45 protein-coding genes, 3 tRNA genes, 2 rRNA genes and 1 pseudogene are annotated in these 48,236 nt (G+C 30.8%); 42 read left to right on the top strand and 9 right to left on the bottom strand.

From position 1 onward, the window contains the following. The first annotated feature begins 140 nt into the window (after positions 1-140). Entirely contained in the window at positions 141-611 is a 471-nt protein-coding gene (locus ACWXVN_RS02930) for a hypothetical protein (RefSeq protein WP_455979056.1), read from the top strand. A gap of 1 nt (position 612) precedes the next feature. Then, positions 613-831 carry a TM2 domain-containing protein gene (locus ACWXVN_RS02925; protein WP_455979055.1) on the top strand — a complete coding sequence of 73 codons (219 nt, stop codon included), beginning with the start codon at positions 613-615 and terminating at the stop codon, positions 829-831. Positions 832-874: 43 nt separating this feature from the next. On the opposite strand, the gene rpmE is transcribed toward ACWXVN_RS02925, so the two are convergent. The 3 genes from rpmE to ACWXVN_RS02910 all read right to left on the bottom strand — a co-directional run bounded on the left by rpmE (position 875) and on the right by ACWXVN_RS02910 (position 2,142). Continuing rightward, complete coding sequence (gene rpmE, locus ACWXVN_RS02920; RefSeq protein WP_438341357.1) at positions 875-1,084, bottom strand: 50S ribosomal protein L31; 210 nt, start codon at positions 1,082-1,084, stop codon at positions 875-877. Positions 1,085-1,152: 68 nt separating this feature from the next. Beyond that, positions 1,153-1,791, bottom strand: coding sequence for a thermonuclease family protein (locus ACWXVN_RS02915; RefSeq protein WP_455979054.1), 639 nt, complete (start codon positions 1,789-1,791; stop codon positions 1,153-1,155). 72 nt (positions 1,792-1,863) lie between these two features. Beyond that, positions 1,864-2,142 carry a hypothetical protein gene (locus ACWXVN_RS02910; protein WP_455967769.1) on the bottom strand — a complete coding sequence of 93 codons (279 nt, stop codon included), beginning with the start codon at positions 2,140-2,142 and terminating at the stop codon, positions 1,864-1,866. Positions 2,143-2,544: 402 nt separating this feature from the next. On the opposite strand from ACWXVN_RS02910, the gene arcA reads away from it, so the two are divergent. Both arcA and ACWXVN_RS02900 read left to right on the top strand, forming a co-directional pair. Beyond that, positions 2,545-3,765, top strand: a complete 1,221-nt coding sequence (gene arcA, locus ACWXVN_RS02905) for an arginine deiminase (RefSeq protein ID WP_438341354.1) — start codon at positions 2,545-2,547, stop codon at positions 3,763-3,765. Positions 3,766-3,925: 160 nt separating this feature from the next. Beyond that, entirely contained in the window at positions 3,926-5,716 is a 1,791-nt protein-coding gene (locus tag ACWXVN_RS02900; RefSeq protein WP_438341353.1) for an amino acid permease, read from the top strand. Between the two features lie 100 nt (positions 5,717-5,816). On the opposite strand, the gene plsY is transcribed toward ACWXVN_RS02900, so the two are convergent. Continuing rightward, positions 5,817-6,488 carry a glycerol-3-phosphate 1-O-acyltransferase PlsY gene (plsY, locus tag ACWXVN_RS02895; protein WP_455967772.1) on the bottom strand — a complete coding sequence of 224 codons (672 nt, stop codon included), beginning with the start codon at positions 6,486-6,488 and terminating at the stop codon, positions 5,817-5,819. 120 nt (positions 6,489-6,608) lie between these two features. Between plsY and ACWXVN_RS02890 the strand changes: the two genes are divergently transcribed. From ACWXVN_RS02890 to ACWXVN_RS02850, 9 genes and pseudogenes are all read left to right on the top strand, one after another. Beyond that, a tRNA-Arg gene (locus ACWXVN_RS02890) sits at positions 6,609-6,685 on the top strand. A gap of 235 nt (positions 6,686-6,920) precedes the next feature. Next, the gene (locus ACWXVN_RS02885; RefSeq protein ID WP_455979053.1) at positions 6,921-7,403 is read left to right on the top strand and encodes a hypothetical protein; all 483 of its coding nucleotides are present in this window, start codon (positions 6,921-6,923) and stop codon (positions 7,401-7,403) included. 69 nt (positions 7,404-7,472) lie between these two features. After that, positions 7,473-7,997, top strand: coding sequence for an adenine phosphoribosyltransferase (locus tag ACWXVN_RS02880; RefSeq protein ID WP_455967774.1), 525 nt, complete (start codon positions 7,473-7,475; stop codon positions 7,995-7,997). Then, a pseudogene (gene pepF / locus ACWXVN_RS02875) lies at positions 7,997-9,823 on the top strand (oligoendopeptidase F). Before ACWXVN_RS02880 ends, pepF begins: the two are co-directional and overlap by 1 nt. Positions 9,824-9,883: 60 nt before the next feature. After that, complete coding sequence (locus tag ACWXVN_RS02870) at positions 9,884-11,629, top strand: hypothetical protein (RefSeq protein WP_455979052.1); 1,746 nt, start codon at positions 9,884-9,886, stop codon at positions 11,627-11,629. After that, a complete protein-coding gene (gene uvrC / locus ACWXVN_RS02865; RefSeq protein WP_455979051.1) occupies positions 11,619-13,313 on the top strand; it encodes an excinuclease ABC subunit UvrC in 1,695 nt (564 codons plus the stop codon). The genes ACWXVN_RS02870 and uvrC overlap by 11 nt, the downstream gene beginning before the upstream one ends. A gap of 188 nt (positions 13,314-13,501) precedes the next feature. Further along, on the top strand, positions 13,502-15,298 hold the full coding sequence (lepA, locus tag ACWXVN_RS02860) for a translation elongation factor 4 (protein ID WP_438341346.1): 1,797 nt from the start codon (positions 13,502-13,504) through the stop codon (positions 15,296-15,298). A gap of 8 nt (positions 15,299-15,306) precedes the next feature. Then, a complete protein-coding gene (locus ACWXVN_RS02855) occupies positions 15,307-16,266 on the top strand; it encodes an MSC_0882 family membrane protein (RefSeq protein ID WP_455979050.1) in 960 nt (319 codons plus the stop codon). A 15-nt stretch (positions 16,267-16,281) separates the two neighbouring features. Further along, the gene (locus ACWXVN_RS02850) at positions 16,282-16,509 is read left to right on the top strand and encodes a YneF family protein (RefSeq protein WP_438341344.1); all 228 of its coding nucleotides are present in this window, start codon (positions 16,282-16,284) and stop codon (positions 16,507-16,509) included. A gap of 770 nt (positions 16,510-17,279) precedes the next feature. Here the strand turns inward: ACWXVN_RS02850 and ACWXVN_RS02845 are convergent. Then, entirely contained in the window at positions 17,280-17,831 is a 552-nt protein-coding gene (locus tag ACWXVN_RS02845) for an NUDIX domain-containing protein (protein WP_455979049.1), read from the bottom strand. Between the two features lie 83 nt (positions 17,832-17,914). Between ACWXVN_RS02845 and rrf the strand changes: the two genes are divergently transcribed. The 23 genes from rrf (at position 17,915) to ACWXVN_RS02730 (ending at position 40,381) form a co-directional block, all read left to right on the top strand. Then, positions 17,915-18,019 (top strand): 5S ribosomal RNA (gene rrf, locus ACWXVN_RS02840). Positions 18,020-18,065: 46 nt separating this feature from the next. Further along, positions 18,066-18,155 (top strand) — tRNA-Ser (locus tag ACWXVN_RS02835). Between the two features lie 50 nt (positions 18,156-18,205). Beyond that, positions 18,206-19,033: a DNA-binding protein WhiA gene (gene whiA, locus ACWXVN_RS02830; RefSeq protein WP_455979048.1), complete on the top strand. Its 828-nt coding sequence runs from the start codon at positions 18,206-18,208 to the stop codon at positions 19,031-19,033. A 2-nt stretch (positions 19,034-19,035) separates the two neighbouring features. Next, on the top strand, positions 19,036-19,839 hold the full coding sequence (locus tag ACWXVN_RS02825) for an MAG0110 family membrane protein (protein WP_455979047.1): 804 nt from the start codon (positions 19,036-19,038) through the stop codon (positions 19,837-19,839). Positions 19,840-20,018: 179 nt separating this feature from the next. Further along, a complete protein-coding gene (locus ACWXVN_RS02820) occupies positions 20,019-21,200 on the top strand; it encodes an acetate/propionate family kinase (protein ID WP_438341339.1) in 1,182 nt (393 codons plus the stop codon). 118 nt (positions 21,201-21,318) lie between these two features. Beyond that, a complete protein-coding gene (gene rpsF, locus ACWXVN_RS02815; RefSeq protein WP_455979046.1) occupies positions 21,319-21,720 on the top strand; it encodes a 30S ribosomal protein S6 in 402 nt (133 codons plus the stop codon). Positions 21,721-21,741: 21 nt separating this feature from the next. Beyond that, positions 21,742-22,272 (top strand): single-stranded DNA-binding protein, encoded by a 531-nt coding sequence (locus ACWXVN_RS02810; protein WP_438341337.1) that lies wholly within the window; start codon positions 21,742-21,744, stop codon positions 22,270-22,272. A 15-nt stretch (positions 22,273-22,287) separates the two neighbouring features. Then, the gene (gene rpsR / locus ACWXVN_RS02805) at positions 22,288-22,542 is read left to right on the top strand and encodes a 30S ribosomal protein S18 (protein WP_455979045.1); all 255 of its coding nucleotides are present in this window, start codon (positions 22,288-22,290) and stop codon (positions 22,540-22,542) included. Between the two features lie 62 nt (positions 22,543-22,604). Continuing rightward, positions 22,605-23,156, top strand: coding sequence for a ribosome biogenesis GTP-binding protein YihA/YsxC (gene yihA, locus ACWXVN_RS02800; protein ID WP_455979044.1), 552 nt, complete (start codon positions 22,605-22,607; stop codon positions 23,154-23,156). Positions 23,157-23,206: 50 nt separating this feature from the next. Continuing rightward, positions 23,207-25,198, top strand: coding sequence for a GGDEF domain-containing protein (locus ACWXVN_RS02795; RefSeq protein WP_455979043.1), 1,992 nt, complete (start codon positions 23,207-23,209; stop codon positions 25,196-25,198). After that, positions 25,179-25,619: a 50S ribosomal protein L9 gene (gene rplI, locus ACWXVN_RS02790; protein ID WP_455979042.1), complete on the top strand. Its 441-nt coding sequence runs from the start codon at positions 25,179-25,181 to the stop codon at positions 25,617-25,619. The genes ACWXVN_RS02795 and rplI overlap by 20 nt, the downstream gene beginning before the upstream one ends. Positions 25,620-25,631: 12 nt before the next feature. Then, complete coding sequence (dnaB, locus tag ACWXVN_RS02785; RefSeq protein ID WP_455979041.1) at positions 25,632-27,080, top strand: replicative DNA helicase; 1,449 nt, start codon at positions 25,632-25,634, stop codon at positions 27,078-27,080. 24 nt (positions 27,081-27,104) lie between these two features. Beyond that, positions 27,105-28,331, top strand: coding sequence for a YitT family protein (locus ACWXVN_RS02780; RefSeq protein WP_455979040.1), 1,227 nt, complete (start codon positions 27,105-27,107; stop codon positions 28,329-28,331). Between the two features lie 69 nt (positions 28,332-28,400). Beyond that, positions 28,401-29,720 carry a YitT family protein gene (locus ACWXVN_RS02775; protein WP_455979039.1) on the top strand — a complete coding sequence of 440 codons (1,320 nt, stop codon included), beginning with the start codon at positions 28,401-28,403 and terminating at the stop codon, positions 29,718-29,720. A gap of 191 nt (positions 29,721-29,911) precedes the next feature. Then, on the top strand, positions 29,912-30,955 hold the full coding sequence (gene argF, locus ACWXVN_RS02770) for an ornithine carbamoyltransferase (protein ID WP_455979038.1): 1,044 nt from the start codon (positions 29,912-29,914) through the stop codon (positions 30,953-30,955). Positions 30,956-30,959: 4 nt separating this feature from the next. After that, positions 30,960-31,895 carry a carbamate kinase gene (arcC, locus tag ACWXVN_RS02765; RefSeq protein WP_438341328.1) on the top strand — a complete coding sequence of 312 codons (936 nt, stop codon included), beginning with the start codon at positions 30,960-30,962 and terminating at the stop codon, positions 31,893-31,895. A 92-nt stretch (positions 31,896-31,987) separates the two neighbouring features. Next, the gene (gene ybeY / locus ACWXVN_RS02760) at positions 31,988-32,452 is read left to right on the top strand and encodes an rRNA maturation RNase YbeY (RefSeq protein ID WP_455967789.1); all 465 of its coding nucleotides are present in this window, start codon (positions 31,988-31,990) and stop codon (positions 32,450-32,452) included. Further along, complete coding sequence (gene era / locus ACWXVN_RS02755; RefSeq protein ID WP_455979037.1) at positions 32,452-33,333, top strand: GTPase Era; 882 nt, start codon at positions 32,452-32,454, stop codon at positions 33,331-33,333. Before ybeY ends, era begins: the two co-directional genes overlap by 1 nt. A 51-nt stretch (positions 33,334-33,384) precedes the next feature. Then, the gene (locus tag ACWXVN_RS02750; RefSeq protein WP_455979036.1) at positions 33,385-35,037 is read left to right on the top strand and encodes a hypothetical protein; all 1,653 of its coding nucleotides are present in this window, start codon (positions 33,385-33,387) and stop codon (positions 35,035-35,037) included. A gap of 318 nt (positions 35,038-35,355) precedes the next feature. Continuing rightward, positions 35,356-36,981 carry an ATP-binding cassette domain-containing protein gene (locus tag ACWXVN_RS02745; RefSeq protein WP_455967791.1) on the top strand — a complete coding sequence of 542 codons (1,626 nt, stop codon included), beginning with the start codon at positions 35,356-35,358 and terminating at the stop codon, positions 36,979-36,981. Next, positions 36,981-37,817 carry an ABC transporter permease gene (locus ACWXVN_RS02740; RefSeq protein ID WP_455979035.1) on the top strand — a complete coding sequence of 279 codons (837 nt, stop codon included), beginning with the start codon at positions 36,981-36,983 and terminating at the stop codon, positions 37,815-37,817. Before ACWXVN_RS02745 ends, ACWXVN_RS02740 begins: the two co-directional genes overlap by 1 nt. Continuing rightward, positions 37,810-38,658 (top strand): ABC transporter permease, encoded by an 849-nt coding sequence (locus ACWXVN_RS02735; RefSeq protein WP_455979034.1) that lies wholly within the window; start codon positions 37,810-37,812, stop codon positions 38,656-38,658. The genes ACWXVN_RS02740 and ACWXVN_RS02735 overlap by 8 nt, the downstream gene beginning before the upstream one ends. Further along, positions 38,630-40,381: a hypothetical protein gene (locus tag ACWXVN_RS02730; RefSeq protein ID WP_455979033.1), complete on the top strand. Its 1,752-nt coding sequence runs from the start codon at positions 38,630-38,632 to the stop codon at positions 40,379-40,381. Before ACWXVN_RS02735 ends, ACWXVN_RS02730 begins: the two co-directional genes overlap by 29 nt. Positions 40,382-40,402: 21 nt before the next feature. Here ACWXVN_RS02730 and ACWXVN_RS02725 read toward each other — a convergent pair whose 3' ends face one another. The 4 genes from ACWXVN_RS02725 to ACWXVN_RS02710 form a co-directional block, all read right to left on the bottom strand. Beyond that, positions 40,403-40,783, bottom strand: a complete 381-nt coding sequence (locus ACWXVN_RS02725; RefSeq protein WP_455979032.1) for a hypothetical protein — start codon at positions 40,781-40,783, stop codon at positions 40,403-40,405. Then, positions 40,767-42,797 (bottom strand): Mbov_0121 family peptidase domain-containing ABC transporter, encoded by a 2,031-nt coding sequence (locus tag ACWXVN_RS02720; protein WP_455979031.1) that lies wholly within the window; start codon positions 42,795-42,797, stop codon positions 40,767-40,769. Before ACWXVN_RS02720 ends, ACWXVN_RS02725 begins: the two co-directional genes overlap by 17 nt. Before the next feature lie 67 nt (positions 42,798-42,864). Then, complete coding sequence (locus ACWXVN_RS02715) at positions 42,865-43,458, bottom strand: FMN-dependent NADH-azoreductase (RefSeq protein ID WP_455979030.1); 594 nt, start codon at positions 43,456-43,458, stop codon at positions 42,865-42,867. 102 nt (positions 43,459-43,560) lie between these two features. Then, positions 43,561-43,634: transfer RNA gene (locus ACWXVN_RS02710), tRNA-Gly, on the bottom strand. Between the two features lie 226 nt (positions 43,635-43,860). Here ACWXVN_RS02710 and glyA point away from each other — a divergent pair. From glyA to ACWXVN_RS02680, 6 genes are all read left to right on the top strand, one after another. Further along, the gene (glyA, locus tag ACWXVN_RS02705; protein WP_455979029.1) at positions 43,861-45,108 is read left to right on the top strand and encodes a serine hydroxymethyltransferase; all 1,248 of its coding nucleotides are present in this window, start codon (positions 43,861-43,863) and stop codon (positions 45,106-45,108) included. 1 nt (position 45,109) lies between these two features. Further along, on the top strand, positions 45,110-45,964 hold the full coding sequence (truB, locus tag ACWXVN_RS02700; protein WP_455967803.1) for a tRNA pseudouridine(55) synthase TruB: 855 nt from the start codon (positions 45,110-45,112) through the stop codon (positions 45,962-45,964). Next, the gene (locus ACWXVN_RS02695; RefSeq protein ID WP_438341314.1) at positions 45,964-46,782 is read left to right on the top strand and encodes a YcsE-related riboflavin metabolism phosphatase; all 819 of its coding nucleotides are present in this window, start codon (positions 45,964-45,966) and stop codon (positions 46,780-46,782) included. The genes truB and ACWXVN_RS02695 overlap by 1 nt, the downstream gene beginning before the upstream one ends. Before the next feature lie 2 nt (positions 46,783-46,784). Continuing rightward, entirely contained in the window at positions 46,785-47,609 is an 825-nt protein-coding gene (locus ACWXVN_RS02690; protein ID WP_455979028.1) for an FAD synthase, read from the top strand. A gap of 71 nt (positions 47,610-47,680) precedes the next feature. Next, entirely contained in the window at positions 47,681-47,947 is a 267-nt protein-coding gene (gene rpsO, locus ACWXVN_RS02685) for a 30S ribosomal protein S15 (protein ID WP_438341312.1), read from the top strand. Positions 47,948-48,161: 214 nt separating this feature from the next. Then, positions 48,162-48,236, top strand: a 16S ribosomal RNA gene (locus ACWXVN_RS02680); the annotation flags it as partial.

The raw sequence follows: 48,236 nt of genomic DNA, 5'->3' as shown, positions 1-48,236 counted from the left end.
TACTAAAATTCCCTTCAACAAAAAAACAGCCGCAAATGCGACTGTCTTACCCTTACCCCTAGTTTTTCTTATGTTCCCAAATTATGCAATTTTTTAAAAATTGTTATAATTTAAAATATATATTTTAAATAAGGAAATTTATGTACGAACAACGTGAAGAAGTAGAAATAGTGGATGGAATGAAAACAGGGAAAGCAATTTATTACTTTCGTTGTGGTTCAACCGAAACTTACTCATATGTTAATGGACAAAAAAATGGTCCTGCCAAAATGGTAGTTCCAAATGGTGATATTGCTGAATACACATATGTTGATGGTTTAGCACAAGGTCCTGGTTATTTACAATATGCTAATGGTGATCGTGAAGAATTTATTTATGTTGACAATCTAAAACACGGGAAAGCAACATTTTACAAAGCTAATGGTGATCGTGAAGAATGCAATTACAAAAACGACATGCTAAATGGGGATGCAACAACATACTATGCAAATGGTGATGTTGAACGTTACAAATACTCAACAGGTAAAAGACAGGGGGACGCTGTCTACATCACTAAGGATGGTAAAGAAAGCCACTATAAATACTTCTGAGGAAAGAAATACGAGGAATAAAATGAATGCAGTTTCAGATAAAAGTAGATTAGTATTAGTTTTATTATCTTGATTTTTAGGTTGACTAGGAATTGACCGTTTTTACGCCGGAAGAACAATGTTGGGCATTTTTAAATTATTAACTTTAGGACTTTGCGGAATTTGATGATTTATTGATTTTGTTCTAGCTTTATTAGGATCACAAAAAGATTCAAATGGAAAACTAATCGCTAATTGATAAAAAAGGCAAAATAAAAAACTCTCAACACGAGAGTTTTTTATTATTATTTTGAATTTTTACCGAATCTACGGTTGAATTTTTCAACTTGACCAGTAGCTTTAGCACTTGTACGGTTACCTGTATAGAAGGCGTGACAACTTGAGCAAACATCTAAAGAGATTTTACTTGCAGTTGTTCCGAATTCGTGTTCTGCACCACATGATGAGCAAGTTATTTTAATTTGTTGATATTGTGGGTGAATATCTTTTTTCATAATATGTTGCTCCTTTTAATGTTGTATTGCTTTATAATTCTACCAAAAAATTAACTTTTTTTGCTTTATTAATATAGAAGGCCGATAACGTATGCTTTAGTTCCGAGCGACCACATACCGATTTTATTTAAGATTGCTTGGTTTTCAGCATTTTCTAGCTCCATGTAAAATGTTGTGTCACTTGTGTAATATTTATTTTTTCTTTCCAAACTAATATAACGCTTAATTGCTAAACCCTTTGTTACTAAGTCTATGTTCAGCATATGCTGCTCGCTAAGGTAAATTTTTCCCAAAGATCGAGAGTATTTATCCTTTTTAGGATTTTTTGGCACTCACACGAAGTCTTTATTTTCAGTTATTAGTCTTTTTAATTCTTCTTTAGCTTTTGTTCCCCATAAATGTTGGTCTCCAGTAGTCAGTTCTCAACTTCCGTCAGGTGCATGTTTTCTTGTTTCTGGAGTGTCAATTCCACTGAATCTTCACTTAGTAAAATCATTGTTATTCTCAGTCACGATAGTATCACCATCGATAACTTCCGTCACTTTTGCTTTGTAATACTCACTTAAAAATTGTTGACTAAATTTTGTTTCTTCTTGTGGGTGTTTTGTTTCAACATTATTACATTTTTGGGCCGAAAGTAAAACAGTTGGAATCATCAAACTAGTTAGCATTAAAGGTAAAAATCATTTTTTAATTTTTGTCGCCATATACAAAATTATTTCACTTTCTCTTCCATTAATATAAAAATGAAAAAAATTAGGGAATGAAGCCCCTGATTATTAACGATTTGTATTCTCAATTGGTCGGTTAATGGTTCATCTTCCATCTGCTAAGCGGAAAAATTTACCATCAATAGTCAACAATTTATACAATTGCCCTCTTTTTAATTCATCAATTTCATCTTCACTAAAATTATTATCGTTTTGTGAGAATTGTTCGATTCAAGATTGAATAAATTTTTCACGAACGTATTGATAAATTTGCTCAAAAGTAAGATTTTCTTTATTCATTGTTTTAAAAGCTTCTAGAGAAGTTGAAAGCATTGTTTCATTTTGCATTGTTATACTCCTTAATCCCCAAAGCACTTGTGTTTCTAAATTTAAACATTAATAAGAATTATAAAAATTAATTAAGAAAGAATGAGAAAAGTTTATTTAAAGAAAGAAAAAAACAAAATGTTGAATATTAAAATACACAAGAAGGTATACAAAACACAGTGTGGGGTCTTGAATATTTATGTTAATAAACTATAATATTATTGTATAAATATTTTTTTGCGTGTAGCTGTTGTTTATACCACCAAATTGAGTTAGTGGTTTTTATCACAAAAATAAATTTGCAAATAAAAACAGTGTAATTTTACCATAAAATTTCGAATTACACAAAAAAATTTATTTATGCAAACAACAAAATTTATTAATTTAAAGATCTATTAAAAAACTATTTAAGGAAGGCAATAAATGTCAGTTTTTAATGAAAAATTCAAGGGAATCAACGTCTACAGTGAAGTTGGTGAACTTGAATCTGTATTAGTACATGAACCAGGGCGAGAAATTGATTACATTACCCCTGCTCGACTAGATGAACTATTGTTCTCTGCTATCTTGGAAAGCCATGAAGCAAGAAAAGAACATAGATCATTCGTTGAATCACTAAAAGGACATGGAATCAATGTAGTTGAACTACTAGATTTAGTAACAGAAACCTATGAACTAGCTAGTCCGGAAGCTCGTAAACAATTTATCGAAGACTTCTTAGAAGATTCAAACCCAATTCTAAGTGAAGAAAAGAAAGCTCTTATTAGAGAATTCTTCAGCAAACTTTCACCAAGAAAAATGGTTGAATACATGATGTCAGGAATCACAAAATATGATTTAAACATTGAATCAAAACACGAATTAGTTGTAGATCCAATGCCAAACTTATATTTCACACGTGACCCATTTGCATCAGTAGGTAATGGAGTTACAATTCACTTCATGCGTTACAAAGTACGTCAAAGAGAAACACTGTTCTCATTATTCGTTTTCAAAAACCACCCAAAACTAGTTAATACTCCTATTTATTACGAACCAAGTCTAAAACTTTCAATCGAAGGTGGGGACGTATTCGTATACAACGAAAAAACACTAGTTATTGGAGTTTCAGAAAGAACAGACCTAGATACAATTGAATTATTAGCTAAAAATATTAAAGCTAACCCAGAAGCAAAATTCACACGTATTGTTGGGGTTAACGTTCCTAAATGAACAAACTTAATGCACCTAGACACATGATTGACAATGTTAGATAGAAACAAATTCTTATACTCACCAATCATGTTAGATGTTCTAAAATTCTGAGAATTTGATTTAACAGAAGATGAACCAAAACGTAAAGAAAGCGGAGCATCTCTATCAGACTTATTAGAATCAATTATCGGTGAAAAACCAGTTCTAATTCCTATTGCAGGAAAAGGTGCAACTTTAATGGAAATTGAAAGAGAAACACACTTCGACGGAACAAACTACTTAGCTTTAGCTCCAGGAGTTGTAATTGGTTACTCACGTAACGAAAAAACAAACAAAGCTTTAGAAGCTGCTGGAATTAAAGTTATTCCATTCCACGGAAACCAATTATCACTTGGAATGGGAAATGCTCGTTGCATGTCAATGCCTTTATCAAGAAAAGACCTTAAATAAAAATTAATAAATTTATATTTGTGAACATTCATAAAATTATTAGCGTTTATAAAAAAACAACTTAAACCCATTTAAATTCATTCTTTTTCTTAATTTTTATAAACAAACAACAAAACAGTAATAAGAAAAACTTATTACACAACATACGAAAGGATAAACAATGTCTGACGAACAATTAGTTGTGACTGCTGACAAGAAAAAGAAAATTAGTTTCTTTTCAGCAATTTTAATTGTTATCGGTTCATCAGTCGGAGCAGGAATTTTCCTACGGGCAGATAAAGTACTTGCAGAATCTGCTGGAAACATTTTCTGATCTATCTTAGCTTGGGGACTAGCAGCATTTGCGGTTATTGCCATGGCAATAGCACTTGTTGAAGTTGCTTCAGGTCGTAATGATAACCTTGGTATGATTGGGTGAAATAAAGCGTTCAACAGTCTTTACATCTATAAAGCATGTAAAAACTTCATGACTTTTATTTACTTACCTTTCACTTACTACTTTATGCCACTATATGTAATTATTCAAATGCAAGACGCTGCTGGAGGATTTGTCACAGATGGTGGTTTACTAATCAATAAAGCATTCGGAAATAATGACTGAATTATTATGATGCTTTTTGCTTTAGGAATTTCATTCTGATTCTTATTTACATCAGGATTAAGTTCAAAAGCAGGAAACATTCAAAACTTAGTTGTTACTGCTATTAAATTCTTCCCACTTATCGCAGTAACCATTATTGGATTAGTATTTGCTGGTCAAAAACTATCTGAACAAGTCAGTGATGGAAGCACAGTCACTGTCGGTCAACAAATGACACAAATTAAATGATGAAATCCACAATCAACAAGCCTAGCAAAACTATCACCAATCTTTGGTATCTTCACAAGTATGGCTGCTATCTTCTTTGCATATGATGGATTTTATGTAACAGCCGGAGTTCAATCAGAAATGGCTGAACCTAAGAAAACACCACTTGCTCTAGTTATTGGACTAGTAACTGTAACTATTATTTACTTGATTCTTGCTGTTACAATGACAATTGGTGCTGCTAGTGGAGGATTCTATGGATTCTCGGATCAACTAAAATCAATTAAAGCAAGTTGATTATTTGGATTAATTAACTTTGCTATTGCAATCGGAATCTTAGGAATCATTAACGGATTCACAATGTGATGTACTCGTTTCATTGAAGACTTAATAAACGAAGGTGAGTTGTGAGTTCCACTTAAAGTTCATGCAAAAATGCAAAAAGCAAAAACTCCAATCGTCGGAACTATCTATGCAATCATTCTAACAATTCCTGTTACTCTAATCTTTAATGTTGTTGGATCACTTGCTTACTTCCCAGGTGGATATGATGGTTTATATGGTTCAAGAAACTTCAACTCAAATATGAACTTCTCTGACTTAATGGCTAACTGAATGGCTGTTATCTCATTCGCATTCATTATTGTTGCTATTTTCGGAACAATCAGAAACCGTAAATTGAACTTTATTAAAGTTGAAAAAGGAAAACACACAGTTTGAGCAGGTTGAGTTGGTATTGTATTAGTTGCTTTAGCATTAGTTACTTATGCAATTAATCCATATGTATCAATCGCTTTAACTGAAAAACAAATCGAAAACTACTTTGACCCTAAAGTAGGACTAATTACAACAGTAGAAAAAACAAAAGACATGACTGATGCTGCTTTTGTTAAAGCTCAATGAAAATTATTAGAGAATTTACACTATGAATGAATCGGAAACATCGTAACAGCAATTCTTCTTCCTTCATTTGTATTAATTATGTTCGGACTTGTTCCTATTGAAAAAGCAGTAGTTTACAAGAGAGCTAAAAAATACGAAAAAAGACTTGCTAAAACTTCTGATCCAGTTCTAAAAGAAAAATTAGAAAAATTAATCAGCTTCAACAATCTAAGAATTCAAACTTTTGAAACTGCACGTTAATTAGCATATATTGAACACAGGATAAGCCAAGTGCTTATCTTGTTTTTTATTCTTGCTTTTGCTATATAAAAAGCTTAGTCTTTTTGACTAAGCTTTAAAACTATTTTTTAAGTCTTAACTTATTTTCTGTTTTATTTACCAATCTTTTAATATTGGTGCGATGCATAAAAATAACTATCAAGTCAGCAACAAGTAAGACAATACCTGGAATATAAAACCAATCTTTATTAATTGAGCAAACACCAAGAGGTCCAGAAGCAATTCAAGGAATAAATGCTAATAAAACCAGTATGAATGGAACAACTATTGAACCAAGTGAAACATATTTTGTTATTAATACAACACTTAAAAATAAAACAATACCAATGAATAGTAAGATGATGTTGGTTGCAATAACCATTCCTAAGAAACAAGCAGCTCCTTTACCACCTTTAAATTTAAAGTAAATAGGTCACACATGTCCAACCAAGGCACCTAGACCAGCAATCAACGGTATCAATGAAATACTGATGCTTAAGTCTCTGATTACTCACCTTTGCAAAATAACAACGAAAAAACAAGGTAACATCGCTTTTAAAACATCAAAGCAAAAGACAACTAAAGCAAATTTCTTGCCGTAGACTCTTAAAGCATTTGTTGAACCCGCATTATTTGAACCTTGTGATCTGATATCTTCTTTTTTAAGTTTTTTAGACATGATAATTGACAGATTTATTGAACCAATAAAATATCCTGCAATAAAAATAAAAATGTTAATTCATCAATATGGCATTACTCTATTATATAAGGTTTAAAAATGGCAAACAAAAAACAAAATATTTTTTGTACTTTTTCAATTAAACATAGTAAAATTACAAATGTAGCCAAAAGCACTTGACTACGAAAAAAAAGTGGTCGCGTAGCTCAGCTGGATAGAGTACGTGCCTTCTAAGCATGTGGTCGTGGGTTCGAGTCCCGCCGCGATCGCCATTTTTTTTATTCTTTTTTTCAAATTTAATTTATATAACAGTTTTTAAAATCAAATAATTCTCATTTTTTCGTTTAAAAGCAGCCGGGTTTGGCTGCTGCTTTTTTAAAACTAAAAAACGACTAAAAACAATACCAAATTAAGTAAAAAAAATACTAGAAACAACTTTGTTTTCGAATTACAATATTTGTGAAAAAAAGAAGTATATTCACTTTAAACTTCAATAAGGAGCAAATAATGAATTATTTTAGTCCCAACAAATTGATTAGTTATCTACAAACAGCAGCATTTTTGTATTTTTTCTCGTGATTCTTTAGTATGTTTATTTATGTTGGTATTTACATGGGTACATGAGACAAAACATTTATTGTTGCTAGAAATGCAATGATTATTTGCGGGATTTTGCTAAATTTATTGGTTTTAGGATTAGGTTATTTGATGTATTGAAAATATGAAAATGAATACAACACCAAAATCAAAATATCAGCTACTGAAGTGCTTGTAGCAAAACATAAGAGTCTACAAAAACACAAAATTTGACTCATTTTGTCAGTCTTTTTACCTGGTTTTGCAAATTTAATATTGGTTTGAATTTTTTGAGCAAGAGCCAACAGAGTTATTGCTGTTTTGCATAATAATTCAATAAGCAAAACTGATTTGGATTCATTTGATAATGTTAATAATCAAAATGATGATTCAAGAATAAAAGGAGATTTTTAGAATACTGCTTAGCAGTATTTTTTATTGCTTTGTCAAGTAAAGTAAGCCAAAAGGTATAATTTTAGTGTTATGGATAAGAAAGAACTAAAAGATTTGATTCGTACAGTGTACGATTTTCCCGAAAAAGGAATTGTTTTTAAAGATATTTCATACTTGTTAGCTAATGGAGAAGCTTTACATTACACAATTGATGAAATAGCTAAATTTACCAATGATGCCGATATTATCGTTGGACCTGATGCACGCGGTTTTTTATTTGGGACACCAGTAGCAGCTAAAACAAAAAAACCGTTTATTATGGTGCGTAAAAAAGGTAAATTGCCTGGCCCTGTGTTGTCTTGTGACTACGGGCTTGAGTATGGGCGCAATGTTTTAGAAATTCAAGATGGAATCACTAAACCAGGACAAAAAGCAGTAATTATAGATGACGTTTTGGCAACTGGAGGAACCTTAGAAGCAATCATTAAACTTCTAGAAAGAGAAAAAGTGGAAGTTTTAAGAGTAGTTGTTTTGATGGAATTAGATGGATTTGATGCAAGAAATAGACTAAAAGTTCCAGTTGAATCACTAATCAAAATTAACAAAGGAGAATAATGAAAAAATACAATTCATACAATGAAGTTCCTAAAGATTACAAGTGAGATTTAGAAGATATTCTTAAAGGGACAACACTAGAAAAATTACAAAAAGAGTATTTTGATTTATACGAAAAAATTATTGAACTTAAAGACTCCAAATACAGCTCTAAACAAGCTTATTTAGATTATTTAAAAATTTATGACAAAAAGCTTGAAGTAGATTTTAAAATCGGAAACTATTTATCAAATAAAAGAAACATCAACGTTATTGATCCTGAAATTAATAAATTGATTGCTGATTTTTCAAATAAAGATGATGATTGTGCAGCAAGATTAGGTTCTGAATTAAACAGAGTAAAACAACACAGAGCAAAAATTGAAAAATGAGTAAATGATAAAGATTTTGCAGCAGTTAAAAAAGACTTTGAAGAAGCCTTAAGTGCACTAGATCACAAGTTAAGTGATGAAGTTGAAAATTACTTAACAGAGGCAAACGGTGGTCACCCTTCAGTGCATGCTGTTTTTAGCATCTTAGAATCAAGTGAAGTTGATTTCGGTTATGCTGTTTCTTCAAAAGGTTACAAACAAAAAATTACTCGCGGAACTAGAATTAAACTAGCAAAGTCAAAAGATGAGCAAACCCGTAAAACAGCTTATCAAAATTACTTAGCAGGTTTCTATAAACACAAAGAAAGTTTTGCTAACTTGCTAATTCAACACTTTAAAGAATACTCAACTAGTGCAAAACTAAGAAAATACAACTCATCAATTGAAGCTTTGCTTTCGGATGACAATATCGACCCAAAACTTTTAGAAATTATCTATAACAATGTTGCTAATAATATGGCAATGTTTAAGCGTTTCAATAAAGCCAATAAAGAATTCTTCAAAATTAAATATAAAAAAGAACGTAAAGTTTGAGATAGTGCTTTAGATTTAGTAGATATTAAAAATGAATATTCTGTTGAAGAAGCAAAACAAATTTTTGTTGACTTGATGTCGGTGATGCCTACTCGTTATGCACAAGTTGCAACAAAAGCAATGCAAGAAAACTGAGTTGATTTTGTTAATGTGCCAAACAAACGTAGTGGTGCTTATTCAATTGGTGCTTCATACGGTCTAGACAAAAAATACATTTTGATGAATTTTAATGGTTCACTAGATTCAGTGGGAACGCTATGTCACGAAATGGGCCACTCAATGCACTCATACTTTTCAGACATTACACAGGACATTAAAAGAAGTCAATACCCAATCTTTTTAGCAGAAATAGCATCCATTTTTAATGAATTAATGCTAAACGATTACTTAATTTCTAAAGCTAAAAGCGACAAGGAAAAGTTTTATTTATTAGGTGAAAGCATTAATGATTTTGTCGGAACTGTTATTCGTTAAACTCAATGATCTAATTATGAGTACAATCTTTATCAAGCAATGGATCAAAAACAACCTATTGCTTCATACAAGGACTTAGAATCAATCTACATTGATATTGCTAACAAGTATGCAATGAGTGATAAAAAATCAAAACCTGGCGATCATATAAATATTTATTCAGTTACTGTGCCACACTTTTACTACAATTTCTATGTTTACAAATATGCTTTAGGCTACATTGTAGCTAATGTTTTCTACAACAAGTACAAAAAAGAAGGCGAAAAAGCACTGAACGAATACATTGACAAGTTTCTTTCAGCCGGAGATAGAGATTGACCTGCACAAATTTTAAAAGATGCCGGAGTCGACATTTATTCAGACGAAGTTTATAAAATGGCATTTGAAAATGTAGAACAAAAAATTAATACTTACATTAAGTTGGGTAACAAAATTTTCAAAAAATAACACATAAAAGCTGCTTTTGCAGTCTTTTTTGCTTTAAACGCAACAAGATAGGAGTTTTTGATGGCAACAAGTGAGAAAAATAGTAAAACAGAAGACAAGGCAAAAAAACTAGTTGTATACAAATATATTCATTTTGATAGCTGTGACTATATAAAATTGAAAAAAGACGAAGAGTCTAAGTATAAAGTGCACGATCTTCAAGATAATATTTATTATTTAACTAATTCACTGCGAAAGTTTATTACAGACAATGGAGACAACAAGGAATTCTTTAAAAGAACTAAAGTTATTAATGCGCTAAAAGGTGAAAATAGCTACAATAGAACTAAATATACTTATCACTTTGAATTTTGGTTAGAACGATATATAACTGATGTAAATTTCATAGTGATAAAGGCTACTTTTGACTTCCCGAATTATAAAATCGACAAAAGCATCGAAGAAACGCAAAAATCGATTCTTAATGATTTGAACACTTCTGCTACACGTGAATTTCTACATAAAAAAAAGAATCATGATTACATAAACTTTCAAAATTTTCTTATAAATAATGTTTTTGCAAAAAACTTTTTGTTTAGAAACAGCCTGAAAGAAGAGTTTAAGGAATGAGTTGCTGATAAAAAAAATAAAAAAAAACAAAATGAACATAATAATCAATTAAATACCATATTAACTTATGTGAGAAATGCTTTTACTTATGCATTTGTGTATGTCAATAAAAATGTAACAAAAGATATAGAGTCAATTAATGATCACAATAATGAAGATGCTCGTATGATGGCATGAAATTTTTGAAATTATGATCCAGGAAATACAGAAGTTTTAGCGAACACAAAAGAGGCGATAATTACTAAGGCTCATTCAATCATTACATATTTTTATTCTTTGGATGAGACAAAACATTCGACGCACTACAACATATTTGAAAGTGATTATAAAATTTTGTTTATCATTGCTTTAGTGCAAAAATGAGGCTACACTCAAGCGCTAAATATTTTAGACGATCTTATATCTTCATTTAAGAAAGTGAAATCCTCTAACCTTGGTAAAAACAAAAATGTAAATAATAAATTGGTTGATAAAACACGTAGTTTTGATGCTCTAAAAATTCACAAAACACTAAGCACTCTTGAATTTGGATTCGTGTCTAATGACAATCGTGAACAGCATTTTTATGAAAGACTTTATAGTGACTTCTATATTGAAAAAATAAAGAAAGAAATTCACGATGTTTTAGAAAGAGAATCAATAATCGATAGTTTAGAATCAAGAATCATAGTAAACCATGACAAAATAGATCAAATTCTTCGAGACAATAATCGTTTTATTAGAGATATTCGTAGTTCAAGAGCAGTTTCAACACTTTCAATTTTGACAAACGTTGCTGTAGGTGCGACTTTTACTCAGGTGTCACAATCTTTTATTGATGATAATTACCCAAATTTAAGTTATTTAAAATGAGTAATTTCATGCAGTATTTTTGCTTTTTTCATTTTACTTGCATTAATAATTTTCTTCATCATGGATAGGGGTAATGCAAAAGTACTTTTAAGCGATCTAAAAGAATCTTCTAAAAAAGCTGTTGAATTACTTTTAAAAAATGAGTGATTAATCTCAGATAATGACTCAGAATCTCACAAACAAAAAAATGAGCTAGTAGAACAATACAAGAATTATTTAGACAAAACTAAACGAAAAAGAAAAATTATTAAAGCTGCCAAATGTTTAAATGTTGACTATGATAAATTTAAAGCTAGTTGTGAAAAATCATTGTTAATTTTATTAAAGAGACAACATGACAATTAGCGACCTAAACGACATTCCACATTTGCCTGGAGTTTATTTTTGAAAAAATTCTAATTACGAAATAATATACATTGGTAAAGCAAAAAATCTTTACAAAAGAATGCGTCAGTATTTTTTAGGTGCTCTTAATTCTTATAAAACTACTAAATTAGTTGAAGAAATTGCTTCTTTTGAATTTGTTACCTTTCAAAATGAAAAAGAAGCCCTATTATATGAACAATTATCGATTACCAAGTTCAGACCGCGTTATAACATCTTGCTTTTAGATGATAAAAAATATCCATATCTAAAAATATCTTTAACTAATAAGATTAATATTCAAATTGCCTGAAAATACAAAAAAGAACCAAACACAATTTATTATGGACCATTACCACCAGGATATGGTTCTAGTGATTTAAGAAAATATTTAGAAAGTCAAGTTTTGTATCGAAACGGTTTTTTGATTGAAAATGAAAGTTATGAATATTGAAAAAATGCTTTTAATAAAATAAAATCGATTTTACTTTTTAAAGAGAAGAATTTTTTAAAGCAATTAGAATCTAATATGCAAGAAAGCGCATATAATTTTCGTTTTGAAGAAGCCGCTAGCTACAAAAGACTGATTGAAACTGTTAAAAAAATTCAAGATAAACAGTTGGTTGAATTGCAAAATTATGAAGATGTTGATATTTTCTATTTCGCAAGAAAAAATGAGTATGCAGTTTGAGGAATTCAAGTATATCGCTTCGGAACATTATTAAATAGCGAAACTGGTGCTCTTAACATAGTTTTTGATTTCGAAGAAACCATCAATGCATTTTTAAATGCTTTTTATGCCAAAAACCAAAAACCAAAAACAATATTTTTTAATCCTGAACTTAAAGATTTTGATTTTGACATAAGCCATGAAATCAAAAGTCAATATCCACAAAAAGGTCAGTTTGAAAAAATTATGGAAAATGTCAAAACTAATGTCAAAATAAAAGCTGACAATGAAATTCAAAAATTAAACAAATATGAAACTAAAACTGTTGCTAACGTTGAAAAATTACAAAAACTACTCAATATCAAATCAGCAAGAGACATCGTAGTTTTTGACAACTCTCATTTTGGCAATCAAAATCCTATTAGTGCAATGATTAGAATTATTGATGGAAACGTTTACAAAAGTGAGTATCGTAAGTTTAATCTGGAAGTGGTCGACTATCGCAAGGCAGATGTTGAGTATATGAAACAAGGGGTTCAAAAATTTATTGATATGACAAAAGATGGTCCTAAACCAAATTTATTGATTGTAGATGGCGGCGTTGCCCAAATTAATGAGGCTAAAAAGGTGCTAGCCAAAAACAATTGACAAGATGTCGATTTGATAGGTTTAGTAAAAAACGACAAACACAAAACTGACCACATAATAAATGCCAACAAGTTAGCGATAAAAATAGATGATATCGATTTGTACAATTTCCTTGCCAACATTCAGGAAGAAGTTGACAGATATGCCAAAGCAAATCAGTGAAAAAAATCCATTTCTTCAAGTTTAGAAGTAAGTTTATTAAAAATACCTGGTGTAGGTTTTAAAACTGAAGAAAAGCTTTTGACTCATTTCGGTTCTTATTCAGCAATTTATAATGCTTCGATTGAAGAATTGAAAAAAGTTGTTTCTGAGTCAGTAGCTTTCAAAATCAAAGAAATTTTTGAGTAATCAATAAATGATAGAAGGCTAAAAACAAAGCCTTCTTTTTAATTCATATTTTGAATTAAAAAAGACTGAAAAAGCACTCAAAATAAGTATCTTTTTATATTAAGATGTTTGCTAAAAAATATTACTTCTTTTTTATGTGTTTTATAAACACACAAAAAAATGGCGCTCTTTGATAAAATTAATAAACTATGACTAATAACAAAATAAGAAATTTTGCAATTATTGCCCACATCGACCATGGAAAAAGTACTTTAGCTGACAGAATTCTTGAAATAACTGAGACTATTGAAAAAAGAGATCTTGAAGCACAACACTTAGACACAATGGACTTGGAAAGAGAAAGAGGAATTACAATCAAACTCAATGCAGTCCAAATTAAGTACAAGGATTACATTTTTCACTTAATCGACACTCCAGGCCACGTTGACTTTACATATGAAGTTTCTCGCTCGCTAGCAGCTTGCGAGGGTGTTTTGTTATTAGTTGATGCAACCCAAGGTATTGAAGCTCAAACACTTGCCAACGTTTATTTAGCACTTGAACACAATTTAGAAATTATTCCTGTTATTAACAAAATTGATTTACCTTCAGCTGATCCGGAAATGGTAAAAAAAGAAATTGAGAATGTTATTGGCATCGATGCTAGTGATGCTATATTAGTTTCAGCAAAAACTGGACTAGGGATTGAAAATATTATTGATGCCATTATTAGTCGCATTCCCGCTCCAAAAGAAGCAGATCCTGAAAAGGAACTTACTGCCTTAATTTTTGATTCATACTTTGACCCATATCGTGGAGTTGTCTTGCTAGTTCGTTTGTTTAACGGAACTTTAAAAGTCGGTGATGAAATCTTACTAATGCATAATGACAAAAAATTCCACGTGACTGAATTAGGAATTAGAACTCCAAAGGAAATTAAAAAGGAACATTTAGAAGCTGGGGAAGTAGGATGAATTGCTGCTTCTATTCGTGACGCTAAAGATATTCAAGTTGGAGACACAATAACACTGGCTAAAAGACCTTCTCCATTGCCTTTGCCGGGATATAAAAAACTGAAACCGGTAGTTTACACTGGTTTTTACCCAGTTGATACTCGTGATTTTAATGATTTAAAAGATGCCTTAGAAAAAATTTCTCTATCTGACTCAAGTATTAGCTATCAACCTGAAACATCAAAAGCCTTGGGTTTTGGATTTAGAATTGGATTCTTAGGAATGCTTCATATGGAAATTTTGCAAGAACGTTTAGAAAGAGAATTCGGTCTAGATATTATCGCGACAGCTCCTAGCGTTGAATTCTATGTAACTAAGACTGATGGTGAAACCTTAAATATTACTAACCCATCATTATTGCCGGACAGAAACTATATTGAAACGATTGAAGAACCCTATATAAAAGCAAGTATTTTTCTACCACAAGATTACTTAGGTGCAATTATGGAATTGTGTCAAGACAAAAGAGGAAAATATATTGACCTTGAATATATTGATGATAATCGCCGTAGATTAATTTATGAATTGCCGCTAAATGAAATAATTTTTGACTTTTTTGATTTACTGAAATCTTATTCAAAAGGGTATGCATCATTTGAATATGAATTCATCGGATTAAGAGAAAGTGATTTAGTAAAAGTTGACATTTTATTAAACGGTGAAAAAATTGATGCCTTGGCTATGATTGTGCACCGTGATTCAGCATATGTGCGTAGTCGTGAGTTGTGTGAAAAACTTAAAGATGTAATTCCACGCCAAAACTTCGAAGTTCCAATTCAAGCTGCTATCGGTGGTAAAATTATTGCAAGAGAAACTGTTAAGGCATATCGTAAAGACGTTACTGCTAAATTGTATGGTGGAGATGTTACTAGACGTCAAAAACTACTGAAAAAACAAAAAGCAGGTAAGAAAAGAATGAAAGCAATCGGAAGTGTCGAAGTACCACAAGAAGCATTCTTAGCAATATTGAAAACAGACACATCGAAAAAATAGGAGAAAGAATGGGATTAAAACCTTTTGGGCAAAATTCGAACAACAATATTAAGACCGAAAATGCACTACCTAACAATAGTGCTTCATTACAAAACACTCAGTCAATATTACTAAACACAACAATTGAAGAAAAAACATTTGAAAGTTCAAAGAGAATTGATAAAAAAGGTGTCATACCTAATGGAATAATGCGTGTTTTCAATTCTCAAATCAGAGTTAAAACTTTTAATATCATCTGTGTATCTTTGCTTTTATTTGTTGCTTTTATCTTGTGCTTATTGTTTGCGTTTAAGCCAACACTTTTCATCGAGGCAACAGAGAAAAATCCAAATCCTTCTTCACCTTGAATTTGATACGTTTTACTAGCAATTGCTTCAATACTATTGACCTGAAAATTAATAATTGATGCAATTAGTTTAGTGAATTTAAAAAGAAGCATCAATGAGTATCGCGATGCCATTAATAAAGGTACACAAGAAGTTCCGGCATTTGTTTTGTTACTATACCGCAAACTAATGTTTAACCAAGTAACACATAATTGAATTACAATCGCCTTTGTATTTTATTTTGGTATTTTCACTCTTATTTTCTGAGCTTTGAAGGATGCTCAATGAATCAAATTTGATGGTGCAACTAGGGCTGATGGTTCGCAGGTATATGTCTTGGATTTCAAAACTTGAATTCACAACTCATTCCCTAACACTAATTTATGAATTGGACTGTTCTCTGCAATTATCGCAGTAGTTGTTTTAATCCATATTGTTTTTTCAATCTTAAGAAAAATAAAAATATCTTCTATTCAATCTTTTATGGGTTTAGGGGCCTTTAATTTCAATGAAATTGCAAAAGAAAAACGTAAATATAACATTACGTTAATGAAGATATTTATAATTTCAATATTAGCGGTTCTAATATTACCATTTATAATATATTTTATTGCTACACGTATTATTAGAAGAAAGAAGTAGCGAAAAGGAGTTTATATGTCAACAGGAGCAATCATTGCACTAGCACTAGGAATGGTGGCATTAGGAATTTTAATTGGTGGTTTTTTGGGTATGTGAATATCACAAAGAAAAATTAAAAAACAATTAGAAGAAAATCCGCCAATTAGTGAAAAACAAATTCGTGCTATGTTTATGCAAATGGGAAGAAAACCATCTGAAGCACAAATTAAGGCAGTAATGCGTTCAATGAAACAAGCAAAATAATAATAACTTTTCACAAGCACTTAGAAATTGGGTGCTTTTATTTTGCTAATTTTGAGTCAAATTTTGAATTTCTTATTGAGCTATGACTGGCTTTTGTTTGGAAAAATCTTTTACTTCCTTGCAACCATTAAAATTTTGGATGTAAGAAAAAGACACAAATTAGAGTGAATTATTTGCTGCTTTGAATGTTTTCTATTATTTGTTTTCGAGCAGTGGTTTCACTTATTTCTTTGTTGCAAAGGCCTATTTAAAACCAGTACTACACTTATTTTTAGTTGTATTTTCGTATATTATAGAGAGATAACAAACAAGTAAAATAGTTCTAAATCTTACTAAATTCAAGTATTACACTTGTTGTATTATCAATAACAATTGAATGTGTGGCCAAAATTTTGAGCTTTAAACTTTACAAACAAAAGGTGAGTGAATCACAACTGTCACTTGAACAACATTAGCACATGCAATACTAATAGTACTGAAATTTCGACTCTATGACTGAGAAAGAATCAAAAAATTTGCTACAAGTTATAAATAGCTAATAAAAAAGCATTTCATTAAAAATGAATTTTCTAAATCCAGTACTCATGTGATGAGAGTATTGTTTTTGATAGCTTTAATAGTTGAAATAAATAACTTCACTACTTTAATAAAAGTTTCAATCATTACATTAATTCTTACTGTTTCATTAATAGCAAATGAAACTGTGGCAATACATAAATTCAGAAACAAAATGTAAAAAACCTCAGTTGTTATGACTGAGGCCTTTTTTATTATATTAAGTTCATTTTTTGTTTGAAGAAATAATAGCAGTGCACTAATGCAGTAAGAACCATCCCACTATTAATTATGTTTTGTAATTCTTGTTCACTAGCTCAACGGTTGTAACTTATTTGTTCGAAAATACTTCCATCCCCCAAAGCTTCATGCTGCTTTAAGCCGGTAACATCAAAAATGTAACCAAAAACAATTTCATTTGCTTGTGTTGAAGCTAAAAACTTAAAAGTTTCAAAAACATTATTTTTGTTAACAACAAATCCCGCTTCTTCTTCAACTTCACGAATAGCAACTTTCAAACTATCAGTTTCATTGTTTTCAAATCCACCAGTTATTGGGCAAGGGAAGCAATCATCTCATTTCTGTTTTTCAACAATTTCAGGCAAAGGTTGATAACGAATTAAAAATTCAAATTCGTTATTTCCTTTTCTTCTAAATAATAAAACCGCTACTGAATTAACATTACGACGTTGAGCATAAACAAAACCTTTGTCAGTTTGGTATAAGGATAATCAATAAGCATCATGCAATAATTTATCTTTTTTCATATCCATTAATTATGAACTAAATAGAATACGAAAAACAAAAAATAAAAAATTGCAAATAATATTTTTTTGTGCTAGAATATAAACATAGCGACCAAAGCGAAGGTGTCCACCTGAACCCATTCCGAACTCAGCAGTTAAGCCCTTCAGCGCCGACGATACCTCCAAGGGAAAATAGGGCGTCGCTTTTTTTTATTATCTTTTTTAAGTATTGAACTATAATTTACAAATATATGTCGGTAGTTGCTCGAGTGGCTGAAGAGGTTTGTCTCGAAAACAAATAATGTAGCAATACATTCAAGGGTTCAAATCCCTTACTACCGGCCATTTTTTATTACTTTTGCAATTGCAAGGCTAAAATTTTAGTGGAGTAAAAAATGAAAGAAACATTTACATCAGAAATTAAACAAGAAATCATTAGTAGAAAAATCACTAAAAATGTTGCCGTTAATTTTATTCACGGCTTTTTAGCAACACAAAAAGATGAAAGCTGTTTCTTCACAATAAATAAAGAATATATAAGACAATTTGTTTTTCAAATTTTACAAACTTTGCAAATTGAATATAGTCAACCACGCAAAAATCAAATTAGTTTTGTAGTGCCAAAAGATATTAAAAAAGCCAATTATGTCAAACAAAATGATTACTTTGCCGCTATTTTTCTATTGACAGGCAGTGTTAGTGATGTAAGTCAAACCATGTACCACTTGGAAGTTAAGTTTTCAAGCCAACAAAAAGCTAAAATGATTCAGAATTTTTTAGAAAAATATGACATTTGTTTTCGATTAATTGAAAGAAAAAAACAATTTATTCTATACATCAAAAAAGTAGAAAGCATTTGCGATTTCCTTAAAGCAATAGGCGCAATTAATGCTTACATGAAGTTCGAGGAAGCCAAAATCAATCGTGACTATACTAATGCAGTTAATCGCTTAACTAATTTTGATTTTTACAACCAGCAAAGACTTGCGAGCAAAAATACTGATTTTTTAGTGCAATATCAATTCATTTTGGATAATAATTTAGTTAACCAATTTACTCAAGATATGTTAGACTTTTTCGAACTGAAAAAACAAAATTTAGATTTAGGTCTAAGTGACTTAGTTTTACTAATGTCGCAAAATGGCGAATTAAAGTCAAAATCAACATTGTATTATTATTTGAAAAAGCTATCAAAAATTTACTTAAATAATCAGGAGGGATAAACATGGATTTTGGTTCAAGAATTGATGATAACACTAACTATTTTGCTCAATCAGAAGCAACTAAATTGTTAAAAAAGAAACAAAACAAACTACTTTCAATCAGTTTGTTTTGATTTAGTTTGGGGATTTTTATCACTTTTCTATTTGCCGGACTATTTTCATACATTCCGGCTTTAGGAAAATTAATTGTTCGGCCTGAAAGCAAAGATACTTTTCAACCTTGATTAGTTATTTTAATTGCTTTAGCAGCTCAGATTGGCGTATCAATAGTTATTAGATCGTTCTTTAATATTAAAAAATTAGGTAGTATCAAAACAGTATGACTTGCAGTTGGGTATGCAATTTATGTAGCATCTTCAACCATAATTTTGACTATCATGGCCACCTTTTTGAAATGAAGTGGTTATCTTGATGGATCAACACTAACACTTTCATTCTTAATACCATTTGCAATTTTTGTTGTAACTGGTTTGTTAGGATATTTCGGAATAATCAAATTTGAAAAACTGTGACCTATTATAATTGTTTGTCTAGTTGCTAGCTTTATAGTTATGATAACAACAATGTTCACTGTTTTTAGAAATCAAAAAGCTTATTCTCTCCTATCGGTTTTATTTATTGTTATTGCAACAATATCAATAGGTATCAACTTCAGAGCAATAAGACTAGCAACTGAATCTACTAAGAATAACTTGGACAACGTTAGCATGTGAAATCTTGGACTATTTTTTGGTTTTGATTTGTACACCAATTTATACTCATTGACTTTACAAACACTTAGCTTGTTCTCTTATCTAAAAAGTTAATTAATGACAGGTTTTACCTGTCTTTTTGTTACTTTTTACTTTCCAAAAACATGACTAAAGTAGTTTGGTTTCAAAATGAAAATTTTAATTCAAATCAACTATTAACTTTCTAAGTTAAAAAAAATTAAAAGTCTTATAATTAAAAAGTATTTATAAAACACATTTTTAAGGAATATTATATGAGCAAAAAAATACTTGTTATTAATGCTGGTTCTTCATCAATGAAGTGATCACTTTTTACAAAAGATAAATTAGAATTAATTGCTTCAGGATTAGCTGAAAGAATTAATATTGATGGTAATTTAATTTGCAAATACCAAGGACAAAAATTTGAAAAGAAAATTGGACTAAAAAATCACGAAGATGCAGTTCGTGAAACTCTAGTTCAATGACAAGAAAATCACGTTATTGAATCAATTGATGAAATCGATGTTGTTGGTTTCAGAGTTGTTAACGCTGGTCCAGAATTGATGAAATCAATGATAATTGATGATTCAGTAGTTGAAACTATTGAAAAATACACAAAATTAGCTCCATTACACAACCCAGGAGCAATTCAAGCTATCAAAGCTTTTGATAAGTTATTACCAAATGCAAAGAAAACAATGAATACAGACACTGCTTTCCACGCAACTATTCCAGAAATTAACCACGTTTATCCAATTAATCGTGAAATTGCTAAAAAACACAATATCCGTAAATATGGGTTCCATGGAATTAGTCACCGTTACATGACTGAAAGATTAGAACAAATTTTAAATAAAAAACCGGTTAACTTTGTTAGTTTACACCTAGGAAATGGGTCATCACTATGTGCTGTTCGTGACTCAAAATCATACGATACTTCGATGGGATTCACACCATTAGCAGGGGTTATGATGGGAACACGTTCTGGAGATGTAGACCCATCAATCGTAGCATATTTAGCAAACGAGCTAAAAATTGACGCAAAAGCAGCAACTGACATTCTTAACAAAGAGTCAGGACTTCTAGGAGTAAGTGGAATCTCAAGCGATATGCGTGATCTAGAAGCAAAACAATTAGTTGATCCAAATGCACGTTTTGCACTAGACTTATTTGCCCAAAAAGTAGCTGATTATTTAGCGGTTTACTTGAACAAAATTGCTAACAAACCAGATGCGATCGTTTTCACAGCCGGAATTGGTGAAAATGACCCATTAACAAGACAAAATATTATCAACAGAATTCACTCATATAACGTTAAATTGAGTGAAGCAAATACCCAAAAATTTGACGATTACATTTTAATTAGTACACCAGATAGTGAAATTCCTGTGTATGTAATTAGAACAAACGAAGAATTAGTAATTGCAACTGATGCTAAAAACTTAGCAAAGTAGCACTAAAATAAGTCTTTTTCAAGTATAATAACATAGTTATTTTTTATAAATAACAATCAAGGTAAGTTAAACTCCTTGATCTAAAATTAGATCCAATTTAAAGTCCAAAAGGAGAACAATGGCAAAATACGAAATTATGGTACTATTGGATTCAACTGCTAACGAAAGTGTATTGTCATCACTTTTATCTTCAGTTTTCAAAAACAAAGCTGAAGTTACTAAGTTAGAAGAAACCCAATTAGCTTACCCAATCAAAAAGCAAAATACTGCACAATACTTTGTTGTTAAAGTAGATGCTCAAGGCGAAGAAATTAAAGAATTTGGACGTCGTGCAAATCTAGAAAAACAAGTTCTAAGAAACCTAGTAATTAATCTAGATACAGAAAGAGCATTACAAAGAAAACCAAAAGTTAACAGAGCTAAAAAGTTCCAAAAACCAAAAAAACAAGCAGATAGAAGACCAGTGGAAAACAGACAACCACGTGAAAAAAAAGACGCTAACGAATCTTCAGCTGAGTAGTTTTAACTAATAAGGGGTGTTATGAATAAAATTTTATTAATTGGAAGATTAACTGACGATCCACAAGGCGGAAAAACTAAAGCTGGTGATCGTGAGTATGCTAGATTTACACTTGCTGTTACAAGACGTCAATACGGACCAAATCCACCACTAACAGATTATATTTCTTGTGTTGCATTTGGAATAACGGCATCAAGCATTAACAAATTCTTAGACAAAGGGGCCTTAATAAGCATCGAAGGTTCTTTACAAGTAACTTCTTCAATTGCCAATGGGCAAAGAATTACAAACTATTCAGTTTTAGTTGATAGCTTTGATTTCCTTGAAACAAGAGAAATTGCTGAAAAACGTCGTAACAAAACAAACAACGATAATCCAAGACCAAGCTTCCAACAAACCCAGCAAAGAGTAGGAATTAATCTAGAAAATGCCTACGAAATGGATAAAAAACAAACTAACACTTCTTTTAAAAATGAAAGTTTTAGTCAAGACGAGGAAGAACACGTTGATTTTGATATTGACGATTTCCAAAACGTTTTTGACGAAGATTAATAAGGAGATTTTTATATGGCAAGAGTAGTTTCTAAAAAACCTTTTGTTCGTCGTCGTCCATGTCAATTCTGTCTTTCAGATCACCAATACATCGATTACAAAGACAAAGAATTGGTTGAAAAATATGTTAACCAACACGGAAAAATTCTATCTTCACGTATTACAGGAACATGTGCTCGTCACCAAAGAAATTTAGCTACAGCAATCAAGAGAGCGAGACTTGTTGCTTTACTACCTTTCATTGGAAGTAACAAAGTTAACAAAAAATAATTTTTAAGAGCCTTTTCGGCTCTTTTTCTTTACAATTTAAATAGTTTTTAAGGAGTCATATTATGTGAAATTTTATTAAAAGTGCTGACAAAATGGATTCTTGATATCAACATAACAATGAAGAAATTGCTTTTTGAGGTCGTTCAAATGTTGGTAAATCTTCGCTGTTAAATGCACTAGCAAATCAAAAAATCGCCAAAGTTTCTTCCACTCCTGGACGCACAAGACTATTAAATTATTTTCAAACTGATAATCAAAAAATTATTGTCGACTTACCAGGTTATGGGTTTGCAAAAATGTCAGCAAGCGAGCAAGTGCATATTTCTAAAATGATTGCCAATTACTTAGAAAAATCAAAAAATTTAACTAAGATTTGTGTTCTTATAGATTCAAAAATTGGAATTACTCCAATTGACAGCGAAATGATTGATTATTGCACCGAATTAAATCTTGAAATCTTGTTAGTAGCCACCAAAATCGACAAAGCGAATCAGAAACAATTGCACCAAACCAAAAAAGATATTCAAACACTGTACAGAGACATGGATATTATTTTTGTAAGTTCAAAAAACAAAAAAAATCTAGAATTACTCAAAGAAAAAATAGCCATTTAGTTATCTAACTAAAAGCCAGCTTTTTGGACTATAATAATATAGATATAGACATGAACAAAAAGAGTAGATCTAAAGCTTGAAAAAACATCAGAATATGATTGGGAATAACATTGCTTTTTGTTATTCCTTTTATTCTATTTTTTGTTTTTAAAAGTCTTTATAGTACTAACCAAACACTAAGCGTAGTTTTTATTTCAATTTTTTCAGCAATGATGATTGCGAGTCTTGCACTGTTAATTTACAACTTGATTGTCATTTTTCAGCGTAATAGTCTAATCAAAAACACACTGAATTATCATATTGAAAATGAAATTGCTAAAGAAGGGGTTGGAGTAGTAATTTTTGACGAAAGAACCAGAATTATATGAGTGTCAAAATTCATAAGTCAGCGTTTCGGTTCGTCAATAATCGGTAAAAATTTAAAAAATTATGTCGATTTTGACAACATTGATTCAGAGCAATTTTCGCGTAAGATAAATTACGAAGATTTTGACTATGAAATGAATGTAGACTTGACTAAGAATGTGGCAGTTATAAAAGATGTGACTGATGAATTGAACGTTTTTAGAATTTACGACAATGAAAAAATTACTTTTGGAGAAGTTGAAATTGACAATATGTCTTTATATCAATCGATTTATTCAGAAGAAGAAATTTTTAAAATTTATAATGCTGTAGTCAGTGTTTTAGATGATTTAACCGCAAAGCATGATTTTGTTTATCGTCGGTATGTAAATAACAATTTTTTCATTATTACAACTAATGAAACACTAAAAAAATTAATGTCTTTAGACTTTAAACAACTGACTAATATCGAATGTAATGATATTCGCGACAAAAATATAAGAATTCCAATTTCAGTAGGTTTTGCTTATGGCTTAGAAAAGTTAAATGATTTAACTGAAAAAACTAAAGATGCTTTAAGTCAGTCTAAGGCGCGTGGTGGTGATCAGATCACAGTAATCGAAAAAAATAACAAACCAATTTATTTTGGGTCACGTTACGAAGTTGCTCACACTACCAATAGAACAAGAATGGCCCACTTTACTGCTGAAGTGATGGAAAAAATGCGTAGTAGCAAGATAGATACCGTTTTAATTTATGGTCACAAACTTGCTGATTTGGACGCTTTAGGTTCAGCATATGCATTTTATCTAATTGCTCACTCTTTAAACAAAAGAGCCTTTATTCAAAATAAAACTTTTGATCCTACTTGTCAGCGATCAATCAACCGCTATTTAAACAAAAATCAAAATATTTTTATCACCCCAAAACAAGCAACTAAACTTAATAGTGATTCAACCATGGTTTTAGTAGTCGATTGTGCTACTGAAGATAGAATTGAAAACAAAAATGCTTTTAAAAACGTTTCTCAAGACAATATTTTTGTTTTCGACCACCATCGAATTAGTCGTAGTCCTGACTATGTTTTAAAACAGAATTTATATGTTGATACCGGAGCCTCAAGTGCATCAGAAATAGTGACTGAATTCATTATGTTTAGTCATAAACAAAAAGCAATAACAAATGAAGCAGCACAGATGCTTTTAGATGGTATTTACATGGATACCAATAGATTTTTAAAAACAACATCATCAAGAACATTCTTCGCTGCTAGTTTCTTAGAAGAACTGGGGGCTTCAAGTGCAACAAGTATAGAAACACTTAAAATGGACGAAAATGTTTATGAAATAGTAAGCAAAATTTTAAGTAATTTACGAGAAGTAAAACCAGGATATTTCTTGGCAACTTATGAGGGTGATGTGGAAAGCGATGTTGTTTCTATAGCGGCCGATGAAATTTTAAGAATTCAAGGAAGAAAAGCAGCATTTGTTGTTGCTAAAATCCCAGGAATAAAACAATATAAAATGTCAGCCAGAGGAATCGATACTAATGTTCAAATTATTGCTGAAGCTGTCAATGGAGGAGGACACTTTGCAGCTGCAGCAGCCGTTAGCGATGAAAATGAACCAATGGAAACATTTGTCGATAATATAATTCAAGCAATAGTGAGTGTGAAAAATGAAAGTTATAATAATTAAACCTTATCAAAAATACAAAGTTAATGAAATCATCGATGTAGCAGATGGTTTTGCTAAAAATTTCTTAATTAAAAATGGTTATGCCCAACCATTAAATGATGCAACTCTAAAAAACCGAAAAAACGTGCTTAAAAATTTAGCTGAAACTGAAAAACAAAGAATTCAAGATGCTGAGGCTTTAAAAGCACAAATCGAGAGCGTAACTTTAGAATTTGAGCTAAAAGTTAACAAAGATGTAGTTCATGGTTCAATAACAACAAAAAACATTGAAAAAGAATTACAACAAAAACATAATATTAAACTTCCAGCTCATTCATTAGCATCAATGAAAATTGCAACTTTAGGTATCCACGGAGTTCCTATTACTCTTCACCCTGAAGTTAAAGCATTCTTAAAAGTAAGAATCAACGAAGCAAAGTAGTAAAGGAGAAAAATGTCATTCAGTGAATCAGAGTTAAATAACATTCTTAATAATGAGATTTCATTACTAGGAATTTTGATTAGAGATTACAAAGTCTTAAGTGACATCAATGATTCAATCACTGATGATATTTTTTATTCTAAAAACAATCTTTTAATTTATAAAGCACTGTGTGAAATTTCAACTATCAATGAAGCGTACGATATTGAAGTTATCACTACCTTCTTAATCAAAAATAAGATTTATGAAAAACTAAACGAATTTGAAGACATAAAAGGTGAAGATTACTTTAATTATGTAATCGAAAACGCCGGATACAAAGATTTAATTTCGCAATATATTTCAGCATTAACTGAATTTGCTAAAAAAAGACAATTACTTTTAGCGATGGAAAAGGCACAACAAAACTTGCAAAGTCCAATGGAAGTTTCAAAAGTAATAAGCGAATTACAGCTAAGCTTGATTAATATTGATCTGAGTGAAAATAAAGCTCATTATCAATCCCTTTCAGAAGTAGTCCAGGAGACTACAACCATTCTGCACCAACGTCAAAATAATTTAGAATCAACTGGTTTAAAAGTTGGATACCGCAATCTAGACGCTTTGTTACTAGGCTTCAATCCGGGAGACTTAGTGATTTTAGCTGCGCGTCCTTCAATGGGTAAGACTGCTTTTGCTCTTAATATTGCAAGTAATGTAGCAGAACAAAATAAAACTGTTCTTTTCTTCAGTTTAGAAATGACTAACCAGCAGCTTGTTGAAAGAATGGTTTCAATGAATTCTTGAGTAAAGTTATCGAATATGAAATCTGGTGCCGTCACTGAAGAAGATTGAATCAAGATTGATGCAACGACTGAAAAATTTCAAAATTGACATTTTTACCTAAATGACAAATCAGCTTTAACGTTGAATGATTTAATTGCTATTTGTCGTCGTTTTAGTCGTGTGAGGCAGATTGATTTAATAGTTATTGATTATCTGCAATTAATTACTGATTCGAAAACAAGTTCAGACAATCGTCAGTTAGAAATTTCTAAGATATCACGTTCATTAAAACAGTTAGCTAAAGAATTGGCTTGCCCTATCATTTCGCTAAGTCAATTATCAAGAAGAGTTGAAATGCGTGAAGACAAAAAACCAGTACTTTCTGATTTACGTGAGTCAGGATCAATTGAGCAAGATGCCGATAGTGTCTTATTCTTATATCGTCCTGATTATTATCGCTTAGATAAAAAAGCAAATTCACTTGGTGATTTTAATGATACAACTTCTACATCAAAGCAATCACCACTAACCTTTACCCTTACAGTTGACAGTTCTTCAAATTTAACTTTTGAAGCATCTTTAACTTATGTCATTGTGGCAAAAAACCGGAACGGTGCAACAGGAGAAGCAGAAATTCTTTTCTTCCGTGAAGCTAACAAATTTAAAGACAAAGATACTCAAGAAAATAATTTTTAAAACTTAATAAATGAAAGGAGATGAATGCCTAAATTACACTTTTTAAAAAATAAAAAAACCGAGCAAAGCCTTTCAAGTTCGCAATCTAAGAATAAAAAAACAAAAGAAGAAAAAAGGGCCGAAAAGATTCTTAACCGCGAAAAAAAACAGCTTGCTGATGCTGAATGAAAAGCAATAATGAATCCATACAATGTCAACATGATCAATGTCTGAAGAAAATTCCCAATGAAAGTAATTATCATGTTTCTTTCGGCATTTTTCTGAAACCTAGCTGTCGGAACATTTTTAGGTAAGGCTGCAGCTGTTTCTACTGGAGTTTCTGCTCTTACACAAATTATTACTTATACAATGGACTGAGGAAGATACTTTGGATTTTTCTATGTGCTTTTAAACTTACCAATCATCTTTTTCTTTTGAAAAAGAAATCCTCGACTTTTCATGGTATTAACAATTTATTGAATGATTTTCCAAGTTATTATCCAGTTAATTATCGGTAATATCAAAGTTATTGATAATTTCATTAAGGCTGAAGTTACCATTTACTCTCCGCACATTGATGGTCTTAAAGAGGGTACAAAAACCTACTGAAGAGCATTTAATTATGATGGAGCAGCAGCAAATGGAGTATACGATGGACAAACTTGACCTATTTTTGCTTATGCATTTATTGGGGCCGCTTTGGATGGTCTAGCTTCTGGAATTGCTTGAAAAGGTGGGGGTTCAATTGCTGGTTCTAATATTATCATCTACTATATCTCAAGAGTTAAAAAGATTTCGGTAGGTAAAGTTGGAATCATCGTCAACTTGTGTATTGCCACATTTTCAACTATTGTGTTAGGTGGACTAGAAATTGGTAATTTGATTAAATCTCGCCCTTGAAGAGTTGAAGATCAGCCACAAACAAGATTTATAGTTAGAGTCATAGCAACAATTCTATACATTGGTCTATACAATGTTGTTGTTGATAAAGTTTATCCAAAATACAAAAAAATCAAATTTGAAATATATTCAACAAGACTTGAAAAGATTTCAATGAAATTGCGTGAAACAGATTTTGCTCACTCATGAAATATTTACTATGGAACTAGTGGTAAAACACACAAAGACATTGGAAGAATTGAAATTACATCGCTGTATTTAGAAAAAGATTTCATCATTTCTTTGATTCACTCAGTGGACAAATATGCTTGAATTAGTGTAGTTCCGATAAGTGAAGTTAAAGGAAAATTTAATACTAGCTCGATCGATTAAAATATTGTCTTAACGGCAATGTTTTTTTGTATAATTTTCAAGTATTTTTAAGAAGTAAGAAAGGTAATTATGAGCAAGTTAGAGCAAACAATTCAAGACGCAGACAATCAAGAAATAAATAAGAAGAGTGCCAAAAAAGCTAAAAAGGCAAAAAAAGTACCTAGTTATTTTGATGTAAATCCTTACAATGTCAATTTTTTGAATGTTTGAAAAAAGTTTCCTAAAAAACTAGCTTGAATGTTTATTTCAGCTTTATTATTTAATATTGGGATTGCCTTTTTCTTAGGAAAAGCAGCCACAGTTGCTTCTGGTTTCAGCGCCTTAATTCAATCTTTAACTTATACTCTTGATTTTCTAAGAAGTTACTTTGCTTTACTTTACTTGTGCTTGAATCTTCCGTTCATCATTATTTTTTGAAAGAAAAATTCTCGTTTATTTATGATTTTGACAACATATTGACTAATTTTTCAAGTAATTAGTGAACTAATATTCAATGGTGTTGGTCAAAACTATCCAATCAAAGAATGATTAGATAATGATTTTAGTATTTTCTATACCCGTCACTCACTTGGACAAAATAATGAAACTCACATAGCATGAAATGTTTATTCAGGAACTTTCTATAATGGGCAAGTTGATGAATTTGGTAATAAAATTGTTGGAACCTGAAAATCATGAAAATTAGTTTCAGACATTAAAGATAGTAGTGGCAACATAATACACGCAAGCGGCTCACTAAAAGGTTGAAAAGAATTTAGTGCTCTAAATCCAAACTTCAATGTTTCAGTTGAAACTTGACCTATTATCATTTATACCCTTGCAGGAGCACTGCTAGGTGGAACAGCAGCAGCAATTGCTTGAAAAAATTCAGGTTCAACAGCCGGAAGCGACGTTATTATTTATTACATTTCAAAAGTAAAGAAAATGTCAGTTGGTAAAGTTAGCTTTTTTGTAGCCTGCATGTTTGCTGGATTTTCAATTTTAATGATTGGTGGAGTTGAGCTTGGTGGACTAGTAAAAGATCACCCTTGAAATCTTTCAACTTTTGTTGTTAGAGTTATTTCAACAATTCTTTACATTGGAGTTTACAATCTTCTAATTACCTTTATATATCCTAAATATCGCAAAATCAAAATTACCATTTATACAACCAAAATTAATGAAATTTGTGAGCACTTTAAGGCTATTAATTATTGACACGGTTATAACATTGTTAAAGATCGTAGTGGATTCACTGGTATGGAAAAAGAAAGAATTGAAACTATTGCTTTATTCTTAGAACAACAAATATTGGAAAAGGAAATTTTAAAAATTGACCCAAAAGCTTGAATAAGCGTTCAACCAATAATGCGCATTCGCGGCGATTTTGACACTAAAACAGTTGATTAATATACTGACAAGCAGGGCTTAAGTGTCCTGTTTGTTTTTTACATTTTTAAGCAAATCAAGCAATTATTTTCAACAAAAATATTTGACAAAAAATTCAAAACTAGTAAAATTAAGGTATGTTTATATGGTTTATATAAATATGCTATTTTTAAAAATTTATTTATACATTTTAAATTTCTAAAGGAGGCAAAATGCCTGTTAATTTGAAAGGAAGAAGTTTAGATACAGCTCTAAATTTCACAACAGAAGAAATTAGATACTTATTAGATCTATCAAAAGATCTTAAAAAGTCAAAATACCAAGGACTACACACAAATTCACGTCCTTTAACTGGTAAAAACATTGCTATTGTGTTCCAAAAAGACTCAACTCGTACACGTTGTGCATTTGAAGTTGCTGCTTTCGACCTAGGAGCAGGTGTTACATACATCGGACCACAAGGTTCAAACTTTGGTAAGAAAGAATCAATCGAAGACACTGCTGCTGTTTTAGGAAGATTCTATGATGGAATTGAATTCCGTGGATTCAAACAATCAGATGTTGATGCACTAGTTAAACACTCAGGTGTGCCAGTATGAAATGGACTAACAGATGCTGAACACCCAACACAAATGTTAGCTGACTACATGACAATGGAAGAACACCTAGGAAACATGAAAGACAAAAAAGTTGTTTTCGCTGGAGACATTAAAAACAACGTTGCTCGTTCATTAATGATTGGTGCTGCTTTCGTTGGAGCTCACATTGTTATGTGTGGACCAAAAGAAATGCACGACTTAGTTAAAAATGGTGAAGGATTCAAAGAAGTTTACGACGAAGTTCAAAAACTATTCGCACGTAATGGTGGATCAGTTTCGTTCAGTGACAACAAAATCGAAGCAGCTAAAGATGCTGACGTTATTTATACAGACGTTTGAGTATCACTAGGAGAAGATTTCTCACTATTCAAACCAAGAATTGCTCAATTAGGAGCTTACCAAGTGGATATGGCAATGATGAAAGCAGCTAAACCAACAGCTATTTTCCTACACTGCTTGCCTGCATTCCACGATGATCACACTGAATTCTCAGCAAAAATTAAAGCTGAATTTGGAAAAGAACACCCAGAAGTTGCTACAGGAGCTATGGAAGTAACAGACGAAGTGTTCCAATCAAAACACAATAAAGCTTTCGATCAAGCTGAAAACCGTATGCATACAATTAAAGCAGTTATTCTAGCTACAATCGGATACTAATAAGATGGCAAGAATAGTTATTGCTTTAGGGGGAAATGCTCTAGGAAATAATCCTGCTGAACAAAAAGAATTAGTTAAAATTCCAGCACAAAAAATTGCTGAAATGGTTAAAGCAGGACACCAAGTTATCATTGGGCACGGAAATGGACCACAAGTTGGAATGATTTTCAACGGATTTGTTTCAGCTCATGAAGTAAATGCAAAATCTCCATTAATTCCACTACCAGAATCAGGAGCAATGTCACAAGGTTACATTGGATTCCACATGGTAAGTGCTATTACTAACGCATTTAAAGAACACGGTGTAAAAGGGCACGAACCTCTTTACATTCTTACTCAAACATTAGTTGATGCAAACGACAAAGCTTTTTCTAACCCAACCAAACCAATTGGACCTTTTTACGACAGTTTAGAAAAAGCACAAGAAGCAAATCCAGGAAGCATAATTAAAGAAGATGCTGGACGTGGATTTAGAAAAGTAGTTGCTTCACCACTACCATTAGGATTTGTTGGATTTGAGCAAATGAAAAATGCAATTGAAGCAGGTGCTACTGTAATCGTTGGAGGTGGAGGAGGAATTCCTACAATCATCAACGAAAATGGTGATGTTGAAGGTGTTGATGGAGTTATTGATAAAGACTTCGCTCTAGCAAAATTAGCTTCTCTAGCTAAAGCAGATTACTTTGTAGTTTTAACTGCTATTGATAATGTAATGGTAAATTACAACAAACCAGATCAAAAAGCTTTAAAACATGCAACAAAAGCTGAGTTAGAAAAATACATCTCAGAAAATCAATTTGCACCTGGAAGTATGCTTCCAAAAGTGCAAGCTGCTATTAAATTCGTTGAAGAAGGCGGAAAAGCCGCATTCATCGGAGACTTAAAAGATTTAGAAGACATTATTGCAGAAAAAACCGGAACAAAAATCACTTTAAATTAAGCCCAAAGACCAAGCTAAAAATGCTTGGTTTTTCTTTTTTATTTTTGATATTTTTTTGAAATATTTACTTGTAAATATTTATAATTTTTCTTATGTTAAAACAAGAGCAAACCAATCAGATCGAATTAACAAACGAAACTGATTATCAATTTAAATATTTAAAAAAATATCATCAAATTCTAGATGCAGCAGCTCAAATTCAAAAAACTAGAAAAGCCTTGTTTGTTGATTTAGTGATTGTTGATAATGAAGAAATGCACAAATTAAACAAACAATACCGTAACAAAGACTATCCAACTGACATTTTGTCTTTTCCCTTTGCCGATGATGAGATGAATTTTATGGATGTCAAATTTTTAGGCCAAATTATTATTTCATATGAGAAAATAAGACAACAAGCACATGAATATAATCACTCAATTCAAAGAGAATTTTGTTATATTTTTGCTCATGGAGTAATGCACTTGTTTGGATACGATCATCAAACCGAAAAAGAGGAAGAGGAAATGAATGCTTTAGTTGATAAAATCATGGACAAAATCAAGGTGTACAGATAATGAAAGTTTGCACTATTTCGATTGTAGGGCGCCCAAATGTTGGGAAAAGTACTCTTTTAAATGCAATAATTGGTTATGATTTGGCAATTGTTACAAATGTTGCTCAAACAACACGTAATCAAATTAAAGGAATTTACACTGACGAAAATTACCAATTAATTTTTACTGACACTCCTGGAATCCACAAAGCTACTCACTTATTCAATGAAAAACTTAATAAAGCTTCGTATGACTCACTCGAAGATGTTGATTTAGTGTTATTTTTACAACCAGGAAATGAAGAAATTGGTAAGGGTGACAAATTCATTATTGAAAAAATTAAAAACATTAAAAATAAAGTTGCAGTTATCACAAAATTAGATCTAATTGATAACGACATAGCAAGCCAAAAAGCTGAACAACTTAAACAACTTGGTTTTGAAATTGTTGTTGGAGTTGGCCAAAACATTGATCCATCATACAAACATCTTTTAGATCTAATTAAACATGAATTCGCAGACCGTTTACAAGATCAAGAACCATTTTACGATCCAGAAGAATTTACTGATATTTCAATGCGTTTCATTGCTAAGGAAGTTATTCGTGAAACTGCTCTAAAATACTTAAAACAAGAACTACCTCACTCTATTGCTGTTGTAATTGATAGTTTTGAGGAAAAAGAAGACAAGCCTTATGTAATCCATGCCACCATTTTTGTGAAAAAAGACTCACAAAAAGGTATTGTTTTGGGTAAAGGTGGGCAAATGATTAAAAATATTTCAATGCAGTCAAGAAAAAAACTAGCAGTGCTTTTTGACCATGCGATTTACTTAGAAACAAGAGTAAAAGTCAGTGAAGACTGAGTTGATAAAGAAGATAAGATTACACAAATGGGGTATTAATTAGTGAAACAGATACGATTTAAGTTCAAAAAACTATGAATGATTTTTATTTTGATATTCATAGGACTTTTTGCTATTTTAGGAGTGAGTTTTAAAATTAGCTCACGCTACAAACCAAGTATTTATAATTATGAATCATACATGTCAAAAGATTTGATTCACAAAATTAACCAAAAATACTCATATCGTTTATTTGGTGAAGTTAATGAATTTACCCGTGCTCTAGACCAAGGAAAAGCATTGGCAGGAGTAGGTAGTGATTATCAAATTGCACAATTAATTTATCAAAATCAAATTCGCAAAATCAATTATTCAAAACTGAACAAAAACATATTAGACTGAGATGATGTAAAAACCAAACAGCAAGAAGAAGATAATAAAGCAAAAATTTTGTCACTTTTCAATGATATCATTGTTCAACATATGGCTAAATTTGATGATTTTATCAAAAGAGAAATTGAACAGAAAAACCCTAAGAATGTCAAGACTAAGCCGCACTTACTGTTTGATGAAAACAATCAATATGTAGGATACAGTGTTGACGGAGATGACAAAAAAGACGAATTTTATCAATATGTTATCCCTTACTTTTACCAAGATAAAATCGTTGCTTATAACATTAATAAGCAATCAAGGCCATACATTAAAGACATTGAAAACGTTGAACAAAAAATGCTTGAAATCAAAAATAAAGACTATGCTGATTGAAATGAAATTTATCAAGTATTAAGAAATGCTGGTTACCACAATTATGGTTGAACTAACTCATTTTTAGATAATTTGATGCTAGGTTCATTCTATCAAAATTCACTTTCACACTCAGATTCTAACTATAAGCAATGAATTGATAAAAATCACCAATTAATTCCTTTTGATGAAACTAATTACAAAGATTCAATTGAAATGTTTGCTAAATTCGTGCAAAAAGCAACTGGTCATGATCTTAAAGAAACAAAAAATAACAAGTTAATTTCGAATGGATTACAACTTGTTACAGACTTAATCGATCCCGACTCAACTAAATTAGATGTTGGTTTAATGTATAACGGTGATGTTTTGGATGCATATTATTCAAATGATAACTTTGCGTCGTTAGAAGACGGGCAAAGTGTAGGATACATTCGCCCAAGTGAAAACATGCTTCTTTTGGATGCTTGAATCATTTCAACAAAAACTCCAAAAAAAGAAGCTGACAATTTCCTTGAATATGTTTCTGATATTTTGTTCACTGACTTAAAATACTCAGTAAAAGAATTAGAAAAACTGTACTACGAAGAAATTGAAAAAAAAGTTGTGGAGCAAATTTTGAGTGAAAAAAGCAATACCTTGAGTGAAGAAGAAGTTAAAAACTCAGTCAAAAATGCAATGTATGTCAATCCTAAAGATGAAAACTCTGAAATAAACAAAGAATTTTTCCAAGACCACTATGACGTATTTTCAGACTCATTTGATTTCACTGATTCAATCATTAACTTTGATGCAATAAATTACACTCCAACAGTTAAAAGTACATACGAATTTATCAAGAAATACTACTTCAGAAACGAAGATATGACTAACGATGAAAAAGCGTTAGATATCTATAAAGTTGAAGAAAATTCTGAAAATCAAGGTGCAAAAATTTACCACCACATATATCAACCTACTGACAATAAACTGAGAAGCAAAATCATTCAAGAATACTACAACAAAACTGTTTCTTAAGAAAGATTATTCGCCCAAAAATCGGGCGAATTTTTATGTCTTTTTTGAGCCCCAAAAAACTATGTTTTTTATGGTAAAATTTTACTTATGCTAAAGAGTACTAAACTAAAACTAAAAAATGCAATCAAGTGAATTTTCTTCATTGAAGTTTTTCACTTATCTTTTAGCACTCTTAAGAGACTAATTGAAGAATATAGTCAAAATATGTACGATCTCGCCCTCCTTTAGTTGAAATTAAATCAAGGCAAATTTCTAAGTCGCGATTTAGTTTCATTTTGGTTACAAATTTACATTTTTAAATCAAAGTAAAGGATCATAATGGAAATTAATAACGATATTAAAAAAGACAAAAAGAAATATCCAATTATTGAGTTAGTAGACGTTACCAAAGAATATGACGAAAAAATAGTTCTAGACAATGTTAATTTAAAAATTAATCGTGGAGAATTTGTAACATTGCTAGGACCTTCTGGATCAGGAAAAACTACAATCTTGCGTTTAATTGGTGGTTTTGAATGAACTACTCGTGGGGAATTAAAATTTGATGGAAAAGACATTAAAGATTTATCACCACACAAAAGAAATGTTTCAACCATCTTTCAGGATTATGCCCTATTTCCACATCTAAACGTTGAAAACAACATTAAATACGGATTGAAATTAAAACGTATTGCTAAAGATATTCCAACTCCAGAGGTTTTAGATAAACTAGCTCGCCAACAAAAACAATGAACAAAACATGCTACTCAGCAAAAACAAAAATTAAATAAAAAAGTAGAAGATTACAACAAAGAATTGCAAAATACGCAGCTAAGCCAAAGTCAACGTCAAAAGATTCAATCAAAAATTGATGCTGTTAATCAAGAATGCTTAGAATGAGATAATTATGTGCAACAAAAAACTGAAGCATTTGAAAAAAGACACATCACTTTAAGTGAAACAGCTAAATCTGAGCTTTTAGTGAGATTAGAACGTCAACAGCAACAATGAAAAAAATATGCTGCACAAAAAATGCAAGAACTTGACAAAAAAATGGCTGAGTACGAAAAAGACTTAGAAAACAAAAAACTAAGCAAAAGCAAACGTCAAAAAATTCAATCATGAATTGATGATAGCGATTTCAACTACTCATACTGAGAAAACTATGTAGACTTGAAAACTGAAGCTTTTGAAAAGAAACACACAACTAGAAAAATTAGTCCAAAAGAAATGGATAATGCTGTTGCTGACATTGTTAAACTGGTAGGGCTAGAAGGAAATGCCCAAAAGCCAATTAATGCACTTAGTGGAGGAATGAAACAGCGTGTTGCCCTTGCTAGATCACTAGTCATTGAACCGGAAATTTTACTTTTAGACGAACCTTTAAGTGCATTGGATGCAAAAATCAGAGAAAAAATGCAAATTTTGTTGCGTAGTATTCAACAAAAATTAGGACTAACATTTATTTTTGTTACTCACGATCGTGATGAAGCTCTGCAACTAAGTGACAGAATCGCAGTTATCCGTGACGGGCAAGTTGAACAATATACTAAACCACATGAACTATACGATTACCCAATTAACAAATGAGTAGCTAATTTCATTGGTGATTCAAACTTTTTCGATGCTTCTTTTGTGCAAAAAGGAAAAGTTCACTTTATGGGCAAAAACTTTATGACTATTCACGATGAGTTCGAACCAGGACAACAATTAGATGCCTTAATTCGTCCTGAAGACATGATTATTTCACGTGATAAATCTAAAGGTAAATTATCAGGAACTGTTACAAAAATTGTTTACAAGGGAAGTTATTATTTCATCGATGTTGATGTAGACGGAAAAATCGTTTATGTTGAAACAACCAGAAAATTTGAACCCGGTACACAAGTTTATCTAACTTGAGACACTGATGCAATTCACTTAATGAACAAAGATTCTAAAGAATGAAATAACGAACAAGTCTAATGTTTAAGAAAATCAATAAAAAATTAGGGTTTAATCTTCGTTTATCGCTGATTCTACCTTACATATTATTTGCTTCAATATTTATTGTTCTACCATTAATCTTTGTTTTTATAAAAGCATTCAGTCCAATCGATGGTCAGTTAGACAACTGACACATTATTCAAGACAAAAGTACTTGAAAAATTTTGTGAAGAAGCGTTTGAGTAGGGGCTGTAGGTGGACTATTTTGTTTATTAATAGGTTTTCCATACACTTACATCCTGGCAACCGCAAAATCAAAAATAACAAAAAATGTTGGTTTAAGTTTAATTTTTTCACCTTTGTTTATTTTTACTATTTCAAAAGCATTATCACTTAGAGGATTATTTAGTGTGATGTTTGATGAAAATAGTTTGAATAATGAAGCTTTCATGATTTTAGGGGTTGTTTACTTGTATTTACCTTTCGTGATCATGCCTTTATATCAAGTTTTAAAAGATATGCCTAAAAATATCTTGGAAGCAAGTGAAGATTTAGGTTATTCAAAAGCTAAAACAATTTGAAAAGTTGTAGTTCCATACTGCATGAAAGCATTGCTAGCAGGTTTTAGCACAGTGTTCTTGATAACTGCAACTTCAATTATTTTGAGTGACAGATTGCTTCCACATGGAAGTCAAAATCAATTGATCGGTAACTTGATTCAAAACTTTGCTAATGCATCAAACCCGTTTGATTTGGCTGTTGCTTCAACACTTGTTTTAATAACATTAGCGATTTTAATGTTGTTGTATAGTGTAACCTATCTACTGCCTTTACTTTTAAACAAGTATCGTTTCAAAGGAGGTAAAGATGAGTAAGTTTTCTGCCTTTTTCAAAAGATCATACATTGTAATAATCTTAATTTTGTTCTACATTCCAATAGTTTTTGGAACAATTTATTCATTTAATACACCAAGTGATAAAGGTGTCTTCAGTGTTACAACTTGAAACAGAACCTCAGTTGCTGCATATAAAGCACTTTTTTCAACAGATCACGCTGGTGCATTCATTAATTCTTTATTAATAGGATTGTGTGCTTCGGTTTTAGTGATAGCAATTTCACTACTAACTGTCTATGGTTTGTGAAGACAAAAAAACAAAAAACCTAGACAAGTAGTTCAAGGAACAGCAAACATTCCTTTAATCAACAGTGATGTTGTTACTGCTTTAACGCTAACAATCGTTTTGACTGCCTTCTTTGGAGTCTTAAGTGCTACAAGTGAGGGATTTGTTCGTGTTATTGTAGCTCATACAGTAATCATTCTTCCATATGCAATTATGATAATGTTGCCAAAATCTGACAAGTTTTCAAAAAACATTTTTGAGGCTAGTCAAGATTTAGGTTATTCAAAAGTAAGAACTTGATTCAAGACTTATTTTGTTTATATGCTAGGTTCAATTGGATTTGTATTTGTAGTTTCAATGGTTTTAAGTTTCGATGACTTCATTGTTACTAGAATTGTTTCAAATACAGAAACTTTAGGAACTCAACTTTACGAAGGACAATTCCAAGCATGAAGTTTAGCATTGGGTGCAATATGTTTAATGATTGTTTTAGTTGCTAATTTAATTTACATTATTACTGCAACAAAAGCATTAACACTTCTAAAAAACAAAACCAAAGCATATTTTGCAAAGAAATCAGGTAAACAAAATTAAGGAATTTCTAAAACGTAATTTAAAACGTTTTGTAACATTCATAGTATTTCTATCTATTTTACTTATTGCAATTTTATCTTTTGGTTTTAAAGCTAAACACCCATATTCACCAAGTCTTTATAACTATGGTTCTTACTTGAAAAAAGACATCATTGACAAAGTTAAGAGTCGTGGATATAATTACAAAGTATTCAACGACATAAATGATTTTACTGTTGCTTTAAATAATGGAAAAGCAGCAGGTGGAGTTGGAAGTGATTTCCAAGCAGCCCAACTAATAATTGAGAATCGTTTGAAAAAATTTAATTTTGCCAACGTTTTCAACACAAATGATTCAAAACCTTTGATTGAACAATTGGCAAATGTCTATCGTCCAAGTGTAATTGAACACTTGAAACAATATGATCAAATGATTTTTGACCTCATTGCAACTAATGACGAATACAAAGCTAAAAGAATTTTAGATCCTGTTTCGAAGAAAATGGTTGCATATGATGTTGATAGAGATGGCAAAGAAGACCATTTCTGAGAATACATAATTCCTTACTACACTCAAGACAAGGTTATTGCTTATAGTATTGATTATGAAAATCGACCTTACCTAAAACTTTCGGCCGAACAAAAACAAAAATTGATTGACGAAGGTTTATATGATGAAGAAAATGAATCAATTATTTTTAAAGACCTTTCTTGAACTGGGATAATGGAAACACTAAAAAAATTCAATTACAGAGTTTTTGCATGAAATAATGCTTACTACGACAATATGATGATCGGTGCTTTTTATGAAAATGATAAAGGCGAAAAACAGTGAGTAGTTAATAACAAACTAAAACCTTTTAATGAGGATAACTATCTAGAAGCGATAAAAGGTTTTGAAGAATATGTAAAAGCAGCATCAGGATACTCGCTTAGAGATACAAAACACAACTTTTTAATTGGTGATGGATTAGAACTAGCAAATAATCTTATTGAGCCAAAAGAAGGACGTGCTGATGTTGCTGTTATGTATAACGGTGATGCAATTGATGCCTACTATTCGGCTGACAATTTTAGTTCTTTAAAAGAAGAAGGATTGGTAAGATACGTAAGACCTAAGGATAATTTCTTACTAATGGATGGCTGAATTCAAGCAAATGTGATGACTGATGATGAATCTATCAAATTAGAAAAAACTATTGGTGAATATGTTTTTGGCAACATTGATGCCCAACAATCATCTCAGTCTAGAGTTTTAGACCTTGAACAAAGTTACATTAACACTTTGAAAAATCTTCTTATTTCTAATTCTGAAATAAATGAAGAGATTAAAGAAGAATTAGAAAAAATAAAGGACGAAGACAGCTCATTGTATGAAACCAGTATGCAAATTTTAAATATTTTAAAAGAAGATAAAGAGCAATTTTCACAGCAAGACATTGACAAAATTTTTGGATTGCACATGGAAAATGAAGATGCTTTATCTGATTATTTTGCTGAAGCATTTACAGATGATAACATTGCGGTTGAAGTAGAAAACTTTGACTACATCAACTACACTCCAGCTAATCAAGGAATTTTTGCCTTCATTGAAAAATGATATTTCGGTAGTGACGAAGTTGCTAAGTCAATGTACATTCAACCAGAGCAAAGTGATGATTACAAAGTGTTTCTATATCAAATCATCAATCGAAAATTGCGAACAGCAATAAGCTTACAATACTTTAAGATCACAAAATCATAGAAACTGGCAATGCCAGTTTTTTTATTTGCTGAAAATAACCTCTCAATATTTTTTTGTTTCTTTCGTTATTTCAATGCAAGCCTTAACGATTTTTGTAAAGTTAACATCTTCAGTGAAAGATATTTTTGCTTCAAAAAGATTTAAATCGACTGGTTTTATTCACAAAATCTTTGCTTTTCAAAGCTTATTGTTTATTTTCAAGTTAATAGTTTGATTAAAATCAAATTCATGATTTGTCAAATTTTGGAACTGAATAATATTTTGTCTTTCATCGAAATTAATGATTTTGAGTTCTTGTTTTACTTTCATTTTTCAAGTTGTTAAAACAAACATAATGGCAAAAATTACAATAAGGCTTATTATCAAGATTAATAATTCTCATTTTTTAAGCTTTAAATTCATCAAAATTCACCACCTTTGCTTTCTCAAAAATATATTTTTGCGAGTGCGAAACTTCAATGACTATTTTTTTACTCAAAAGTTTTTGTAGGAAAGGTTTTAATTTTTCAAAAATGTTTAAGTCAATATTCTCAAAGCATTCGTCTAAGAGCACAACTTCATTCTCATTAGCAAATAACTTCAAAAGCTGGATGAATTGTTTTTGTCCTGCTGAAAAATTTTCACCATTCAAAACTATTTGGTCCGCAAGAGATAACTTAAAGTAGTCAAAAAATTCTTGAAGATTGTATTCAATAAAACTTTGTTCGAATCTAGATTTAAGAACAGGGTTATTTTGATGAATATTGTTAGCAATTGTATTATTGAAAAGTGATTGTGATGAATTGATATAACTTATTTTTGTTCTAAGAAATGATGTATCTAAATTCTGAATATCAACGCCATCAAACAAAATGGAGCCATGATAGTCAAAGAAATTTAACAAAAGCTTAAGAAAGGTACTTTTTCCACACCCATTTTTACCTATTAAGTGATTTTGAGCTTTTAATTCTAAGTTATCTATTTTGAATAGATGATTATATTCACTATATCCAAAAGCTAAATTTTTAATAGCAATATTTTTGATTTCAACTTTCTGACTAAAGTATTTATTATCAATTTCCAAATTTATATGGTTAAAGCTATTTCACAATTTATTAGCTTGCATAAAGTTTGAATATTGAGCAATATTGTTTGCTAGCAGCTTAGCAGGATTAATTAAAAAGTTGTAATAACTGACAAAAATTAAGAAATCACCAACATTTTTATTGTCATTTTGAGAATATCAAAACAAATAAATTATTAAAACAGGACAAATAGCAAGAATAACGTCTGATAATGTAGCAAAAAGTGAATTTAAATAAAAAAACTTATTTGTTGCTTTTATTTGATTCTCAGTATTTTTTGTATTAGTTTGGAAGATGAAATTAGGCACATTTTGCATTCTAGTTTGTTGAAAATTATTAATAACAAACAGAGTATCAGAAACAACTTCACTGTTCTTTATCAAAAGCTCTTGCCATGGTTTTTTTCGCATGTAATTAGCCAAAATGTTAACTAAAAACAAAAAACTTATTGCACAAACAATGAGAAGTGTGATTTTGAAATTGATTGTGACTAAAAAGAATCCTGATAGTACAATGAAAGCAAAATTAGCAAAAGTTTGAAGGCTAAGAGATGCTCGATACGAAGCTAAAAACTCAAAAGAACTATAAATTTTGATGAAATCTTGCTGGCTATATTTTTGTATTTGATGTACCCTTCCATACAGCAATTTATGATTGAATATTTTTTGATACTGGAAAAGATAAAAATTCACTATTTTTCTTGTGCAAAATTCATTAATAGTTGAAAACGATATTTTCAGTAGGCTGCAAAAACCCAAAATGATTAAAAAATGCAAAAAGTAGGAATCTCTTGTTTCTTTAAGAGCACTATTTAAAAGATATTTACTTATTTGTGAAGCAAGAATTGACAACCCAAATACCAATAAACTCATAATTGAATTTAGAAATGTGTATTTATAAGTAGTTTGGAAATAAGTTACACTGTTTTCTTGATATGAGTTTTGTTCACAACTAGTTTTGGTGACATCAATGATTATTGAAGCATATTGTTGTTGCAATGTTTCTAACTTCATTTTTAACTTACCAATAGCAGGATCGAAAATAACAACATAATCTTCAGTCTTTTTTGTAACTACAACAGTGTGCAATAAATTTTGCTTTGCAAGGACAATAATTATTGGATGCTCTAATTTTAGATTAACAAAACTATTTCACTCACCTTGCATAATCTTAAAATCTAAGCCAAACTGCTTAGCTTTATGTTTGAGTTCCAAAAGATTTATTCCTTTTTCTTCATAATTTGTGGCTTGTTGCAAGCTTTCAATATTCAAACTCTTTTTATACCAGTATTTATACAGTTTACTTAAACACAATAAACCACAATCTCTTGTTTTTTGTTGTAATTGTTCCATCTACTCATTAAAGTAAAAAAAACAGCAAAAAAAAAAAAAAAAACTGAGAAAATAAAATTTCCCAGTCTTAGAATTGTGAAGCAAGTTTTTCAATTTCGTTTCGGTGCATGGCAACAACTTCTTGCGCTGATTTGGTTGCTAGTTCACCAACTTTTGTTCCGTCAATTAAAAAACTTTCATTCAGTTTTGCATAAACAAACTTAAACGTTCCTTCAAGATATTTAACATGGTTTCCTCATTCATATCATCCCAATGGAGCACCTTGAGTTGCTAAGATTTGAACTTTTAGATGATCTAACAGCCCGACAGCGTCTCCTTTTTTTGAATATTTGTAACTAAATGTTTTATTCGCTACTAAAACTCTATCTAAATAATTTTTTAATGTTGCAGGAATGTTGAAATTATACATTGGAGCTGTTATAACCACTTTATTAACACTTTTTAATTGATTAATTAGTTCATCACTTTCTGAACCAAAGAATTGAACAAAATTTTGCTCGTTTAAACTTTGTTTAGCAGCTTCTAATTCATTTAAATCTAAATATTGCACTTCATCTTGAGGATTTAGTTGCTGATATTTGTTTACAAAAACCTTAGCCATTTGGTTAGTAATTGATTTTTGTCCGTTTACTGAAGATAAAATAACTAATACTTTATTCATTTTCATCCTTTCTCTTTATTAGAATTGTATGGCATAAAAACCAAAAATGCCAAAAAGGAATTAAAAAAGTGGCCTTTTGCCACTTTTTGGTGATTTAACATATGGTGCAAGCGAAGGGAATCGAACCCTCACAGTCAGCTTGGAAGGCTGAAGTTCTACCATTAAACTACACTCGCATTTGCTTGTTGCTTTAATATTATACATAAAATTTTTTCTTTTGCAAATAATTTTATTTTTTAAAGCAACAGCTAGTCTGAAAACACAATTCATTATATAACAAAAAACCTAATTTCTTTCATTTTGAGTTTTTGACTTTTTGTCGCCTAGCATTTTTTTGGTTACATATTATATAATTTTTAAAGCTATTATGAAACTATATTCATAATCCCTAAAGGAGAAACTATGTATCGCAAAATTGATTTAAAAGATAACGAAATTGCTGAATTAATTAATAAGGAATTGCAACGTCAAGAAACTAATATTGAGCTTATTGCTTCTGAAAATTATGTGTCTGATGATGTTATGAAAGCAGCAGGATCTTGCTTGACTAATAAATATGCCGAAGGTTATCCAGGTGCAAGATATTATGATGGTTGCGAATACGTTGATCAAATTGAACAGCTTGCTATTGATCGTGCTTGTCAATTATTTAATTGTGCATATGCAAATGTACAGCCATATTCAGGTTCTGTTGCTAATGCCGCAATTTACATGGCCTTATTGGAACCAAATGATCGTGTTTTAGGTTTGCAACTTTCATCGGGAGGACATTTAACTCACGGATTCAAAATTTCTTTTAGTGGTAAATTTTATGAACCACACTTTTACACAGTTAATGAAGATGGAATTCTGGACTATGATGAAATTGAAAGAATAGCTTTAGAAGTAAAACCAAAAATGATTATTACAGGATATAGTGCTTATTCACAAATTATTGACTTTAAGCGTTTTGGTGAAATTGCTAAAAAAGTTGGTGCTTATTTACTTGCCGACGTAAGTCACATTGCCGGATTAATTGTTGCCGGAGTTCACCCTTCTCCTTTTCCTTATGCTGATGTTGTAATGACCACCACTCACAAAACATTACGGGGAACACGGGGAGCAATGATTTTAACTAATGACGAAGAATTGGCTAAAAAAATTAATCGCTCAGTTTTCCCAGGATATCAAGGTGGACCTTTATTGCATCAAATCGCAGCCAAAGCAGTTGCTTTTAGAGAAGCACTAAGTCCCGCTTTCAGTAGTTATGCTAACCAAATCATTCTTAATGCCAATGTTTTTTGTCGTGCTTTTATGTCAAAAGGTGTCAAAGTTGTTTCTGGTCTTACCCAAAACCACCTATTTATTATTGATACAAAAACTTCTTACAATTTAACTGGAAAACAAGCAGCTGACATCCTTTCTTCAATTTCAATTACTGTTAATAAAAACGCTATTCCTTTCGATAGTGAAAAACCAACAGTTACTAGTGGTATAAGACTGGGTGTTGCAGCTATGACATCACGCGGATTTGAAGAAAATGAATTCGTTACTATTGCCAATTTAATTCACAAAGCACTAAGTGAGCCTGATAATGTTGCTTTGCATCAAATCATTAAAAAAGAAGTTTTAAAACTTTCAAGCCAATTTCCAATCAAAAAAACTTACTAACATGTTTTTCAAAATAAATAAAGCAAAAGGTGTGTCAAGTTTTAAAGCAATTAGAGATTTTGCTAAACAAAACAACATTCAAAAAATTGGTCACTGTGGAACCTTAGACCCTTTAGCAACTGGTCTATTGATTGTTGCAACTGATCAAGATACAAAACTCTTAAATTACATCCTAAGTCAAGACAAACGCTATATTTGTACAATGCGACTTTTTCGCCACAGTGCATCTTGGGATAGTGACTCCATTGTCAGCATTTTAGAATGAAAAGAAATTTCTCATAATCAATTAGAACGAGCTTTCGAGCAAATTAAAAACTCAGAAGAACAAATACCTCCAGTTTTCAGTGCCAAAAAAATTAATGGTGTACGAGCTTATGAACTAGCACGTAAAAATATAGATGTTAGTCTAAAACCAAACAAGATTAAAATTCATGAACTAAAAATTCTTAACTATGACTTAGAAAATGATGAAGTTACATTCGAAGCTTTTGTTTCGAAAGGTACTTATATTCGCTCGATTGTGCATGATGTTGCTTTGCTTTTAAATACTGATGCAATTATGGTTGATTTAAAACGTACTCAGGTCGGAAATGTACTTTTAGACGAGCAAAGAAAAGTTAGCGAAATTGACAATATTGAGCAATTATTTGGTATAAATATAGTTACCCTAAACAAGGATGAATTAAAAACACTTTTCAAAGAGCGCGTGGTAAGAAAAAAATACAATCTACCAAACGCTAATTACTTATTAAAACATAATAATAATTTTTTAGGAATAGTGCAAATATTTGATGATCAATTAAAAGTCATCAAAATTTTTTGACCCCTACTAGAAGCTATTATTAGGGAGGAATAATGAAAAAATTCAAATTAGTAGCCTTTGATATTGATGGTACTATTCTACCATTTGAAGATGGTAAAAAAAACAATGACTTAAGTCAAGTTATTGTGCAAATGTTTAAAAAATTAAAAGATGCTGGATACATTACAGTTCTATGTACCGGAAGAGACATTTTTACTGTTGGTAACAGAATTGAGACTCCTAATGTTGATTATTTCATTGGAGCTAATGGTTCATTTATTATTGACTTAAAAACTAACGAATACTTATTTGAAAAATCAATTTCTTATCAAGATTACAAAGTATTTTTAGAAGCAACTCAAGCTCGTAATTTACCTTTTACTTTTGTTGGTAAACAAAAAGGATACTACAACAATCTTTTTGACATTAACCACTGATTCTATGAACCTTTCAAAAAAGATTTCTATGACATTAGCGAATATAATGAAAATTCTACTGATACAAACTATTTAATTACTGTAAATTCAGATGCTAGCCGTGAACTTAAAGAATTTTATGATGATCTTTTTGCTAAAAATAATTTAGACATGTGAGTTTTAGCAGAATGAACTAATGGGGTTTTCATTTCAGCAAGAGATGTTAACAAGGCTAGAGGACTAGAAATTCTTTGTGAAAAACTAAATATTAAACTAGATGAAGTTATAGCTTTTGGTGATTCTTCAAATGATGTTGAAATGTTAAGCGAAGTTGGACTAGGTGTTGCAATGGGTAATGCCGAAGAGGAACTTAAAGAAGTAGCTGATGATGTTTGTGGTGATGTAAGTGACCACGGAGCATACAATTACTTACTAGAAAAAGGATTTATTAAATAATTATGAAAGTTTATAATTGGCCAGTTGACAAAACTTTTGAAAATCAAAAAATTGCTATTTTAGGAAGTTTTGAAACTTTGCACCTAGGTCATTATGAACTATTCAAAATTGCTAAAAATTTAAAAGCTCAAAATCCTGAAAAAGAAATTGTTTGCTTTTTGTTTGATAACAAACATCAGCAAAAAGCGAAAATGTTCCAAATCAAGACGCGTTTATATACTTTATATAATATAGGTATAGACGAAGCTGTTATTATTCACTTTGACCAAGATTTTCGTAATCTTTCTGCCCAAACATTTATTGATAAATTGAAAGCAATGAATGTCAGTGATATAGTTTGTGGCCAAGATTTTCGTTTTGGTTTCAATCGCTTAGGTAATGTTGATGCTTTAAAAGCTAACTTTAATTGCCAGATTGCTAGTCTTAAAAAAATTAATGGCATGAAAATAGCTTCTTCAACAATTAGACAAATCATTGAGGATGGTTCAATCGAGTTACTAAATACTTTGCTAATTGAAAAGTATGCTTTTATTATTGAATTAAATACTGATGATTATTCTTTTGAATGACCTAACAATTTAGAAAAAATGCATGCCGGAACTTATTTGGCCAATGTAGTAATTGAAAATGTTGAATATCATGCAATTGTCAAAATTGGTTTAGAAAAAAATGAAATCGTTTTTCTAGACCTTAAAAAACAATATTTACCCAAAGTCGAAACTTTTGTTGAAATTCTTAAACAATTAAGATTTATTAATCACATGGCGGATGACAAAGTTTTCAAAGACGAAATAAAACAAGCCTTTAAATTTTTTAGTATAATGTAGTGCATCAATAATACATTAATTTATTGCTCGGTTGTAAAGTAAATTTATTGCTGGGTTGTAAAGGAGAAAATATGGTAGACAAAAACACCAGACTTGAATTAATTAAAAAATTCGGAAAAAACGATAAAGACACAGGTTCAGCAGCAGTTCAAATTGCTTTATTAACAGCTGACATTGAAAGTTTAAAAGTTCATTTCCAAAACAACAAAAAAGATTTACACTCAATGCGTGGATTTATGGCAAAAGTTAACCAACGTAAATCATTATTAGCTTATTTAAAAAGAACTAACTATAACGAATACCTAAACTTAATTCAAGAACTAAACATTCGTAAATAAAATCTCGCTGAGATTTTATTTTTTTTATTTTTTTAATGTATAATTAGAAAGCAATTTTAGCAAGTTCAAACAAGTTGATAAACAATTAAAAAATAATTTATATTTTTTTAAAACAAACAACAAATTATGCTATAATTGTCTTTGTAGACCTTGAGAGTTCTACAAGAAAATAGTTCTTTGAAAACTGGATATAAATACCATAATCGTCAATTTTTTTTATAAGAGTTTGATCCTGGCTCAGGATGAACGCTGGCTGTGTGCCTAATACATGCATGTCGAACGAAGTAGC

The sequence above is a fragment of the Mycoplasma sp. 4044 genome (genome assembly GCF_053851695.1).
Note: the sequence above shows the minus strand (reverse complement) of the source record. Positions and strands in the feature narration are given on the sequence as shown.